The sequence below is a fragment of the Actinokineospora sp. UTMC 2448 genome, from assembly GCF_024760565.1.
In the GTDB taxonomy this organism is placed as follows: Bacteria; Actinomycetota; Actinomycetes; order Mycobacteriales; family Pseudonocardiaceae; genus Actinokineospora; species Actinokineospora fastidiosa.
Window position 1 is genome coordinate 3,949,174 of record NZ_CP031087.1, and the last position, 56,374, is coordinate 4,005,547.

The 56,374-nt window shown below is 72.9% G+C and carries 52 protein-coding genes (2 of these 52 running past the window's edge); 25 read left to right on the forward strand and 27 right to left on the reverse strand.

Features of this window, described 5'->3' with window-relative positions; genetic code table 11:
- Window positions 1–1,288 carry the 3' portion of an Nramp family divalent metal transporter gene (locus Actkin_RS17905; protein ID WP_258903500.1) on the forward strand. The gene continues 137 nt to the left of window position 1, outside the view, so 1,288 of the gene's 1,425 nt are visible here — the last part of the coding sequence; the start codon falls outside the window, past its left edge; the stop codon is at window positions 1,286–1,288.
- On the opposite strand, the gene Actkin_RS17910 is transcribed toward Actkin_RS17905, so the two are convergent.
- A complete protein-coding gene (locus Actkin_RS17910; RefSeq protein WP_258903502.1) occupies window positions 1,285–3,429 on the reverse strand; it encodes an MMPL family transporter in 2,145 nt (714 codons plus the stop codon). The two genes, Actkin_RS17905 and Actkin_RS17910, sit on opposite strands and share 4 nt — an antisense overlap.
- A 4-nt stretch (window positions 3,430–3,433) precedes the next feature.
- Window positions 3,434–3,988 carry a TetR/AcrR family transcriptional regulator gene (locus Actkin_RS17915; RefSeq protein ID WP_189210674.1) on the reverse strand — a complete coding sequence of 185 codons (555 nt, stop codon included), beginning with the start codon at window positions 3,986–3,988 and terminating at the stop codon, window positions 3,434–3,436.
- Between the two features lie 99 nt (window positions 3,989–4,087).
- On the opposite strand from Actkin_RS17915, the gene Actkin_RS17920 reads away from it, so the two are divergent.
- The gene (locus Actkin_RS17920; protein ID WP_189210675.1) at window positions 4,088–4,540 is read left to right on the forward strand and encodes a hypothetical protein; all 453 of its coding nucleotides are present in this window, start codon (window positions 4,088–4,090) and stop codon (window positions 4,538–4,540) included.
- A 3-nt stretch (window positions 4,541–4,543) separates the two neighbouring features.
- Here Actkin_RS17920 and Actkin_RS17925 read toward each other — a convergent pair whose 3' ends face one another.
- On the reverse strand, window positions 4,544–5,554 hold the full coding sequence (locus Actkin_RS17925) for a polysaccharide deacetylase family protein (protein ID WP_396122746.1): 1,011 nt from the start codon (window positions 5,552–5,554) through the stop codon (window positions 4,544–4,546).
- A 171-nt stretch (window positions 5,555–5,725) separates the two neighbouring features.
- On the opposite strand from Actkin_RS17925, the gene Actkin_RS17930 reads away from it, so the two are divergent.
- Both Actkin_RS17930 and Actkin_RS17935 read left to right on the forward strand, forming a co-directional pair.
- Window positions 5,726–7,261: a putative glycoside hydrolase gene (locus Actkin_RS17930; protein WP_309569070.1), complete on the forward strand. Its 1,536-nt coding sequence runs from the start codon at window positions 5,726–5,728 to the stop codon at window positions 7,259–7,261.
- 1,122 nt (window positions 7,262–8,383) lie between these two features.
- Window positions 8,384–10,870 (forward strand): ATP-dependent Clp protease ATP-binding subunit, encoded by a 2,487-nt coding sequence (locus Actkin_RS17935; protein WP_258907951.1) that lies wholly within the window; start codon window positions 8,384–8,386, stop codon window positions 10,868–10,870.
- Here the strand turns inward: Actkin_RS17935 and Actkin_RS17940 are convergent.
- From Actkin_RS17940 to Actkin_RS17950, 3 genes are read right to left on the reverse strand one after another with little or no spacing between them, the layout of a single operon-like run.
- Complete coding sequence (locus Actkin_RS17940; RefSeq protein ID WP_258903506.1) at window positions 10,842–11,846, reverse strand: flavin-containing monooxygenase; 1,005 nt, start codon at window positions 11,844–11,846, stop codon at window positions 10,842–10,844. The genes Actkin_RS17935 and Actkin_RS17940 overlap by 29 nt on opposite strands.
- Entirely contained in the window at window positions 11,843–13,015 is a 1,173-nt protein-coding gene (locus Actkin_RS17945; RefSeq protein WP_258903507.1) for an MFS transporter, read from the reverse strand. The genes Actkin_RS17940 and Actkin_RS17945 overlap by 4 nt, the downstream gene beginning before the upstream one ends.
- Complete coding sequence (locus tag Actkin_RS17950; RefSeq protein WP_258903508.1) at window positions 13,015–14,304, reverse strand: NAD(P)-binding domain-containing protein; 1,290 nt, start codon at window positions 14,302–14,304, stop codon at window positions 13,015–13,017. Before Actkin_RS17950 ends, Actkin_RS17945 begins: the two co-directional genes overlap by 1 nt.
- Before the next feature lie 98 nt (window positions 14,305–14,402).
- Here Actkin_RS17950 and Actkin_RS17955 point away from each other — a divergent pair, with 98 nt between their 5' ends.
- The 3 genes from Actkin_RS17955 (at window position 14,403) to Actkin_RS17965 (ending at window position 16,510) form a co-directional block, all read left to right on the forward strand.
- Window positions 14,403–15,242 (forward strand): helix-turn-helix domain-containing GNAT family N-acetyltransferase, encoded by an 840-nt coding sequence (locus tag Actkin_RS17955; RefSeq protein ID WP_229786873.1) that lies wholly within the window; start codon window positions 14,403–14,405, stop codon window positions 15,240–15,242.
- Complete coding sequence (locus Actkin_RS17960; RefSeq protein ID WP_258903509.1) at window positions 15,239–16,177, forward strand: endonuclease/exonuclease/phosphatase family protein; 939 nt, start codon at window positions 15,239–15,241, stop codon at window positions 16,175–16,177. Before Actkin_RS17955 ends, Actkin_RS17960 begins: the two co-directional genes overlap by 4 nt.
- Before the next feature lie 75 nt (window positions 16,178–16,252).
- Entirely contained in the window at window positions 16,253–16,510 is a 258-nt protein-coding gene (locus Actkin_RS17965; protein WP_258903510.1) for an amphi-Trp domain-containing protein, read from the forward strand.
- Window positions 16,511–16,563: 53 nt separating this feature from the next.
- Here Actkin_RS17965 and Actkin_RS17970 read toward each other — a convergent pair whose 3' ends face one another.
- Window positions 16,564–17,337 (reverse strand): alpha/beta fold hydrolase, encoded by a 774-nt coding sequence (locus tag Actkin_RS17970; protein WP_258903511.1) that lies wholly within the window; start codon window positions 17,335–17,337, stop codon window positions 16,564–16,566.
- A 97-nt stretch (window positions 17,338–17,434) separates the two neighbouring features.
- Here Actkin_RS17970 and Actkin_RS17975 point away from each other — a divergent pair, with 97 nt between their 5' ends.
- Window positions 17,435–20,620, forward strand: a complete 3,186-nt coding sequence (locus Actkin_RS17975) for an AfsR/SARP family transcriptional regulator (RefSeq protein ID WP_258903512.1) — start codon at window positions 17,435–17,437, stop codon at window positions 20,618–20,620.
- Here Actkin_RS17975 and Actkin_RS17980 read toward each other — a convergent pair.
- Together Actkin_RS17980 and Actkin_RS17985 are read right to left on the reverse strand one after the other, a co-directional pair.
- Entirely contained in the window at window positions 20,593–21,156 is a 564-nt protein-coding gene (locus tag Actkin_RS17980) for a dihydrofolate reductase family protein (RefSeq protein ID WP_189210687.1), read from the reverse strand. The genes Actkin_RS17975 and Actkin_RS17980 overlap by 28 nt on opposite strands.
- Before the next feature lie 90 nt (window positions 21,157–21,246).
- Window positions 21,247–21,960 (reverse strand): methyltransferase domain-containing protein, encoded by a 714-nt coding sequence (locus tag Actkin_RS17985; protein WP_189210688.1) that lies wholly within the window; start codon window positions 21,958–21,960, stop codon window positions 21,247–21,249.
- A 115-nt stretch (window positions 21,961–22,075) separates the two neighbouring features.
- Here Actkin_RS17985 and sugE point away from each other — a divergent pair, with 115 nt between their 5' ends.
- The gene (gene sugE / locus Actkin_RS17990) at window positions 22,076–22,390 is read left to right on the forward strand and encodes a quaternary ammonium compound efflux SMR transporter SugE (RefSeq protein WP_189210689.1); all 315 of its coding nucleotides are present in this window, start codon (window positions 22,076–22,078) and stop codon (window positions 22,388–22,390) included.
- A gap of 22 nt (window positions 22,391–22,412) precedes the next feature.
- Window positions 22,413–22,862, forward strand: coding sequence for a PaaI family thioesterase (locus Actkin_RS17995; protein WP_258903513.1), 450 nt, complete (start codon window positions 22,413–22,415; stop codon window positions 22,860–22,862).
- Here the strand turns inward: Actkin_RS17995 and Actkin_RS32630 are convergent, their stop codons facing one another.
- Together Actkin_RS32630 and Actkin_RS18005 are read right to left on the reverse strand one after the other, a co-directional pair.
- Window positions 22,863–23,504, reverse strand: a complete 642-nt coding sequence (locus Actkin_RS32630) for a YbhB/YbcL family Raf kinase inhibitor-like protein (RefSeq protein WP_309569071.1) — start codon at window positions 23,502–23,504, stop codon at window positions 22,863–22,865.
- An 11-nt stretch (window positions 23,505–23,515) separates the two neighbouring features.
- Entirely contained in the window at window positions 23,516–23,719 is a 204-nt protein-coding gene (locus Actkin_RS18005; protein ID WP_189210692.1) for a DUF2795 domain-containing protein, read from the reverse strand.
- 93 nt (window positions 23,720–23,812) lie between these two features.
- Between Actkin_RS18005 and Actkin_RS18010 the strand changes: the two genes are divergently transcribed.
- On the forward strand, window positions 23,813–24,667 hold the full coding sequence (locus tag Actkin_RS18010; protein ID WP_258903514.1) for an alpha/beta fold hydrolase: 855 nt from the start codon (window positions 23,813–23,815) through the stop codon (window positions 24,665–24,667).
- On the opposite strand, the gene Actkin_RS18015 is transcribed toward Actkin_RS18010, so the two are convergent.
- Complete coding sequence (locus Actkin_RS18015; RefSeq protein WP_189210694.1) at window positions 24,664–24,987, reverse strand: putative quinol monooxygenase; 324 nt, start codon at window positions 24,985–24,987, stop codon at window positions 24,664–24,666. The genes Actkin_RS18010 and Actkin_RS18015 overlap by 4 nt on opposite strands.
- Window positions 24,984–25,877 carry an NAD-dependent protein deacetylase gene (locus tag Actkin_RS18020; protein ID WP_189210695.1) on the reverse strand — a complete coding sequence of 298 codons (894 nt, stop codon included), beginning with the start codon at window positions 25,875–25,877 and terminating at the stop codon, window positions 24,984–24,986. Before Actkin_RS18020 ends, Actkin_RS18015 begins: the two co-directional genes overlap by 4 nt.
- Before the next feature lie 39 nt (window positions 25,878–25,916).
- Between Actkin_RS18020 and Actkin_RS18025 the strand changes: the two genes are divergently transcribed.
- Both Actkin_RS18025 and Actkin_RS18030 read left to right on the forward strand, forming a co-directional pair.
- Window positions 25,917–26,423, forward strand: coding sequence for a GNAT family N-acetyltransferase (locus tag Actkin_RS18025; RefSeq protein WP_258903515.1), 507 nt, complete (start codon window positions 25,917–25,919; stop codon window positions 26,421–26,423).
- Between the two features lie 226 nt (window positions 26,424–26,649).
- Window positions 26,650–27,156: a DUF2231 domain-containing protein gene (locus tag Actkin_RS18030; RefSeq protein WP_189210697.1), complete on the forward strand. Its 507-nt coding sequence runs from the start codon at window positions 26,650–26,652 to the stop codon at window positions 27,154–27,156.
- Here the strand turns inward: Actkin_RS18030 and Actkin_RS18035 are convergent.
- A complete protein-coding gene (locus tag Actkin_RS18035) occupies window positions 27,116–28,366 on the reverse strand; it encodes a PepSY-associated TM helix domain-containing protein (protein ID WP_258903516.1) in 1,251 nt (416 codons plus the stop codon). The two genes, Actkin_RS18030 and Actkin_RS18035, sit on opposite strands and share 41 nt — an antisense overlap.
- A 422-nt stretch (window positions 28,367–28,788) precedes the next feature.
- Here Actkin_RS18035 and Actkin_RS18040 point away from each other — a divergent pair, with 422 nt between their 5' ends.
- A complete protein-coding gene (locus tag Actkin_RS18040) occupies window positions 28,789–30,129 on the forward strand; it encodes an FAD-binding oxidoreductase (RefSeq protein WP_258903517.1) in 1,341 nt (446 codons plus the stop codon).
- A 27-nt stretch (window positions 30,130–30,156) separates the two neighbouring features.
- Here Actkin_RS18040 and Actkin_RS18045 read toward each other — a convergent pair whose 3' ends face one another.
- The 4 genes from Actkin_RS18045 to Actkin_RS18060 all read right to left on the reverse strand — a co-directional run bounded on the left by Actkin_RS18045 (window position 30,157) and on the right by Actkin_RS18060 (window position 33,343).
- Window positions 30,157–30,297: a hypothetical protein gene (locus tag Actkin_RS18045; protein WP_189210700.1), complete on the reverse strand. Its 141-nt coding sequence runs from the start codon at window positions 30,295–30,297 to the stop codon at window positions 30,157–30,159.
- A 118-nt stretch (window positions 30,298–30,415) separates the two neighbouring features.
- Window positions 30,416–31,174, reverse strand: a complete 759-nt coding sequence (locus tag Actkin_RS18050) for a class I SAM-dependent methyltransferase (protein WP_258903518.1) — start codon at window positions 31,172–31,174, stop codon at window positions 30,416–30,418.
- Window positions 31,171–32,310, reverse strand: coding sequence for an MAB_1171c family putative transporter (locus Actkin_RS18055; protein WP_189210702.1), 1,140 nt, complete (start codon window positions 32,308–32,310; stop codon window positions 31,171–31,173). Before Actkin_RS18055 ends, Actkin_RS18050 begins: the two co-directional genes overlap by 4 nt.
- 529 nt (window positions 32,311–32,839) lie before the next feature.
- Window positions 32,840–33,343, reverse strand: a complete 504-nt coding sequence (locus Actkin_RS18060; RefSeq protein ID WP_189210703.1) for a hypothetical protein — start codon at window positions 33,341–33,343, stop codon at window positions 32,840–32,842.
- A gap of 301 nt (window positions 33,344–33,644) precedes the next feature.
- Here Actkin_RS18060 and Actkin_RS18065 point away from each other — a divergent pair, with 301 nt between their 5' ends.
- The 8 genes from Actkin_RS18065 (at window position 33,645) to Actkin_RS18100 (ending at window position 41,554) form a co-directional block, all read left to right on the forward strand.
- A complete protein-coding gene (locus tag Actkin_RS18065) occupies window positions 33,645–34,268 on the forward strand; it encodes a TetR/AcrR family transcriptional regulator (RefSeq protein ID WP_258903519.1) in 624 nt (207 codons plus the stop codon).
- Window positions 34,269–34,464: 196 nt separating this feature from the next.
- Window positions 34,465–35,256, forward strand: a complete 792-nt coding sequence (locus Actkin_RS18070) for an ABC transporter ATP-binding protein (protein ID WP_396122998.1) — start codon at window positions 34,465–34,467, stop codon at window positions 35,254–35,256.
- Entirely contained in the window at window positions 35,244–36,056 is an 813-nt protein-coding gene (locus Actkin_RS18075; RefSeq protein ID WP_258903521.1) for an ABC transporter ATP-binding protein, read from the forward strand. Before Actkin_RS18070 ends, Actkin_RS18075 begins: the two co-directional genes overlap by 13 nt.
- On the forward strand, window positions 36,053–37,828 hold the full coding sequence (locus Actkin_RS18080; RefSeq protein WP_258903522.1) for an AMP-dependent synthetase/ligase: 1,776 nt from the start codon (window positions 36,053–36,055) through the stop codon (window positions 37,826–37,828). The genes Actkin_RS18075 and Actkin_RS18080 overlap by 4 nt, the downstream gene beginning before the upstream one ends.
- On the forward strand, window positions 37,825–38,721 hold the full coding sequence (locus Actkin_RS18085; RefSeq protein ID WP_258903523.1) for a branched-chain amino acid ABC transporter permease: 897 nt from the start codon (window positions 37,825–37,827) through the stop codon (window positions 38,719–38,721). Before Actkin_RS18080 ends, Actkin_RS18085 begins: the two co-directional genes overlap by 4 nt.
- Window positions 38,721–39,818, forward strand: coding sequence for a branched-chain amino acid ABC transporter permease (locus Actkin_RS18090; RefSeq protein ID WP_258903524.1), 1,098 nt, complete (start codon window positions 38,721–38,723; stop codon window positions 39,816–39,818). Before Actkin_RS18085 ends, Actkin_RS18090 begins: the two co-directional genes overlap by 1 nt.
- Before the next feature lie 12 nt (window positions 39,819–39,830).
- Window positions 39,831–41,105, forward strand: a complete 1,275-nt coding sequence (locus Actkin_RS18095) for an ABC transporter substrate-binding protein (RefSeq protein ID WP_258903525.1) — start codon at window positions 39,831–39,833, stop codon at window positions 41,103–41,105.
- A 35-nt stretch (window positions 41,106–41,140) separates the two neighbouring features.
- Window positions 41,141–41,554 carry a MerR family transcriptional regulator gene (locus Actkin_RS18100; protein WP_189210709.1) on the forward strand — a complete coding sequence of 138 codons (414 nt, stop codon included), beginning with the start codon at window positions 41,141–41,143 and terminating at the stop codon, window positions 41,552–41,554.
- Here Actkin_RS18100 and Actkin_RS18105 read toward each other — a convergent pair.
- Window positions 41,505–42,029, reverse strand: a complete 525-nt coding sequence (locus Actkin_RS18105) for a class I SAM-dependent methyltransferase (protein ID WP_258903526.1) — start codon at window positions 42,027–42,029, stop codon at window positions 41,505–41,507. The genes Actkin_RS18100 and Actkin_RS18105 overlap by 50 nt on opposite strands.
- Window positions 42,030–42,072: 43 nt before the next feature.
- On the reverse strand, window positions 42,073–42,615 hold the full coding sequence (locus Actkin_RS18110; RefSeq protein WP_229786876.1) for a GNAT family N-acetyltransferase: 543 nt from the start codon (window positions 42,613–42,615) through the stop codon (window positions 42,073–42,075).
- Between Actkin_RS18110 and Actkin_RS18115 the strand changes: the two genes are divergently transcribed.
- Window positions 42,596–45,265 carry a GmrSD restriction endonuclease domain-containing protein gene (locus Actkin_RS18115; RefSeq protein ID WP_258903527.1) on the forward strand — a complete coding sequence of 890 codons (2,670 nt, stop codon included), beginning with the start codon at window positions 42,596–42,598 and terminating at the stop codon, window positions 45,263–45,265. The two genes, Actkin_RS18110 and Actkin_RS18115, sit on opposite strands and share 20 nt — an antisense overlap.
- 3 nt (window positions 45,266–45,268) lie before the next feature.
- Here the strand turns inward: Actkin_RS18115 and Actkin_RS18120 are convergent, their stop codons facing one another.
- The 4 genes from Actkin_RS18120 to Actkin_RS18135 all read right to left on the reverse strand — a co-directional run bounded on the left by Actkin_RS18120 (window position 45,269) and on the right by Actkin_RS18135 (window position 48,965).
- Entirely contained in the window at window positions 45,269–46,114 is an 846-nt protein-coding gene (locus Actkin_RS18120) for a spermidine synthase (protein ID WP_258903528.1), read from the reverse strand.
- 42 nt (window positions 46,115–46,156) lie between these two features.
- The gene (locus Actkin_RS18125; RefSeq protein WP_189210712.1) at window positions 46,157–47,335 is read right to left on the reverse strand and encodes a PucR family transcriptional regulator; all 1,179 of its coding nucleotides are present in this window, start codon (window positions 47,333–47,335) and stop codon (window positions 46,157–46,159) included.
- 178 nt (window positions 47,336–47,513) lie between these two features.
- Window positions 47,514–48,368: an alpha/beta hydrolase family protein gene (locus tag Actkin_RS18130; RefSeq protein WP_258903529.1), complete on the reverse strand. Its 855-nt coding sequence runs from the start codon at window positions 48,366–48,368 to the stop codon at window positions 47,514–47,516.
- Between the two features lie 78 nt (window positions 48,369–48,446).
- Window positions 48,447–48,965, reverse strand: a complete 519-nt coding sequence (locus Actkin_RS18135) for a hypothetical protein (protein WP_258903530.1) — start codon at window positions 48,963–48,965, stop codon at window positions 48,447–48,449.
- Window positions 48,966–50,567: 1,602 nt separating this feature from the next.
- On the opposite strand from Actkin_RS18135, the gene Actkin_RS32635 reads away from it, so the two are divergent.
- Window positions 50,568–51,941: a LuxR family transcriptional regulator gene (locus tag Actkin_RS32635; protein ID WP_309569072.1), complete on the forward strand. Its 1,374-nt coding sequence runs from the start codon at window positions 50,568–50,570 to the stop codon at window positions 51,939–51,941.
- Window positions 51,942–52,612: 671 nt separating this feature from the next.
- Here the strand turns inward: Actkin_RS32635 and Actkin_RS18145 are convergent.
- The 3 genes from Actkin_RS18145 to Actkin_RS18155 all read right to left on the reverse strand — a co-directional run bounded on the left by Actkin_RS18145 (window position 52,613) and on the right by Actkin_RS18155 (window position 55,545).
- Window positions 52,613–53,347: an SDR family oxidoreductase gene (locus Actkin_RS18145; protein ID WP_258903531.1), complete on the reverse strand. Its 735-nt coding sequence runs from the start codon at window positions 53,345–53,347 to the stop codon at window positions 52,613–52,615.
- A gap of 2 nt (window positions 53,348–53,349) precedes the next feature.
- A complete protein-coding gene (locus Actkin_RS18150; protein ID WP_258903532.1) occupies window positions 53,350–54,897 on the reverse strand; it encodes a class I adenylate-forming enzyme family protein in 1,548 nt (515 codons plus the stop codon).
- Between the two features lie 66 nt (window positions 54,898–54,963).
- The gene (locus Actkin_RS18155) at window positions 54,964–55,545 is read right to left on the reverse strand and encodes a TetR/AcrR family transcriptional regulator (protein WP_229786878.1); all 582 of its coding nucleotides are present in this window, start codon (window positions 55,543–55,545) and stop codon (window positions 54,964–54,966) included.
- 131 nt (window positions 55,546–55,676) lie between these two features.
- On the opposite strand from Actkin_RS18155, the gene Actkin_RS18160 reads away from it, so the two are divergent.
- A protein-coding gene (locus Actkin_RS18160; RefSeq protein WP_189210717.1) for an ABC transporter ATP-binding protein crosses the window boundary here: on the forward strand, window positions 55,677–56,374 show its 5' portion. The gene runs 55 nt beyond the window's last position; 698 of the gene's 753 nt are visible here — the first part of the coding sequence; the start codon lies at window positions 55,677–55,679; its stop codon lies off the right edge, out of view.

The window sequence follows — 56,374 nt, forward strand, 5'->3', positions numbered from 1 at the left end:
CGGCCTGGCCTCCGGGGAGTTCATCCTCTACCCCTACATCGCCTCCCAGGTCGGGCTGGTGTTCGTGTGGGCGGCGCTGGTCGGGCTGGTCACGCAGTTCTTCCTCAACATGGAGATCGAGCGCTACACGCTGGCCACCGGCGAGACGGCGCTGACCGGGTTTAGCCGCTTCTGGCGGCACTGGGGCCTGGTGTTCGCCCTGATGACGTACTTCGCCAACCTCTGGCCGGGGTGGGCGACCAGCTCGGCGACGTTGATCACCTACCTGTGGGGCGGCGAGGCGCGGTGGATCGCGATCGGCATGCTGGTCGCGATCGGCCTCATCCTCACCCTCGCCCCGGTCGTCTACACCGCGCTCGAACGGGCCGAGATGCTCAAGGTCGCCGCGGTGCTGGTCCTGGTCGTCGTCGGGGTGTTCGTCGCCATCTCCGCCGAGGCGTGGGCCGACGTGCCCACGATCGTCACCGACGCGAGCATCCCCGTGCAGCAGCTCGGGTTCGCCGTGCTGCTCGGCGCGCTGGCCTTCGCCGGGGGCGGCGGCGGGCAGAACCTGGTGCAGAGCAACTGGATCCGGGACAAGCGCTACGGCATGGGCGGCTACGTGCCGCGCATCGAGAGCCCGGTGACCGGCAAACCGGAGGCCGCGCCCGGCACCGGGTTCATCTTCGAGCCGACGCCGGAGAACCTCGGCCGGTGGCGGCGCTGGTGGCGCTTCGCCAACCGGGAGCAGCTCTACACGTTCGTGCTGATCTCGTTCATCTCGATCGTGTTCACCTCGCTGCTGGCCTACTCCACCGTCTTCGGCCGCGACGACCTGCCCAACGACATCGAGTTCCTCCGGCTGGAGGGCGACCGGCTGAGCGCTACGGTCGGCGGCTGGTTCGGGACGCTGTTCTGGGCGATCGGCGCCTTCGCCCTCTTCGCCGCCGCGCTGGGCATCGTCGACTACACCAGCAGGCTCGCCGCCGACGTCCTCAAGACGAGCTACCTGACCAGGCAGAAGGAAAGCACCATCTACTTCGGACTGGTCTGGGGCCTGGTCGTGATCGGCTGCGTCGTGCTGCTGGCCGGGTTCAGCCAGCCGCTGGTGCTGATCGTGATCTCGGCGTGCACGGGCGGGCTGATGATGTTCATCTACTCCGGCCTGCTCATCCTGATCAACCGCAGGCTCCTGCCGGAGGAGATCAGGATCTCCTCCGGCAGGATCGCCGTGCTGTGCTGGTCGATCGTCCTGTTCGGAACGCTGGCCGTGCTGACGATCGTCAACCAGGTGGGCAGGCTGTTCTAGCGGGCCGCCCCCGCGCCCACCGGCTCGGCCTGGGCCGGGCGGTCGGTGAGGGCGGCGCCCTCGACGTCGAGGGTCGGCAGCCACCGCAGCCACCGGGGCAGCCACCACGCGCGCTCGCCGAGCAGCGCCAGGGCGGCGGGCACCAGGACCATGCGCACCACGAAGGCGTCCGCGAGGATGCCGACGGCCAGCGCGAAGGCGATGGACTTGATCGCGGGCTCGCCCGCGGGCACGAAGCCTGCGAACACCGCGAACATGATCAGCGCGGCGGCCACGACGACCGGCGCGGCCTGCCGGAAGCCGGTCACGATCGCCGCGCGCGGCGCCGCGCCCCTGTGGTGCGCCTCGTGCATGCGCGACACCAGGAAGATCTGGTAGTCCATGGCCAGCCCGAACAGGATGCCGATCACCAGGATCGGGGTGAGGCTGATCAGCGGCCCCGTGCTGTCGAGGTTCACCGCGTCGGCCAGCCAGCCCCACTGGAACACCGCGACGGTGGCGCCCAGCGACGCGCCGACGGTCAGCAGGAAGCCGAGCACGCCCACCAGGGGCACCAGCAGCGACCGGAACACGAGCACGAGCAGGATCAGCGCCAGGCCCACGACCAGCACGAGGTAGACCGGCAGGGCGTCGTCGAGCGAGGTGGCGACGTCGACGCTGACGGCGGTGGCCCCGGTGACGGCGGCGTCCGCGCCGTCGAGGTGCGCGCGCAGGTCGGCGACCAGGCGCTCGGTGGCCTCGCTGGTGGGCCCGGACTCGGGCAGCACCGTGACCATCGCCGCCGTGCCGTCCCGGTTGGGGATGCCGGGCGTGACGATGGCCGTGCCGTCGATGGCGTCGATCGGCCCGACGGCCTGGTTGGCCGCCTGCACGGCGTTCTCGCCCTCGAACAGCACGATCAGCGGCCCGTTGACGCCGGGGCCGAAGCCGTCGGCGAGCAGTTGCTCGGCCCTGGCCTGGGTGCTGTCGGCGGCCGGGGTCGGGACCAGCGTGGTGCGCATGGCGGTGACCGGCACGGCGATGACGCCGAGGCCGACGATCGCCAGCAGCAGCGCGGCCACGCGGCGGCGGGTGACCGCGCCGACCCAGCCCGCGTGGAAGCCGCGGTCGGCGGTCTCCACCCCCGCTGCGCGCTGCTTGCGGGGCAGGGCGCGGCGGCCGAGGTAGCCGAGCACCGCGGGGACCAGCGTGACGGCGACGAGCACGGCCACGACGATCGTCGCCGCGGCGGCCACGCCCATCTGGCTCAGGAACGGGATGCCGACCACGACCAGCCCGACCAGGGCGATGATGACCGTGATGCCCGCGGTGACGACCGCGGAGCCCGCCGTGCCCACGGCGACGCCGATGGCGGTCGGGACGTCCGCGCCCTGCCGCAGTTCCTGCCGGTACCGGTTGATGATGAACAGCGCGTAGTCGATGCCCACGGCCAGGCCGAGCATGCCCGCGAGCGCGGTCGTCGTGGACTGCAGGTCCATGAACCCGGTGGCGATGGTGATGCCCAGCACGCCGATGCCGACGCCCACCGACGCGGTCAGCAGGTTCATCCCGGCCGCGACGAGCGAGCCGTAGGTCAGCGCGAGGATCAGCAGCGCGATGACGACGCCGACCGCCTCGGTGGCGCCGCCGATGTGCGGGGCGGCCTGGACCGCCTCGCCCGTCACCTCGACGGTCAGGCCGTCGGCCCGCGCGGCCTCGACGGTCCTCAGCAGCGCGTCCTGCTGCTCTGCGGTCACCTCGCCCATGGGGGCCGCGTAGACGACCGTGCTGTACGCGGTGTCCATGTCCCGGTTGACCGCGGGCGCGGCGGGGTCGAACGGGTTGCTCGCGCCGACCACCCCGGGCAGGGCGTTCAGCTCGGCCACCAGCTCGCCGACCGCCTGCGGGTTCTCGGTCAGGGTCCGCCCCTCCGGCGCCCTGACCACGACGCGGGCCTTGGCGCCGCCGGAGTCGAACTCCGCGGTGATGGTCTCCAGCGCGGTGGTGGACTCCTGGCCGGGGATCGAGAAGCTGTTCGACGTCGTGCCGGACAGCGTCAGCGCGCCGACGCCCGAGCCGACCAGGACGACCAGCCACAACAGGACGACGGCGAGCCTGCGCCGCTGCGCGGCCATGCCGAGCCGGTATAACAGACGTGCCACGGGATCAGGCCTCCACCTGGTTCGGACGGGACGCGAGCGCGTCGGAGCAGGTCGCGATGATCAACGGCCGCCACGCGGTCTTCTCCTCGCGCAGGTTGGCGGCCAGGCTCAGCACAGCCAGCGCGCTGAGCGCGCCGATGACGCGGACCTGCCGCTCGGTGTCGGCAGCGTCGACGGCGAAGACCTCGGAGACGAACACGTCCTGGTCGTCGAGGACAGCGTCGGACGCGGTGACCGAGCGGAAGGCCAGGGCGACCAGGCCCGGCCGGTCCAGCGCGATGTCGGTCAGCAGCTCCAGCGCGCGCCGGTCCCTGGCTGGACCGGGCGGCAGCGGCGCGACCTGGTCGAGCACCCGCCTGGCCTGCGCGTCGCCCACCTTCCGGGCGGCCTCGTACAGGGCTTCCTTGGTCGGGTAGTGGTGCAGCAGCCCGGCCTTGGACAGCCCGACGGCGTCGGCCAGCGCCTTCACCGACGTCTGCTCGAACCCGTGCCGGGCGAACAGCGCGGCCGCGCGGTCGAGGATCTCGTCGTCGACGTGGTGCCGGAACGGGCGTGCCATGAACCCGACGGTACCGGCGGACCGACCGATTCGGTCGGTAAAGCGACCGAATCGGTCTGTGAGCCTGCCGACACGGCGTCGGCTGCCTACGGTGCTCCCATGGATGCCGACCGATCCCGGCGCGAGGCGGTCCGGCGGCACGTCGACCGGGCCATCATCCTGCGCTGCCGCGTCTACCTGGCGATCTTCCTGGTCGCCTCGGCCGTCGCCGTGGTCGAGGCCGTCCTCGCGGGCGGCTGGACGCTGGTGTTCGCCGCGGCGGGCCTGCTCGCGGGCATCGCCGTCGGGCACGTCGTGAGCCGGATGTTCCGCCTGGAGTGGCACGAGTTCGAGCGCAAGGCGGTGGGCAAGATCGACGTGGTGGGCGCGGTGATCCTGGTGGCCTACCTGCTCGTCGCCGTCAACCGCGCCCGCCTGGTCGACCTGTGGGTGCCCGCCGCGTCGGCCGGGGCCACCAGCATGGCCGTGCTCGCCGGGATCATGCTCGGCCAGGTCCTCGGCATCCGCCGCGGCCTCATCGCCCTCTACCGCAGGACCGTCGCGGCGGGGTGAGGGTCAGTACGAGTGGGCCTTCCCCTTGTGGTTCGCGGCGACCGTGCGGTCGGTGTCGCGGGGGTAGGCGATCCGGTCGGGCACGCCGTCGGAGGTGTAGCGGCTCTTCGGCGCGGCCGCGAGCTTGTCCAGCCACACCGACGAGCCGAACGCGGCCTCGTCGCCCGTCGGGCCCTGCGAGCGGATGCGGGGGATGCGCAGCGGGTCGAAGTCTGCCGAGTACGGCGACGGCGCCGGGTTCGCGCCGACGAGCAGCGCGCCGATGTAGTCGTAGGCGACGCCGTCCGCGCTGCCCTTCGTCGCCAGCTCCGCGCGGTCGGGGTGGATGCCGAACGGCAGCGAGATCGTCCGCGCCCGCACGCCCGCCGCGCGGATCGCCGCGTCGCCGCGGGCGATGTCGCGCTGGGCGGCCTCGGGCGAGGCGTTGCCCAGGTTGGAGTGGGTCAGCGTGTGGTTGCCGACCTCCATGTCGTGGTCGACCAGCCACTTGAGCGTCCGCTTGCCGCCGGGGTCGTCGAACGGGTCGCCGTTGACGTAGAAGCTCGCCACCGGGCGGAAGCGCGGGTTCTGCTCGGCGACCTCCAGCATGATGGCGACCGCCGTGCCCGGCACGGGCTCGCCCTGCGGGGTCAGCGCGAACTGCGAGGGGTGCCCGTCGTCGAAGGTGAGGACGACCGGGTGCGTGCCCGCCGGGATGTCGATGTCGCCCGCGGCGTACTCGGCCGTGGTGACCGGGACGTACTTCTCCTTGGCCAGGCGCAGCAGTTCCGCGCGGAAGTCGGCGGGCGTGCGGTCGTAGACGGTGGTGGGCTTGTCGGTGATGCGGTGGTACATCAGGACGGGGACGTCGCCCAGCTCGTTCGCCGCGTGCTCGGCCGGGTCCGGCGGCGGCGCCGAGGTGCGCGCTGGCGGGGCCGGGGGCGCCGCCTGCTGGACGGCGGCCGGGGGCGGCCCCGCAGTGCCGCCGCACGCGCTCAACAGGACAGTCAACGCCCCCAGTGCGCCTACCCGCATACCAGTCACACCACCACGGTCGGCGGCGGCGGTCGGAGAACGCAACGGGGCGACACGAAGGTGTGGGATTTGGTTAGCCGAGGTCATCCTGGATACGCCACAGCGGTATGAAATCGGTCGGGAGGGACGCATATGCGATCTCAGAGGAAAAGTCGCCGGACCGCCGTGGTCGTGGGAGCCGTGGTGGTGGTCGCGCTCGCGGTCGTCACCCCGCTGACCGTCCGCGCGCTCTCGGCCGATCCGGTCGTCATGGGCATGGAGGACGGCGCGGTCATGACCGCCAACGCGGCGCGCGACCTCGCGGTGACGGTGCCGGAGGGCACGAACCCCGACGAGGTCGAGCTGCTGCTCGACGGCAAACCCGTGCAGGCCAAGGCGGAAGGTAACCGCCTGGTGCTCGCCGACGCGGACCTCGCCGAGGGCGAGCACACGCTGACCGCGCGCTCGCCCGGCTCGGTCCCGCTGCTGCCGGACGACGAGGTGAGCAGGCGGTTCACCGTCGACGGCACCCCGCCGAAGCTGACCGTGGCCGCCGACGCGGTGACCGACCTGCGCAAGCCGGTCGAGGTCCGCGGCACCGCCGAGGGCGCGTCCGCGCTGACGATGGACGGCAAGCCGGTGGAGCTGGCCCAGGACGGGCGCTTCGCCGTCACCCTGCCGACCGCGGCGACCGTCCAGTTCCAGGCGCGGGACGCCGCGGGCAACATCGCCGAGCAGAAGTTCACCGTCGACACCCGCCACCCCGGGATGCGCGCGGTGCACATGTCGGCGGCCGGATGGCAGTCCAAGGGGCTGCGCGAGCCGGTGCTCGCGATGGCCAGGGAAGGCCGCATCGACACCGTGCAGCTGGACATCAAGGACGAGAGCGGCGAGATCGGCTACAAGTCGAACGTGCCGCTGGCCAAGGAGATCGGCTCGACCCGGGACTACTACGACGCTAAGGCCGTAATCGACGAGCTGCACAAGATGGGCGTGCGCGTCGTCGGCAGGCTGGTCGCGTTCCGCGACCCGATCATGGCCCGCGCGTCCTGGGAGTCCGGCAAGAAGGACCGGGTCATCCAGACCTCGGGCGGCACCCCGTGGGCCAGCTCGTACGGGCAGTACTCGTTCACCAACTTCGCCCACCCCGACGTGATCGCCTACAACATCGGCCTGGCCGAGGAGGCCGCGAGCCTGGGGTTCGACGACATCCTCTACGACTACATCCGCAGGCCCGAGGGCGCGCTGTCGAGCATGAAGCTGCCCGGGCTGAAGGGCACGCCGGAGGACTCGATCGTCGACTTCGTGGCCAAGAGCCGCGACGCGGTGCGCAAGCACGGGGCGTTCCTGGGCGTGTCGGTGTTCGGCATCGCGGTCACCCGGCCCGCGCCGGTGGCGCAGGACATCCCGGGCATGGCCAAGTACGCCGACTACATCGCGCCGATGGTCTACCCGTCGCACTGGGGCCCGGGCGAGTACGGCGTCGCGCGTCCGGAGAGCCAGCCGTACGACATCACGGCGCGCTCGGTGGGCGATTTCGTGAAGAAGGTCGAGGGCACCGGCAGCGAGATCATCCCGTGGCTGCAGGCGTTCAGCCTGGGCGTGTCGTACGGGCCCAAGGAGGTGCGGGCGCAGATCGACGCGTCCAAGTCGGTCGGAGCGCCGTCGTTCCTGCTGTGGGACCCGGCCTGCCGGTACAACCCGGCCGCCCTGGACCCGAAGACCTGACGGCCGTCGCCACGACCAGCGGCGGCGTGTCCTGGCCCCTCGGCAGCCCCGACGGCCAGCGACGATCGATGCGGTCGTCGCCGCAGGCGTGGTGTGAACGGCGTCTTCTCCCGTTGACATGCACCTGACAAAGATCCACTGTCAATTTGGGACCCCAGCCCCGCCCGCTTACGCTGGAGATCGATATCCGCGTGAACGGGGGAGGCGCCTCATGCCCGACGACGAGCGAAAGCCCCCCGACCACGCCCAACTCACCCCCGACCCCCCTGCCGAAACCGACACCCCCACCGACGACTGGCCCTGGCTAGGCATCCAGTGCTGCTCAGAACACGGCTGGCCCATGCTCAACAACCCAGGCGCAAGCTAGCAGCGAGAGCCAGGGAGAGGCCAAAGGCGGGACAGGCTGAGGCAGGAACCAGCCGACTGGGAAGACCGAGGGCAAGCAAGAAGGCCATCGAGGTGACCACACCGGGCAGAACCGGTCAGGTTCGCCGGCCGTAGCGACAAGCAGCCGAGCTGAGGGACAAGCCAGCAGCGGCCCCCACAGCGAAGGCAACTCCGCACGCCAACAAGGCAAGTAGTACAGGCAGAGCACGACAAACGGGACGAGCACCCACCCCCACTGTCCACTCTCTACTGCCTCCGAAGCAACGGGACCACAACGAAACGCAACACGCCCCGGATAACTGTCCGATGGGGTGGACTCGCATTCGTGGGGAGCGAGACGGTGCTACCCTCGCTCGGCGCGGAACGGCTTCGCCGCTCCGCCCTTCTTTCCGCGCCGCGCCGTCTCGCTTAGGGGCCCCGCGAATGCGGGTTCACCCCATCGGACACCCACAAAGCAACTCGCGAACCACCCCACCCCCGCCACCCGGCAACGCCACTCCCCGCCCACCGCCCGGCCCGCCCAAGAGCGCAACCCACGGCCTGCGGCGCCAGCAACCTCACCCCCCAGCAAAAGGCACCCGCCACCCGGCAACGCAACACCCTCCGCCCCAGCAACCCAAACACCCGCTGCCCGGCATCGCACCAACAGAACAGGACCGAAGCACCCGATCGCGGCAACAGGTTTGTGAGTACCCGCCGCAGGTAAGCCCTACCCGACCCCTTCAGGGAGGACCGATGACGGGTGTGTTCGGGCCAGGTGGTCCTGGGCGGAGCTTCGACGAGTTCCTGGCGCAGTTCTTCGGGGCGGGCGGCGGCCGCGGGTCGTATTCGGTGGACATCACCCGGTTGATGAGTGATCAGGCGCGTGACCTCGTCTCCGACGCGGTCAACCAGACCGCGGGGTGGGGGCGCACGGACCTCGACACCGAGCAGTTGCTCTGGGCCGCCACCCGGCAGCAGGCCACCCGGGTGCTGATCGAGCGCGCGGGCGCCGACCCCGACGAGCTCGCCAGCCGGATCGAGGAGCGGTCCCAGGTGGGTGAGCCGCGGCAGGGTCCCGTGCGGCTCACGCCCGCGGCCAAGCGGGCGTTGTTGGACGCGCACCAGATCTCCCGCGGCCTCGGCTCGTCCTACATCGGGCCTGAGCACCTGCTGCTCGCGCTGGCCACCAACCCGGAGTCGGGCGCGGGCAAGATGCTCTCCGACCAGCGAGTCACCCCGGAGACGCTGGCCGGGCGGGGGCGCGAGGAGCGGAGCAGGCCGGAGCAGGCCACCACGCTGGAGCAGTTCGGCCGGGACCTGACCGCGATGGCCCGCGAGGGCGGGCTGGACCCGGTGATCGGCCGCGACGAGGAGATCGAGCAGACCGTCGAGGTGCTTTCCCGCCGCACGAAGAACAACCCCGTGCTCATCGGCGAGGCGGGTGTGGGCAAGACGGCCGTGGTGGAGGGGCTGGCCCAGCGCATCGCCGAGGGCGACGTGCCCGACACGCTGGCCCGCCGCCGGGTCGTGCAGCTCGACCTGGCCGCCATGGTGGCGGGCACCCGCTACCGCGGCGACTTCGAGGAGCGGATGACCAACCTGCTGGCCGAGATCAGGGCCAAGCGCGACGAGCTGATCGTCTTCATCGACGAGCTGCACACCATGGTCGGCGCGGGCGCGGCGGAGGGCGCGATGGGCGCGGGCAACATGCTCAAGCCCGCGCTGTCCCGCGGCGAGCTGCACATCGTCGGCGCGACGACGCTGGACGAGTACCGCCGCGACATCGAGTCCGACCCGGCCCTGGAGCGCCGGTTCCAGCCCATCCTGGTGCCCGAGCCGAGCGTCGAGGACACCGTCGCGATCCTGCACGGCCTGCGCGACCGCTACGAGGCCCACCACCAGGTCCGGTTCACCGACGAGGCGCTGGACGCCGCCGCGACGCTGTCCGACCGGTACGTCACCGACCGGTTCCTGCCGGACAAGGCCATCGACCTGCTCGACCAGGCGGGCGCGCGGGTCCGGCTGCGCTCCGGCCGGGGCCCGGCCAAGGTGCGCGACCTGCAGGCGCAGCTGGACCAGGTCACCCGCGACCGCGACCAGGCCGTCAGCGAGGAGGACTACGAGCGCGCCGCGCGGCTGCGCGACGCCATCGCCGCGCTGCGCGCCGACATCGAGGCCACCCGCTCCGGCGGCCGCCCGACCGACGTGCCCGAGGTGGTCACCGAGGACATCGCGCAGGTCGTGTCCCGGCTGACCGGCATCCCGGTCAGCCAGCTCACCCAGGCCGAGCGCGAGCGGCTGCTGAAGCTGGAGGAGCACCTGCACGGCCGGGTCGTCGGGCAGGACGAGGCGGTGCAGGCCGTGGCCGAGGCGGTGCGCCGCTCGCGCACCGGGCTGGCCGAGCCCGACCGGCCAGCGGGCAGCTTCCTGTTCCTCGGCCCGACCGGCGTCGGGAAGACCGAGCTGGCGCGCACGCTGGCCGAGGCCCTCTTCGGCGACGAGACCCACATGATCCGCCTCGACATGAGCGAGTACGGCGAGCGGCACACGGTCAGCAGGCTGGTCGGCGCCCCGCCCGGCTACGTGGGCTACGAGGAGGCCGGGCAGCTGACCGAGGCGGTCCGCCGCCGCCCCTACTCGGTGGTCCTGCTCGACGAGATCGAGAAGGCCCACCCCGAGGTGTTCAACGTCCTCCTGCAGGTCCTCGACGACGGCAGGCTCACCGACGGCCGCGGCCGCACGGTCAACTTCACCAACACGGTGCTGATCATGACCAGCAACCTGGGCTCGGAGCTGATCACGGCGAGCACCCAGGGCGCGCTCGGCTTCGCCCCCGCGACCGAGCGCGACACCGACCAGCCGCTGCGGGAGCGCATCATGCGGCGGCTGCGGGAGAGCTTCCGGCCGGAGTTCCTCAACCGCATCGACGAGATCATCGTCTTCCGCAGGCTGGAGGAGGACCAGCTGCACCGCATCACCGAGCTCATGCTGGAGCAGACCAGGCGCCGCGCCCACGCCCAGGACATCCGGCTGGAGATCAGCCCGGACGCGGTCGCCTGGCTGGCCAGGCGGGGCCACCAGCCCGAGTTCGGCGCCCGGCCGCTGCGGCGCACCATCCAGCGCGAGGTCGACAACCGGCTCTCCCGGATGCTGCTCGACGGCACGCTCAGCCCCGGCGCGCACGTGCGCGTCGATGTCGCCGACGACAATCTCACCGTGACGAGCCTGCAGTCCGCCTGAGCAGCCGCTTGACGACATACCGCGCGTCGCGGCCGACACCGCGCAGCGTCGCCGACGCGAGGCTGCGCTGCCATTCCATGCCGACGAACCCGAGTCCGGGATGGACGGACAGGCCGCGGCGCGGCTGCCCGGGGTCGGCCAGGTAGGGCACGTCGGGCCGGTAGCCGGTGGCGAGGATGACGGTGTCCACGTGCTCGCTCGTGCCGTCCGGCCAGGTCAGGCGCGTGCCGTCGGCGACGGTGTGGAGCGGCCTGCGGTCGGTGACGGCGCGCTGGTAGCGCCCGTCGTCGAGGACCGGTGACGACGGCGGGTCGCGCAGCAGCGGCCCGATCGGGAGGGCGTCCACCCCGGACCGCGTGGACCAGAAGTGGACGTCCCGCCCGAGCGGGCGCTGCGGGACGAACCGCACCGGCGTCCGCGAGGCCAGCGTGACGCGCGCGTGCGGGGCGAGGTCGGCGGCGATCTGGACCGCCGAGTTGCCCGCGCCGACCACGACCACCCGCTGTCCCGCGAACGGGCTCGGTTCGCGGTAGTCCGACGAGTGCAGGACCGTGCCGGTGAACCCGGGCAGCGGCGGCCGGTGCGGCCGCCCGAAGTAGCCCGAGGCGCAGACGACGATCCGGGCCCGCAGCGCGGAGTCATCGGTCGCCACGGTCCACCCGTCGCCGTCGCGCCGGACCGACCGGACCCGGTGGCCGACCCGGATGTCGGCGTCGAGGTTCTTGGCGTAGCGGCGCAGGTAGTCGACCACGTCGTCGCGCCCCGGGTAGCGGTCCGGGTTGCCGGGGAACCGCAGGCCCGGCAGCGCGCTGTACCGGGCCGGGGAGAACAGGGTCAGGCTGTCGTAATAGGACGGCCAGGAGCCGACCGGCTCCGGGCCCGCCTCCAGCACGACGGGCACGACGCCCGCCGTGCGCAGGGCGTGCGCGGTGGCGAGCCCGGCCTGGCCCGCGCCGATGACCAGCGCGTCGATCATGGTTTCTCCTTCGGGTGACTGGCCAGGGAGGTGACGGCGGCGACCACGGCGAGGCAGGCCAGCACGAGGAACGCGGCCGGGTAGCCGCCCAGCAGGACGGCCAGGGCGGCGCCCGCGAACGGGGCGAGCGCGCCCGCGGCGGTCGCCGGGGCGGACAGCAGGCCGGTGAGCCTGCCGTAGTGGGCGGTTCCCCACCTGTCGCTCACCGCCGTCGCGTGGAGCAGGGTGAACACGCCCCGCGCGAGGCCTGCGGCGACGGCCGCGACGATCAGCACGGCGATGCCGGTGGCGACCGCGAGGGCAGCGGTGGTCGCGGCCATGGCGAGCAGGACCACCGCCGTGCGGATCCGCACGCCCGCGCGGCGGGCGAGCGCCGGGTAGCCGAGCCTGCCCGCGACCTGGCCCGCGCCGCCGAGGCCGAGGGCGACGGCCGCGGTCGCGGTGTCCGCGCCGCGGGCGATCAGCAGCGGGACCAGGTTGACCACGACCGCCGACGCGACGAAGCCGGCCAGGCACACCGCGGCGGCCAGCGCCACGAACGGCAGGCCGACCGCGGGCGCCGCCGCGGGCCGGGTCCCCCCGGGCCGGTCGGGCCAGGGCAGCCGGAGCCCGAACCAGTGCCCGGGGACGGTCACCGCGGCCAGGATCGCCGCCAGCGCCAGGTACGCCCCGCGCCAGTCCAGCCACTCGGCCAGCGCGGCGGTCAGCGGCGCGAACACCGTGCTGGCCAGGCCCGCGGCCAGGGTGAGCACGGTCAGCGCCCGGACCCGGTCGGGGCCGTGCCAGCGGGTCAGCGCGGCGAAGGCGGGCGGGTAGAGGGTGGCGCCCATGGCCGCGCCCGCGAGCAGCCAGCCCGCGGTGAACCAGCCGGGGTCCGGCGCGGCGGCCACGATCACGACCGCGAGCACCCCCAGCGCCGAGCCCGCGGTCATCACCGCCCGGGGGCCGTGCCGGTCGAGCACGCGGCCGACCGGGATCCCCACCCCGGCGGCGACCAACTGGCCCGCGGAGAAGGCAGCGGTGAGCACGGTCGCCGACCACCCGGTCGTCGCCGTGATCCGGGATGCCAGCACCGGGAAGGCGTAGAACAGCACGCCCCAGCTGGTGATCTCGGTGACGCACAGGGTGATCAGCACGCGCCTCGGGCCCGCCGACCGGGCCCGGGCCATCAGGGCGCGGTCAGGGACAGCGGCTGCGGACCGGCCGGGGCGCCGCAGCAGCCGCCCGGCTGCTCCTCGGCGACGTCGAACAGGCCCGCTCCCCCGCACACGCCGGTCTCCGGCAGGACCAGCTCGACGCGCTCGGCGGCGGCGTGGTCGCCCGCGATGGCGGCGGCGATCGAGCGGACCTGCTCGTAGCCGGTCAGCGCCAGGAACGTGGGCGCGCGGCCGTAGCTCTTCATGCCCGCCAGGTAGAAGCCCGGCTCGGGGTGGGACAGCTCCTTGACGCCGTGCGGGTACACCGTGCCGCAGGAGTGGACGTTCGGGTCGATCAGCGGGGCGAGGGCCACCGGCGCCTGGAGGGTGGCGTCGAGGTCCAGCCGCACCTCGGACAGCCAGGACAGGTCCGGGCGGAACCCGGTGAGCACGACGACCTCGTCCACGTCCGCGACGCGCGCGCCCTCGTCGGACACCAGGGTGAGCCCCGGTTCGACGGCGTGGGTGCGGAACCCGGTGACGACGGTGACCTGACCGGCCTCTACGGCGGCCCTGGCCCGCTTGCCCAGCGCGCCGCGGGCGGGGAGCTGGTCGGCGTCGCCGCCGCCGAACACCGCGCCGACCGCGCCGCGGCGCAGCAGCCAGGTGATGCGGGTGTCGGGCAGCGACGTGAGCGCGACCAGCGCCGTCAGCGCGGAGTGCCCGCTGCCCGCGACGACGACGTGCTTGCCCCGGTACCGGTCGGCCTCGGCGGACAGGTCCGGGACGCGGTAGACGATCCGGTCGGCGTTGGCCGCCTCGCCGACGGCGGGCAGGCCGTCGCCGCCGAGCGGGTTCGGCGAGCCCCAGGTGCCGGAGGCGTCGACGACCGCGCGGGCGGTGATCCGCTCCTCCCCCGCCGCCGTGCGGACGTGCACGGTCAGCGGCTCGGTCTCGCGGCCCGCGTCGACCACCCGGTCCCGGCCGCGGCGGGCGACGCCGACGACCTCCGCGCCGAACCGCACGTGCGCGCCGAGCGCGTCGGCCAGCGGCCGCAGGTACCGCGCCGCCCACTCCGCGCCGGTCGGGTAGCCCTCCGGGTCCGGCGCGGTCCACCCGTGCCCGGCCAGCAGCTCGCGCGCGGCCGGGGCGACCAGCTCCGACCAGCGGGAGAACAGCCGCACGTGGTGCCACTGCGCCACCGCCGCCCCGGCCTGGCCGCCGCGCTCCAGCACGAGCGGGGTCAGGCCGCGGGCGAGCAGTTCGGCAGCGGCGGCCAGCCCCGACGGCCCGGCTCCGACGACCACCACAGGCAGGTCCATGTCCAGCAACTCCTTCATCGACCGACTTCGATTGATTGAGACCATATCGACGGCCGTCGATGAATGCAACCATCGGTTCCGGTCGATATAGTGGCCGCATGCCGATCGAGTTGCCGCAGGCCCAGGTGCTGCCCACGGGCGAGGCGGCCACGTACGCGGAGTGGTTCGCCTGTCTCGCCGAGCCGGTGCGGGTGCGCCTGCTGCACGCGGTCGCCACCAGTCGCGCCGGGATCACGGTCGGGGCGCTCACCCGGGTGCTGGGGACCAGCCAGTCCACCACGTCGCACCACGTGCGCAAGCTGGCCGAGGTCGGGTTCGTGCGGCTGCGCAAGGAGGGCACGGCCACGATCGTCACCGTCAACGAGGCGTGCTGCGCCGGGCTGCCGCACGCCGCGGACGCCGTGATGGGCCTGCTCGCGCCCCGTCCGTGCTGCCCCGACGACCTCCCGCCGGACGTCACGGTCCGCGCGCTGGCCGAGGACGACTGGGCGGACGTGCGGCGCATCTACGCCGAGGGCATCGCCACCGGGCTGGCCACCTTCGAGACGGCGGTGCCCAGCCGGGCCAGCCTGGACGCCAAGTGGCTGCCCGGGCACCGCTGGGTCGCCGAGGTCGACGGCGCGGTCGTCGGCTGGACGGCCGCCACGCCGGTCTCCGCCCGCGAGTGCTACTCCGGCGTCGCGGAGACGTCGGTCTACGTCGCCGACGGCCAGCGCGGCAGGGGGGTCGGCCGGGCGCTGCTGCACAAGCAGGTCACCGCAGCCGACGCGGACGGGCTGTGGACGCTGCAGACGTCGATCTTCACCGAGAACCGCGCCAGCATCGCCCTGCACCACGACGCCGGGTACCGCACCGTCGGCATCCGCGAGCGGATCGCCCAGCTCGACGGCGTCTGGCACGACACCGTCCTGCTCGAACGCCGCTCGGCGGTCCGGTGAGGATCGGCACCTTCAACGTCCTCAACCTGGCTCGGCCCGGTGAGGAGTGCTACCCGAACGAGCCGGTCTACACGGCGGCGGAATACGCGGACAAGTGCGCGTGGATCGGCGGGCAGCTGCGCCGGATGGCCGCGGACGTGGTCGGGTTCCAGGAGGTCTTCCACGAGGACGCGCTGCGCGAGGCGGGCGCGGGCGTGTTCGAGCCGGGGTCGATCGTCGCGCCGGGCGCCGACGGGGTGAGCGGGCCCCGGGTCGGCCTGGCCACCCGGCTTCCGCTGGCCGGTCCACCGGAGTCGATCACGGACTTCCCGCCGGGCCTGGACGTGCCGGTCGAGGGGCTGGCCCTGCCCCTGGGCTCGTTCAGCCGCCCGATCCTCCGCGCCCGCGTGCTGGTGGGCGCGATGACGGTGTCGGTGTACGTCGCGCACCTGAAGTCCAAGCGGCCCGTCCACGCCGACACAACCGACCCCAGCGACCCGCGCGAAGCGGCCCTGGGCAAGGCGCGGGCGCTCATCCGCCGCGCCGCCGAGGCCGCCGCCCTGCGCTTCCTGATCCTCGACGACCTCGCGACCACCGCCCAGCCCGTGATCCTCCTCGGCGACCTCAACGACGGTCCCCGGGCCGTCACCACGGACATCATCCTGGGCGACCCCCGGGAGCCCCACGCGCTGTACTCCACGCACGACATCACCACCCGGATCACCGGGCAGGACGTCAGCTACTCGCACATCTACCGGGGCCATTACGAGAACCTCGACCACATCCTGGTGAGCGGCGACTTCCACGACCTCAACCCGGACCGCATCGGCGAGGTCACCCGCCTCCACCACTTCACCGACCACCTCACGGGCCTGGACGAGGACCGCGCCACCCGCGCCGTCTCCGACCACGCCCAACTGGTGGCGGAGATCAGGCTGCGTCCTCCCGGGAGCTGAGCGGACCCGGTTCCCGGCCGGGCGGGCGCTCCCGATTCAATGATCGACATCGCAGTCGAACCCCTGGGAGATCCCGTGACCGCAGCACCCCGTGACATCGAGCGCGTCTACTCCACGGCCGAGGTCGTCGCCAAGCTCCGCCGCCTCGCCGACGCGCTGGAGTCCGAGACCCCCTTCCGCATCCAGATCGCGGGGGAGCGCATCCGGGTGCCCGCCCGCGCCCAGTTCTCCATCGAGCACGAGCGGGGCGAGACCGAGGAGGAGATCGAGTTCCAGCTCAAGTGGACCCTCGACGACGACGCCGACGACGACGAGGCCGCCGAGGTCGTCTGACCGTTCACGCACGACGGCGGCCCGGAACCCTCCGGGCCGCCGTGGTCGTCGGGTCACCGGTCCAGGAACTCGTCCACCATCGGCGCGATCCACTCCGCGCGCTGGGTGATGCCTACGTGGGTCGTGCCGGGCAGGACGGCGAGCTGGGCGTCCGGCAGGCCCGCGACGTCGCCGAAGACACCGCCGCCGAACAGCCGGAACATCTCCACGGCGTGCTCGGGCCGGGCCAGGTCCGAGTCGCCGATGAGGACCATGGTCGGGGCGGTGATCGCGCGGACGGCCTCCTCCGACCAGCCGCGCCAGGACAGGTCGAACCCCTTCACCTTCTCCACCAGCGCCGGGAACGCCTGCGGGTCCGGCGCGAGGCGCAGGTACTCCTCCTCGAACGGCGTGCCCACCAGCATGTCCGGGGTCAGCTCGGCCATCCCCTCGAACAGCCCGGGGTGGCAGCCGTCGACGGTGTAGGTGACCGACGCGAGCACCAGCTTGCGCACCGCGTCCGGGTGCCGCATGGCCAGCTCCAGCGCGATCCCGCCACCCATGCTGTAGCCGAGCACGTCGGCGCGGTCGACGCCGATGTGGCGCAGCAGCGCGGCGACGTCGTCGGCCAGCTGCGGGTAGGTCAGCGGCCGGTCGACGTCGGCGGTGCGGCCGTGGCCCTGGAACTCCACGGCGATGACCTGGCGGTTCTTGGCGAGCAGCGGCAGCAGGGCGCCGAAGGACGTCTCGATGCCCGACAGCGCGCCGTGCAGCAGGACGACGGGGTCACCGGAGCCGTGGATCTCGTAGTACATCCGCAGACCGTTCACCGGGGCGTAGGCGTTCATCGTGGGGTTCCTTCCGTTCGTTCCGGACACCACGAACACTGCTCGGCCGCGCTTAAGGCCCGCTTACCGTCGGCTTCAGATAGGTAAGTTGTGCGGCATGCGATTCGGCGTGCTGGGACCGTTGGCGGTCTGGACCAGCGCTGGGGAACCGGTGACGGTCCCCGGCCTGAAGGTCCGGGCGGTGCTGGCCGACCTGATCGTCCACGATGGCCGTCCGGTCTCCACCGACCGCCTGGTCGAGGACCTCTGGGGCGCCGACGTCCCGGCCAACCCGGCGGGCGCGCTGCAGGTGCGGGTGTCCCAGCTGCGCAAGGCCCTGTCCGACGCCGAGCCCGGCGGCCGGGACCTGATCGTCTCCCGCCCGCCCGGGTACCTGCTCGCCGCCGAGCCGGACGCTGTCGACGCCTGGCGCTTCGCCGCGCTGGCCGCCCGGGCCGAGCAGGCGCCCGACGCGCGGACCAGGGCCGGGCTGCTGGCCGACGCGCTCGCGCTGTGGCGCGGGAACGCGCTGGCCGACTTCGCCGACGACGAGTTCGCCAGGACCGCGATCGCGCGGCTGGAGGAGCAGCGCCTCGCGGTCATCGAGCTGCACGCCGAGGCGCGGCTGGAACTCGGCGAGCACAGCCTCCTGGCGGGCGAGCTGGGCGACCTCGTTGCCCGCTATCCGCTGCGCGAGCGGCTTCGCGCCGTCCACATGCGCGCCCTCTACCAGGCGGGCAGGCAGAGCGAGGCCCTGGACAGCTTCGCCGACCTGCGCCGCAGGCTCGACGAGGAGATGGGCCTGGAGCCCGGCCCTGAGCTGGTCGCGCTGCAGCAGGCGATCCTGGAGCAGGACAGCGCCCTCGAACCCGAGCGCGCCACCCGCAGGCCGCGCACCAACCTCACCGCCCCGCTGACCGAGCTGATCGGCCGCGACGCGGCGGTGACGGAGGTGCGGGCGCTGCTGGGCGGCGCCCGGCTGGTGACGCTCACCGGACCGGGCGGCGTGGGCAAGACCCGGCTCGCGCTGGAGACGGCCGCGCGCCTGGTGGACGAGACCGCGGACGGCGTCTGGCTCGTCGAGCTGGCCCCGGTCGACGCCGACGCCGTCGCCGACGAGGTGCTGGCCGTGCTGGGCATCCGCGACAGCGACCCCGCCCCCGCCGCCGAGAAGCTGGCCGCCGCGCTGCACGCCCGGCACACCCTGCTCGTCCTGGACAACTGCGAGCACCTGGTCGAGTCGGCCGCCGCGCTGGCGGAGGGCCTGCTGCGCGCGGCCCCCGGAGTGCGCGTGCTGGCCACCAGCCGGGAGCCGCTGGGCGTGCCCGGCGAGGTCGTGTGGGACGTCCCGCCGCTGGACGTGCCCGGCCCCGGCGACGACGACCCGACCCGCTCCGGCGCGGTCCGGCTGTTCGCCGCCAGGGCGGCGGCCGCGGCGCGCGGGTTCGCCGTCGACGCGGGCAACCGCGACGCCGTGGCCCAGCTGTGCGCCCGGCTCGACGGCATCCCGCTGGCGCTGGAGCTGGCCGCGACCCGCGTCCGCACGCTCGGCGTGCACGGCTTGGTCGAGCGGCTGGACGACCGGTTCCGGCTGCTGACGGCGGGCGCGCGGGGCGCGCCCGCACGGCAGCGGACGCTCGCCGCGGTGATCGACTGGAGCTGGGAGCTGCTGAGCCCCGCCGAGCAGGCCGTGCTGCGCAGGCTCGCCGTGCACAACGGCGGCTGCACGGTCGAGGCGGCCGAGGCGACCTGCGCCGGGGACGACGTGTCCGCCGTCGAGGTGGTCGACCTGCTGACCCGGCTGGTGGACCGGTCGCTGGTGGTGCTGGCCGACCAGCAGGACGGCCCGCGGTTCCGGCTGCTGGAGACCGTCGCGGCCTACTGCGCCGACCGCCTGCGCGACGCGGGGGAGTTCGACGAGGTCCGCGCCCGCCACGCGGCGTACTACACCGATCTGGCCGTGCGCGCCGAGCCGTTCCTGCGCGGACCCGAGCAGTCCCGCTGGCTGCGCAGGCTGGACGCGGAGTCCGGCAACCTCCACGACGCGATCGCCCACGGCGCCGACACCCTGCGTCTGGTCAACGCGCTGACCTGGTACTGGTTCCTGCGCGGCAGGCTGCCCCAGGCCCGGCGCGCGCTGGCAGCGGCCATCGCCGGACCCGGACCGGACGACCAGCGCGCCCGCGCGCTCGCCTGGCACGCCGCCGTCGAGGTGATGCAGGGTGAGTCCGCGGGCTGGAGCACCCGCAGGCAGGCAGCGATCGACGCGGTCGACGCCATCACCGACGAGAGCGCGTCGGCGCGGGCCCGGTGGATCCTGGCCTACGCCGAGAACGGCCTGGTCGACACCGCGGGCACCGACCGGCTGCTCGCCGACGCGCTGGCCGTGTTCGAGCGGATCGGCGACCGCTGGGGCATCGCCGCGGTGCTGACCACCCGGGCGACGATGGCCCACGCCCGGACCGACGTCGCCGCGCTGGAGGCCGACGCCGAGCGCGCCGCCGAGCTGTTCCAGGCCCTCGGCGACCGCTGGGGCGTGCTCCAGGCGACCGAGTGGGTCGCCGCGCTCGCCGAGATGACCGGCGACCACGAGCGCGCGATCCGGCTGCACCGCGAGGGGCTGCGGATGGCCGAGGAGCTGGAGCTGTGGCCGGATGTGGCGGGCAGGCTCGGCTGGCTGGGCTGGCTGGCGCTCCAGCTGGGCGACCACGACCAGGCGCGGGAGCTGTGCGAGCAGGCGATGCGCCTGGCCGCCGAGCAGAACTCGCACGCGAACCTGGTCTTCGCCGAGCTGGGCCTGGGCTTCGCCGCGCGCCGGGCGGGCAAGCTGGACATCGCCGAGACCCACCTGCGCAACCTGGTGGAGACCGCCAAGCGCCAGGACGACGGCGCGCACCCGCCGTACCTGTCGATGGTCCTGGTCGACCTGGGCTTCGTCGCCGAGGCCCGGGGGGACGCCGAGGAGGCCATCGCGCTGCACCTGGAGGCCTTCGACGTCGCCGAGCGGATGGGCGACACCCGAGGCGACGCGTACGCCGCCGAGGGCCTGGCAGGAGCGTTGACGCTGGCCGGACGCCCGGTCGAGGCCGCGCGGCTGCTCGGCGCCGCCGACGCCCGCCGCCGGTCCCTCGGGCTGCCGCAGCCGCCGGAGGAACGCGACGAGGTCAACCGCATCGGCGCCGCCACGCGGGCCGCGCTGGGCGATGACCGGTTCGCCGCCGAGTTCGCCGTCGGCGGCGAGACCGGACTCGCCGAGCTGCGGGCCACGCTGGGCCCTCAGCCCTCGGCGGCCGCCGGGCGGTAGCACAGGATGATCACGCCGGAGCCCAGCCGGTGGGTCTCGGCCAGTTCGAGCGGGACCTTGTTGCCGTCGCGGAACAGCAGGCTCTCCGGGGTGCTGTGCCCGGCCAGGATCGGGTGCAGCCAGACCCGGATCTCGTCGAGCACGCCGTTGCGCAGCAGCTCGTGGGCGAGCGGGCCGTAGCCGTACATCAGGATGTCCTGGCCGGGCTGCTCCTTGAGCTTGGCGACCTCGGCGACGACGTCGCCGGTGATGACCGTGGTGTCGCCCCAGTCGGCCTTCTCCAGGGTGGACGAGACGACGTAGTGCGGGAGGGTGTTCATCCGGACGCCGAAGTCGCCGGTCTGCTCCTCCATGTTCGGCCAGCTCGCGGCGAAGCCCTCGTAGGTGCGGCGGCCCATCAGCAGCGCGTCGCTGGAGAACAGCTGGTTGCGGGCGAACTCGGCCGAGTCGTCGTCGAAGTACTGGAAGTGCCACTCCTCCATGTGGTCGACAACGCCGTCGAGCGACATGTTGAAGGATGCGATGATCTTCCTCATCGGGACCGACCTCCGTGGTGTGCCGTGGTGTGGTGTCACCACAGTGCCGGGCCCAACTTACGATCGGCTTCAGGTCGGCTTACGGCCGGTCTAGTCGAAGAACCGGGCGAGGTGCTCGCGGCTCGGCGCGGGCGCGTCGGCGTCCACCCGCATCAGGTCGGCGAAGACGCTCGCGCCGTCGCACCCGGCGTGCAGCGGGTGCCAGCGGCGGTCGGTGTCGGCCCGCTCGCAGATGCCCTTCATGGTCTGCACGTCGAGCAGGCGGACGTGGGTGGGGTCGGCGACGGCGTTGACGAAGCGCCACCACGGGGAGAGCACGTGCAGGATGCCGCCGGGCCGCAGGACGCGGTGGCACTCGTCGACCAGGGGCAGGAAGTCCACCAGGTGCTCCAGGATGTGCACCGCAAAGACCCGGTCGGCGCTGGCGTCCGGGAAGGGCAGGCCCGCCCGCAGGTCGGCGACCACGTCGACGCCGTCGGCCTGCCGCAGGTCGACGCCGATGTTGCCCGGGTACTGCTTCGTGCCGCCGCAGCCGATGTCGATGGCGACCGGCTCGCGCCCGGCGACGCGCACGCGGTCCCACACCGCGAAGACGCCGTCCAGCCGCCCGATGAGGTCGCGGGCGGTCCGCAGCCGTCCCGGGTCGTCGACCGCGCCCGCGAGGTGGGCGACGCCGCCGCGGAACTCGACGCGCAGGTCGAGGCCGCGCAGGCGCTCGTCGTGGGCGAACAACTCGCGGGCGGCGCCGTCGAGGTAGGCGTCGAGGTGCCGGGAGCGGCTTTCGGTGAGCGGGGCGAGGAGCACGGGGCGGTCCTTTCCGGGTCCGGGGGTGTCGATCTCGGGTACCCGGCGACCGGACCGGTGAACGTCGTCCGTCCGGTGGGCCGCGCGCGGCGGGCCCGCCTAGGCTCGGGGCACCATGAACTGGATCGTTCTCGTCGTCTCCGGGCTGTTCGAGACCGTCTGGGCCATCGCGCTGGGCAAGAGCGCGGGCTTCACACGGCTGGCGCCGTCGCTGGTGTTCGGCGTGGCGCTGCTGGTCAGCATGGCCGGGCTGGCGTACGCGATGCGCTCCATCCCGGTCGGCACGGCGTACGCGGTGTGGGTCGGCATCGGGGCGGTCGGCACGGCCGTGTTCGGCATGCTCTCCCTCGGCGAACCGGCGACCACGGTCCGCGTCCTGTGCCTGGTGCTGATCGTCGCGGGGGTCGTGGGGCTCAAGGTGACCCACTGACCGGGTCGCATAGGGTGCGCCGGTGACCAGCATCCAGGAACGCCTGTACCCGTCCCTGCCGTGCTTCGGCTGCGGCCACGGCAACCCCAAGGGCCTGCGCCTGCGCAGCTACCAGGGCGCGGACGGCACGGTCACCGCCACCTTCACCCCCTGGGCTGAGCACGACAACGGCCTCGGCTTCCTCAACGGCGGCATCATCTGCACGGTCCTGGACTGCCACAGCGCCGCGGCGATGATGGTCGAGGCGGAGAAGCAGGGCTGGGCGGCGCTCGGCGGCGCCGCGCTGCCCTATGTCACCGCCGGGCTGGACGTGCGCTACCTGCGGCCGTCCCCGCTGACCGAGTCCGTCGAGCTGCGGGCCGAGGTGAGCGCGGCCTCCGAGGCCGAGATCAGCGTCGACGTCGCGCTCTGGTGGGACGACAAGCCCCGCGCGCAGGCGAGCGCGCTGTGGAAGCGGTGGCGTCCGCGCTGATCAGCGGCCGAACAGGCCGACGAGCGTGCCGTGGGCCAGCACATGGCCGTCCACGGCGTTCCTGAGGTCGTCCGCGGTCGCGTCGGCGCCGAGGCGCAGCGGCGTGTCGACGGCGAACACCCGGAACAGGTACCGGTGCGGCTCGTCGCCGACCGGCGGCTCCGGCCCGCCCCAGCCCGTCTCGCCGAAGTCGTTGCGGCCGGGCGTGGCCTGGGCGGGGACGGCGTTCTCGTCGAGCGCGGTGACCTCGGCCGGGATGCCCGACACGACCCAGTGGTGGAAGGTCCCGCCGGGGGCGTCCGGGTCCTCGCACAGCAGGGCGATCTCCTCGGTGCCGGGCGGGACGGCGTCCCGCTCCAGCGGCGGCGAGCTGTTGCCGCCCCGGTGCGAGCAGCGGTCGGGGATCATGGTGTGGCCGCTGAACGCGCTGCTGCGCAGCCGCAGGCCGCCGTCGGCCTCGACGCCGCCGCCTCCGCCCAGCGGGCCGCCCGCCCGTTCGCCCACCGGCCGCGGCGGGTGCTCGCGCTGCAGCAGCTCGTTGGCGGCGTCGTCGGCGTTCTGGTCGGGGACGCCGTGGTCGTCGAGTTCCCCGCGCAGCCGGGTGCGCCTGATGTCGTAGCGGTGGCTTCCGGGATCGGGCATGTCGGCCTCCCTCACCGGTCGAGGTCGTCGGGCGCGGCGGCCCGGAAGACCTCGGTCAGGTTCGCGTAGTCGACCGGCGGGATGGCGCGCAGCGCCTGGACCGCGGTGCTGTCGCCCCGGCGCACGGCCGCGTCGAGCAGGTCGTCCTTGGTCGCCGGGAAGTCGATCTGGTCGAGGCAGTCCCGCAGGTGGTCCCGGGTGGTCGAGGCAGCCATCGTCACTCCAGCCCTCTCTGGTGTGCGGTCACCTCGGGCGGTACCCGAGGGATCAGGCGGGGAAACCACCCGCGCGGTGGGTACAGAGGGGGTGTGTTCGAGGGATTCCGGCTCACCGAGATCGAGGTCGGCGCGGTGCGCCTGCGGGTGCGGCACGGGGGCCGGGGGTCGCCGGTCCTGCTGCTGCACGGCCACCCGCGCACCCACGCGACCTGGCACCGGGTCGCGCCGCTGCTGGCGGGTGACCACACGGTCGTCTGCCCGGACCTGCGCGGTTACGGTCGCTCGACCACGCCCGCCCCGATCCCGGAGAACCACACGAAACGGGCGATGGCGGGCGACTGCCTGGCGCTGATGCGGTCCCTGGGCCATGACCGCTTCGCCGTCTTCGGCCACGACCGCGGCAGCTACGTGGCGCTGCGGCTCGCCCTCGACCACCCGGACGCCGTCGACCGGCTGGTCCTCGGGGACTGCCTGCCCATCAGCGAACACCTCGACCGCTGCACCGACGAGTTCGCCCGGCGCTGGTGGCACTGGTTCTTCTTCGCCCAGCCGGACAAGCCGGAGCGGGCGATCCTCGCCGACCCGGCCGCCTGGTACGGCGGGGACCCGGAGCGGATGGGCGCCGAGGCGTGGCGGGACTACCAGGAGGCCATCCACGACCCCGGGACCGTGCGCGCGATGCTGGCCGACTACCGCGCGGGGCTCGGCCCGGACCGCGAGCACGAGCGGGCCGACCGCGCGGCGGGCAGGCGCGTGGCCTGCCCGCTGCTGCTGCTCGACTCCCGACACGACGACCTGCGCGAGCTCTACCCGGACCTCGACGACATCTGGCGCGGCTGGGCCACGGACCTGCGCACCGCCACCATCGACAGCGGCCACCACATGGCCGAGGAGGCGCCCGAGCAGGTGGCCGCCGAGGTCCTCGCGTTCCTGGGCGACCGCTAGTCGACGGTAATCTCGCCCATCTTCGACCAGCCGGTGGCGCCCTCGATGGTCGTGCTCACGATGTCGGGGGTGCGGGCGACCAGCTCGCGCATGACCGCCAGGCCCTCGGCGAAGTGCGCGGAGTTCACGTGCGCCTCCCCCGCCCCGTCCTCGAACGCCTCGACCAGCACGAAGGTGTTGGGGTCCTCCACGCTGCGGGACCACTCGAACCAGAGGTTGCCCGGTTCGGCGCGGGTGGCCTCGGTGAACGGGCGCACCTTGTCCAGCCAGCTGTCGACGTGCTCGGGCTTGACCGGGAACTTGACCACGATGAAGATCATTCACTGCTCCTGGGAAGGGTGCCGAGGATCGCCGTGACGTCCGCGAGGGCCGTGCCGAGGGGCAGGTCGACGCGGACGGCGGCGTAGCCGTCACCGCGGGTCTCCCCGCGGGTCACGATCAGGACGGGCTTGCCCGCGTTGGCCGCGTGGCGGACGAAGCGCAGCCCGGACATGACGGTCAGCGACGAGCCCAGCACCAGCAGGGCGCGCGCCTCGTCCACCAGCCGGTAGCACTGCTCGACGCGCGGGACCGGCACGTTCTCGCCGAAGAACACCACGTCCGGCTTGAGCACCGACCCGCAGTCGGCGCAGTCGACGAGCTGGAACCCGCGCACCACGTCATCGGGCAGGTCGACGTCGCCGTCGGGGTTGATGTCGTCGCTGACGGCGGCGAACCCGGGGTTGGCCGCCCGCAGCCGGGCGTCCAACTCCTCGCGGGGGCTGAGCCTGCGGCAGCCCAGGCAGACCACCCGGTCCAGCCCGCCGTGGAGTTCGACCACGTCCGGGACGCCCGCGGCCTGGTGGAGCCCGTCCACGTTCTGCGTGATGACGCCCGACAGGTATCCGCCCGCGCGCAGCGCGGCGACGGCGTGGTGCCCGGAGTTCGGCCGGGCCCTGGCGATGGCGCGCCAGCCGACGTGGCTGCGCGCCCAGTACCGCCGCCTGCCCTCGACGCTGCCCACGAACTCCTGGTAGGTCATCGGCGTGTGCTTCCGCAGGCTGCCGGACGGGCCGCGGTAGTCCGGGATGCCCGACTCGGTGGACAGCCCCGCCCCGCTCAGCACCACCACGTCGCGATCGGCCAGCACGCGCACGACCTCGTCCACGCTGGTGGTGCGCGGTAGGGGCGCACCGGTCGCGGTCCAGCTCAGCGTGGGCCGTGTGCGCATGCTGCCAGCTTACGGACGGTGCGTGGCTAACCTGGCCGCATGCGCATCCGACCCGCCGAACCCGCCGACGCCGCCGCGATCGCCGAGATCTGGCGCCTGGGCTGGCTGGACGCCCACCTGGGCAACGTGCCCGACGCGCTCGCCGAGGCCCGCATCGAGGCTGGCTTCACCGACCGCGCCGAGCGCCGCGCCCGCGGCGACGACGATGACGCGCGGACCCTGGTCGCCGAGGTCGCGGGCGAGGTCGCCGGGTTCGTCATGGTCGTCGGCGACGAGGTCGAGCAGGTCTACGTCGCCGCGGAGCACCGCGGCCGGGGCGTGGCCGGACCGCTCCTCGCCGCCGCCGAGGACGCGGTGCGCGCCGAGGACCATCGGCAGGCGTGGCTCGCCGTGGTCGCGGGCAACACCCCGGCCCGCCGCTTCTACGAGCGCCAGGGCTGGACCGACACCGGCCCGTTCGACCACCACGCGCCCGGCGGCTTCGTCGTCCCGGCCCACCGCTACGTCCGAGATCTCACCCAGCCTGCCCGCCAGGACGCCGGGTAGGCCGGGAACGCGCCCGCCACACCAGCGCGGACCACTCCCGGTCACCGCGTCAGTCCCTCGCCTCGCAGGCCCGATCCAGCGGACGGGCAGGCCGCCCGCCGAGATCGTCCGCTGCCCGGCCGATCCGGCGGCGACGCTCGGCGACCGAGGCGCGGGCTCGGGATTGGGCTGCGGGTGGGATGGGTAGCCGGTGCGCGCCAGGGGTCCGACGATGAGGAGTTTGGTCGTGCGTAGTCGCGTGCGGGCTGCCGGTCACGCCGTGCATCCCATGCTGATGGTGTTCCCGCTGGGGCTGCTGGTCACGGCGGCCGTGTTCGACCTGTTGCAGCGGATCACCGGCGGCTCCGACTGGGCGATCGCCGCGGCGTACACGATGGCCGCAGGCGTGCTCGGCGGGCTGGTGGCGGGCCTGACCGGATGGGCGGACTGGGCGCTGAGCGTGCCGAAGGGCACCCGTGCCCGCCGCGTCGGCCTCGTGCATGGCGCGATCAACTCGCTGGTGTTGGCGCTGTTCGCGCTCAGCTGGGTCCTGCGCCTCGGCGAGCCCGGGTGGGCGCCGGGCTGGACGGCCGTCATCGTCTCCTGGCTCGGCGCGCTCCTGCTGGGCGTCGGCGGCTGGCTCGGCGGCGAGCTGGTCGAGCGCCTATCGATCAGCGTCGACGAGGTCGCGCAACCGGACGCCACCAGCTCGCTCAGCGGGCACCAGCAGCGCTTCCGCGCCGCACGCGCCTGACGAGCGGGTCGAGCAGCACGAAGGCCAGCAGGCTCGCCCCGAACACCGGCATCGCCCACGCGAGCACCACCGCCACGCCGACCAGGGCGAACACCGTCGGCCACGACGCCTGCGACCAGACCGGCACCGGGACCGGGGCGGGCCTGCGCCGCCACCACATCCGGTAGCCCAGCACGAGCAGCGCCACCGCGGCGGCGGCCAGGAGGGCGAGCAGGATCTGGTTGGCCAACCCGAACAGCGTCCCGCTGTGCGCGTCGATGCCGAGCGTCGTCAGCTTGGCGAGGAGGGGGTAGTCGTCCCAGCCGACCCGTCCGGTCACGTCGCCGCTGCCGGGGTCGATGGCGATGGTATCCACCTGCGGCCCGGGCGAGCTCTCGGCGACCTTGAGCGGCCGGTCGGGACCGGCGGGCAGGCTGACGGTCAGCTCCCCCGCCAATCCGTCCGCCCTGGCCACGGCGACGGCCTGGTCGAGATCGATCCGGTCGATCCCGGCGGTGACGGCGGGCGCGGTCAAGGTCGGCGCTCGGCTGTCCAGGGCATCGATGACCTGGTCGACCCGGTCCCCGGCGAACGTCGACCAGGTCAGCCCGGTGACGCTGATCGCGAGCAGCCCCACCGCCGCCCAGATCCCGATTGTCGCGTGCAGACCCCGCAACCGCGCCCGTCCCCGACCGCGGCCGCGCTGCCCCATCCACAGGATCACGCCGCCGACCACCAGCACGGGCAGCCAGCTCGCGACGAACTCGGAATACAGCCTGCCCGCCTCGCCGAGGGTGAGGTTGCCGTGGAACTCCCGCAGCCACACCTGCACCGGCGGCCGCCCGTTGACCGTCGCCAACTCGCCCTGCACACCGCCGGTGTAGGGATTGACGTAGACGGTGGTTCCGTCGTCCAACACCATCTGAGTGGTCCGTTCCGGGTCATCGGCGACTATCACCGAGGTGACATCCCCGGAGCGTGCGCTCATCGCCGCCCGCACCTGGTCGTCGAGCGGCCGGGGCGTCTCCCCCACCTCGTCGACGTACAACTCCTCGGCGTACACCAGGTCATTGATCTGCGGACTGAACGCATAAACGCCACCGCTCACGGCCAGCACAAAAAGAAAGGGAGCGATAAGCAGGCCCGCGACGAAATGCACGCGCCGGGCCAGCAATCGGACCACGGTGCGCGCAGGCAGCACAGGCGCAGGCGGATCAGCCAATGAGGTCACAGCAACCACCCACGGGTCGGGAACCGGGGAACGGAAAACGCGCAGCCCCACCGGGAATGCGGCAGCGCCGCTCCCGCGTCGAACCGGCGCGGAATCACCACGCCCGAACCTAGCCAATCCGAGGAATGCAAAGATAGTGAGACCGCGAACAAACCCGACGGGCAACTTACGCGCGATCCGCAACGGCGCCCGCCTCGGTGGAGAGTGGTCCAGTCCCCTCCACCGAGGCGAGCCGTGGCCCGAGTCGGCGAACGCCGCCCTTCCCCGACGACGTTCAACCCGGACGGCCCCACCCTACCACGGCCTCGAACGCACGTTCGACTCCTATCGCGATCCTGCCGATAAGCCGAACAGCGCACGATCGCGGATGACGCGATCGGCTGGACGGACCAGGCTAGGCCGGAACCGGACAGGAGAGATCGATGACCACGCTCGACGGCGGACCGGGCCGTCCCGGCGACGCCGTGTTCGCCGATGCCGTCCGGACCGCGAACCTGGCCGCCCCGGCGGAGCCCGCCGCGGCGGTGACCGTCCGGTCGGCCAGGGAGGCCGAGGCCGCGATCCGGTTCGCCAGGGCGAACGGCATGTCGGTCCGCGTCCACACCACCGGCCACGCCGCGGCCACCCAGCTGCCCATGGCGGGCGCGCTGCTGATCCGCACCGATCTCGCCGAGCCGGTCACCGTCGACGCCGAGAACCTCGTGGCCCGGGTGCCCGCTGGCGCGGTGTGGCGCGAGGTGGTCACCACGGCTGCCCGTCACCAGCTGGCCGCCGTGCACCCGATCGCCCCGTCCGTCGGCGTGGTCGGCTACCTGACGCGCGGCGGTGTCGGCGTCCACGGGCGCGCCCGCGGCGTGGCCGCCAACGCGGTGCGGGCGTTCGACCTGGTCACCGCCGACGGCGCGAGCAGACGGGTGGACGCGGCGTCGGACCCCGAGTTGTTCGACGCGCTGCGCGGCGGCGGGGGCGGGTTCGGCATCGTGACCGCCGTCGAGCTGGCCCTGTTCCCGCTCGCGTCCCTGGTCACGGGCGCGGCGTACTGGTCGCTTGAGCACGCCGACCAGCTGGTGCCGCTGTGGCGGGACTGGACCGTCGACGCCCCCCGCGAGGCGACCACGACGCTGCGGATCCTGTCCGGTCCCGCGGTCGCGTGGGCGCCCGGGCCGGTGCTCTGCGTCGCGGGCGCGGTCATCGGCGGCTCGGCCGCGGCCAGCGACGCCGACGACCTGCTCGACCCGCTGCGCGCCGTCGCCGCCCCGCTGCGCGACACCTGGCACGCCGACGGCCCCGCCGCTGCCCTGTTCGCGCACGAGCACCCGGCCGGTCCGCGCCGCACCGTCGGGGACCATCTGCTGCTGGACGAGATCGGACGCGACGGCGTCACGGAGTTCCTGCGGGTGGCCGGTGAGGGCTCGGGCTCGCCGCTGCTGGCCGCGGAGCTGCGGCACCTGGGCGGGGCGCTGGCCGAACCGGACCCGGCGGGCGGCCTGCTGGACCACATCGACGCCCAGTTCGCCTACGTCGGCACGGGCTCGGCCGCCGATCCGACGATCACGGCGGCCGCCGTCGAGCACAGCGCGGTCGTGCGGGCGGCGCTGTCGCCTTGGGATGTGGGCACGACCGTGCCGAGCATGGTCGCCACCCGGACGCAGCCGCAGGGGCACCTCGACGCCTCGCGCGCCCTGCGCGCCGAGGCGGTGCGGGCGCGGGTCGACCCCGACGGGCTGTTCGCGGGGGACGTGCTGCCTGGCTCCCCTGGGTGACCGGTCGGGCCGCCCCAGGGGGAAGCGTCAGTCCAAGCCTCGAACGATGGTGGGTTCGTAGTCGTCGTCCTCCGGGGTGCGGGGACGTGGCCAGGTGGGCGCCCGGCCGCCGATGACCCAGTCTTCGGGTGTATCGCTGCTGCCGGGCACCGACTCGGTTGTCGTCATGGTGCCCTCCTGCCGGTTACGGTGCGTTGACCCCTCTGAGGGGACCACACCGCGGGCCGCGGAGCGAGCGCGATTCCACTATTCGGCACACGGGGCCACCGTTTCGGGCGGAAAGCACTCACCCGGTAACAGGTTGTGGCGTCCCGGCGATACAAGGTTTTCGGCCCCACACCGCGATGCTGATCTGGGGAATGTCCACGAAGGCCGGTTCCAGCAGCCGGGAGCGGAACTCGGCCAGGTCGTCCTCGGTGACCAGCCCGCGGGCCAGCAGCGCAGGCGCCGCCTGGTCGATCAGCGGTCGCCAACGGTCACGGTCCAGGTTGCCCATGCAGGCCGGGCGGGCGGCGAACCCGATGTCGGCGAGCCCGGCCGCGCCCATCCGGGACGGCACGCCCCGCACCCAGGTCAGATCGGCCCCGGTCTGCAGCTTCCGGTAGGCGGCCATGATCCGGGCGACCACCGGGAACGCCGCGGTCTCCTCGGGCAGCTGGAACGGGTCGGTGACCACGAGCCAGCCGCCGGGCCGCAGCCAGCCCGCCGCCCTGGCCAGCACGTCGTCGCGGGCGGCGAGGTGGCAGAGCACGAACCGGGCGTGCACGAGGTCGAACGCGCCGGGGTCGAACGCGGGGTCGGTGATGTCGGCCTCGACGACCTCCGCGGGCGAGTCGGCCAGGTGGGACACATCGATGTCGACGGCGACGACCCGGCCGCGCGGGCACCGTGCGACCAGGCCCTCGGCCACCGAGCCCGCGCCCGCGCCGAGGTCGAGGCAGTGCGCGTCGGGCGGCAGGCCGAGGCCGTCGAGCACGCCGAAGGTGAAGCCGTCGGTGCTCGACTGGATCGAGCCGAGGCGGACGGCCGGGTCGACCGCGGTCACCGCACACCCTCCCGGGCTCCGGCGCCCGCCAGCTCGGACTCGCGCAGCCGGGCCAGCGTCCGCAGGAAGGCGATCTCGCCAGCCCAGTCGGCGTCGTCGGCCGGGGTGTGCCCGCCCGACGGCGGCGAGTCGACCGGCTCGGTGCCCGCGCCGCGCGCGGCGATGGCCGCCGACAGCCAGTAGGCCACCGCCAGCGCCTCCCGCTCGGCCGGGTCGGCCGCGCCCTGCGCGCGGGCCTGGGCGGCGGCGATCTCGGCCGGGTCGACGTGGTCGCGCAGCACCATGAGGGCGTCGCGGATCTCGATCACCCGCCGGTACAGCCGGAAGTCCAGCGAGCGGCGCGGCACCGCGGAGGCGGGCAGCCGCACGTGCGGGACGGCCGAGGTCGTCTCCGCCCACAGCGGCTCCAACGCCCGCAGGTCCCGCGCCTCCCGGACGGCGCGGACACCGCGGGCGACGACCGGGACCAGCACGCCCGCGACCATCAGCCAGGTGGTGATGCCGATGTTGAGCGGGAAGAAGGCGCCCAACCAGGCGTTGTGGGTGAACAGGTAGGCGATGATGACGACCGACCAGAAGAAGGTCGACGAGGTGAACCCGGCGGCCAGCAGCCCGAGCCCCACCCGCAGCGGCCGCGTCTCGGCCAGGCGGGCGTACCGGGCGCACAGGACCGCGCACGGCAGGACGGCGACGACGTGCGCCACCGACAGCAGCCACCAGAACGGGCTGTACCAGGGCACGGAGATCGAGGTGACGCAGCCTGCGGCCCCGGCGCCGGTGTCGAGCAGGATCAACGCGACGCTCACGGCGACCGCGCCACCGTAGACCGCCAGAGGCCGCCGCCTGGCGAGCGCCGCAAGCACGAAGTCCAGGATGAACGCCGAGGCGATGACGCCCCAGATGTTCATGATGATGCCGCAGCTGTGACCCAGGATCGTGTTGCGGTTGAGGATGGCGGTGATGGGGTTGAGGTACGCCGTGACGGACCCCGCCAACCCGACCACCGCGATCAACAGCCGCCGCTGCGGCTGCGAATGCCGCGCCCCCGGCAACCGCACGAGCAGCGCCAACCACAGGACGATGCACCCGGAGGTCACCACAACGGTGCCGACCTCCCGCAGGTCATTCGGAGTCACCGCCCACCCCACCCCGCCCCAACCGCCCCAACCCGCACCGAGTCGCTCATCGCCCACTCCCGGAGATCCAAAACCCGCACCGACACTCCGACAAACTCATCCACCCGCGCGGCCCCGCCTTCGCCCGCCGCCCAGCCTTCGCCCACAGCACGCCCCCACAGGCCCAGAACCCCCAAGCCCCCGCCAAACGCCCCGACACGCACCGAGCCGCCCTTGCTCACCCCACGCCCCGACAGACCCACTGCCCACCCCGCCCGTCCGCCAAACGCCCCGACACGCGGCGACCCGCCCTTGCCCACCACACGCCTCCACAGGCCCACAGCCCGCGCCGAATCGCCGCCCTCCAGACCGCCTCGCCGTACCGGAAAGACCTTGCCCACCACACGCCCCCGCAGGTCCGCGGCCCGCGCCGAGGCGGCTTTCGTCAGTGGGCGGCTCTCAAGGTTCGCGGGCTGGGTGGTCAGCGACCATCCCCACAGGTCAGGGTCGGGTCGGGTGGGCTGAGGGCCAGGTGGGGGGACCGCAGGGGTCACCGGGTGCCCCGGCCGAGGCCGAGAGCGGCGGCGAGGTTGCCGAGGACGCCGGGCTGGGCGTTGGGCGCCCTGGTCTCCGCGGTGATCCGGATGAGGCTGGCCACCAGTTCGGCCTCCTGTTCCTCGTCGTTGGTGTAGGCGGTGCGGTTGAGCATTCGGCGCACGAGGTCCGGGGAGAGGTCGGGGAGGAGTCGGGTGAGGTCGCCGAAGGTGTCGCCGCCGCGGTGGTCGCAGAGCATGTGCCCGAGTTCGTGCAGGACGATGTGGTCGCGGTGGAAGGCCGAGGTGTTCTCCTCGACCAGGATCACGTCGCGGTCGACCAGTTGGAACCACACGCCGCAGGTCTGGGCGGTGGCGCCGCCCGGGAGGGTGCCGATGTCGATGGGCCTGCCCCGGCGCTCGGCGATGGCGGCGACCAGGTCGGGGACGGTGAACGGGTCGGGCAGTGGGAGGTCCGCCACCAGCGCCCGCCATTTGCGGTACGCGCGTCGAGTGACCATGCCGCGGCTTGACCTCCCGGGTGCACCTGCCAGGCCGGAGGGTACATCGTAGCGCTCGGGCATGGTGCTGCCCAGACCCGCGGCTCAGTCGCCAATGGACAGTCGCGGCCGGACGCTTCCCCGCGCATCAACCCCCGGTTCACCCACACGGCCCCCGCCGGATGACCCCCTTCTCAGCCCCGTCCAGCCCGCCTCAACCGCGATCGACCGCGCCACCGACCCCCAAGCGGCGCCGCCCTCTTTGTTGCCCACTGTTCAAGAAACGCCCGGTGACCTCGCCGTGGTCAACTAATCTGGGCGGATGGCCAGGCCGACACCGACCCGCCCGCGCTCCCGTCCGGCCGCGGGACTGCCCGCGGTCACCCCCGCCCGGATCATCGACGCGGCGGTGGCGCTGACGATGGAGCACGGGCTGGAGAAGTGGACGGTCCGCCAGCTCGCGGCCGTGGTGCAGGCATATCCGGCGGTCGTCTACCACCACGTCGGCAGCCGCGACGCCGTGCTGGCCGAGGTGCTGGAACGGGTCGTCGGCATGCTCCCCGTCCCGCCCGAGGAGCTGCCGTGGCGCGACTGGTTCCGCGTCCTGCTGGGCGAGCTGCGCGGCCTGCTGAGCCGCTACCCGGGCGTGGCCAGGCGGTTCGCCCTGCACGGCCCGGGCGTGCGCGCGGCGGCCCCCATCGTCGACCGCGGTGTACGCCTGCTGCAGGAGGCCGGTTTCGGCAAGGAGAGCGTGCTGACCTACAACCTGCTACTGGTCACCGCGTGCCAGTTCCTCGCCATGGAGGACGACCGCGCCGCCAACCCCGAGGCTTGCCCGGCCGAGAACCCCGAACAGGTGGCCGGGTACTACGCGAGCTTCTACGACTACGCGATCGAACGCTGCCTCGACGGCGCCGCCGCCCGCCTCGCGGTCCTCACCGGCTGACCCGAACTCCCAGGCCACTGTGGACATCGCGACCGCAGCAGGCGGCCCCTCTAGAACAACGTTCAAGAACCGCCACCTACTCCGGCGGCAGCAATTGTTCGATGAAGTCCTCTTGTCGCCGACCGACGCGCCGGTCTAACGTCCGTGCTCAATGTGAGGCGGATCACTTTCGGCGGGAGGGGCCGTGGCGGACCCGATCCTGGCGGTGGCGAACCTGGAGGTCGTCTACGACGACGTCGTCCTGGTCCTGCGCGGCCTGAGCCTGACCGTCCCGGAGGGCGCCGTCGTGGCCCTCCTCGGCGCGAACGGCGCGGGCAAGACCACGCTCCTGCGCGCGGTGACCGGCCTGCTCGGCCCCCACCGGGGGCGGATCACCAAGGGCTCGGTCGCCGTGGCGGGCGTCGACGTGACCGGCGCGGACCCCGCCGACGTCGTGCGGCGCGGCGTCGCGCAGGTCATGGAGGGCAGGCGCGTCTTCGCCGAGCTGACCGTCGAGGAGAACCTGCGCGTCGGCGCGCACACCCGCCGCGCCCGCGCGCTGGCCAAGGAGTCGCTGGAGCGCGTGTTCGACCTGTTCCCCGTGCTGGCCGCCCGGCGCGGGTCCGTCGCCGGGTACCTGTCGGGCGGCGAGCAGCAGATGCTGGCCATCGGGCGGGCGCTGATGGCCGCGCCCCGGCTGCTGCTGCTCGACGAGCCGTCGCTGGGGCTCGCGCCGAGGCTGGTGGCGCAGGTGCGCGACATCATCGCCGAGATCAACGCCCAGGGCACCAGCGTGCTGCTGGTCGAGCAGAACGCCGTGATGGCGCTGTCCATCGCCGACCACGGCTATGTCCTGGAGGTCGGCTCGGTCGTGCGCGACGGCCCGGCCGCCGACCTGCTCGCCGACGCCGACATCCGCGAGTTCTACCTCGGCGCCCCCGCCGACGGGGAGCGCCGCTCGTTCGCCGAGGTCAAGAGCTACCGGAGGAAGAAGCGATGGAGCGCGTGAGCGCCCCGGCCCCCGCCGCCTCGGGGCAGGCGTCCGGGCCACTGTTGGCGGTGGCGGACCTGACGCTGCGCTTCGGCGGCGTGACCGCGCTCGACGGCGTCGGCTTCACCGTCGCCCCTGGCGAGCTGCTGGCGGTGATCGGCCCGAACGGGGCGGGGAAGACCTCGGTGTTCAACTGCCTCAACGGCGTCTACCGCCCGCAGCGGGGCACGATCGAGCTGGGCGGCGAGTCGCTGATCGGCAGGGCCCCCGCCGCGATCGCCGGGATGGGCGTCGCGCGGACGTTCCAGAACCTCGGCCTGTTCCCCCAATTGTCCCTTGTGGACAACCTGATGCTGGGCCGCCATCACCTGATGCGGACCGGGTTCCTGGCCGGGATGGCGTGGTGGGGTCGGGCCAAGCGGGAGGAGATCGAGCACCGCGCTGCCGTGGAGGACGTCATCGAGCTGCTGGAGCTGGAGCCCTACCGCCGCACCCCGGCCGGGCTGCTGCCGTACGGGGTGGCCAAGCGCGCCGAGTTGGGCCGCGCCCTGGCGATGGAGCCGCGCCTGCTGCTGCTCGACGAGCCGGTCGCCGGGATGAACGTCGAGGAGACCGAGGACATGGCCCGCTACCTGGTGCAGGCCCGCCGGGAGCTGGGTCTGGCGATGATCCTGGTCGAGCACGACATGCGCCTGGTGATGGACCTGGCCGACCGGGTGGTGGCGCTGGACTTCGGCGTCGTCATCGCCGCGGGCACGCCCGACGAGGTCCGCGACGACCCGTGCGTCGTCGAGGCGTACCTGGGCGGTGGCGCGTGACGGCGGTGGACTCCCTGCCGGGCAGGCTCCTGCGGCTGGCGGCCGAGCGCCCGGACGACGTCGCCCTGCGCCACAAGCGCCGGGGCGTCTGGCGCGAGTGGACGTGGTCGGAGTACGCCGACTGGGTGGCCAGGACCGCCGAGGGACTGCGCCGCCTGGGCGTGCGCCCGGGCGACCGGATCGCGGTGCACGCGGAGAACCGTCCGGAGTGGGTGGTCGCCGACCTGGCCGCGCAGGGCATCGGCGCGCAGACGATGGGGGTCTACCCGACCTCGCCCCCCGCGGAGGTGGAGTACCTGCTGCGGCACTCGCGGGCGGTCCTGCTCATCGCCGAGGACGAGGAGCAGTACGACAAGGCGGTGGCCGTGCGCGACCGGCTGCCGCACCTGCGCCACATCGTCCTGATCGATCCCAAGGGCGTCCGCCTGTCCGACGGCGTGCTGACCTTCGCCGAGCTGGCCGCCGACGGCGAGCGCGCCGACTACGCCCGCGCCGTCGCCGCGCTGGACCCGGGGTCGACCGCGATCCTGGTCTACACCTCGGGCACCACCGGCCCGCCGAAGGGCGCGATGATCTCGCACGCGAACCTGGTGGCCGCCGGGACGGCGTTCATCGAGGCCCTGGGCGCGGCGCGGAACGACGAGATCCTGAGCTACCTGCCGCTGTGCCACATCGCCGAGCGCCTGCTGACCGTCATCGACGGCGTGTGGGCGGGCCTGGTGGTCAACTTCGGCGAGGGCGGCGCGGCGTTCCGGCAGGACCTGCGCGAGGTGCAGCCGACGGTGTTCCTCGGCGTGCCCCGGGTGTGGGAGAAGCTGATGGCGGGCGTGGAGATCCGCATGGCCGACGCCACACGGCTCAAGCGCGCGGTCTACCGCGCCTGCCTGAGACAGGGCCGCCGGATAGCGCCCCGCCGGATGGCCGACGCCACCACCGCCGCGGACAGGATCGTCCTGGCGCTGACCGAGGTGCTGGTGTTCCGGGCGCTGCGGGAGAAGCTGGGGATGGCGCGGGTGCGCGTGGCGATCAGCGGGGCCGCGCCGATTTCGCCCCAGGTCCTGGAGTTCCTGTGGGCCATCGGCATCCCCGTGCGCGAGGGCTACGGCCAGACGGAGAACACCGCCATCTGCACGCTGACCCCGCCCGGCGACGTGCGCCTCGGCGCGGTGGGCCGCCCCCTGCCCGGGGTGGAGCTGCGGATCGCGCCCGACGGGGAGATCCTGACCCGCTCGGCGGGCGTGTTCCAGGGCTACCTCGACGACCCCGCCGCCACGGCCGCCGCGGTGGACCCCGACGGCTGGCTGCACACCGGCGACGTCGGCAAGCTGGACGACGGCTACCTGCGGATCACCGACCGCAAGAAGGACATCATCATCACCGCGGGCGGCAAGAACGTCTCCCCGTCGGAGATCGAGAACCGGCTGAAGGTCTCCCCCTACGTCCGCGAGGCCGTCGTCGTCGGCGACCGCCGCAAGTACCTGACCGCCCTCATCGGGATCGAGCGGGACACCGTCGGCGACTGGGCCACCCGCAGGGGGATCGCCTACACCACCTACGCCGACCTCTCCGCCAAACCGGAGGTGCACGCGCTCATCCAGCAGGTGGTCGACGAGGTCAACGCGGAGCTGTCCCAGGTGGAGCGCGTCAAGCGCTTCACGACCATCACCCGCGAACTCGACCACGAGGACGGCGACCTGACCGCCACCCAGAAGGTCAAGCGCGCGGCCATCACCGAGCGCTTCGCCGAGCGGATCGAGGCGATGTACCGGTGACCGCGCTGCTGCAGAACGTCTTCGCGGGCCTGTCCCTGGGCTGCACCTACGCCCTGGTGGCGCTCGGTTTCGTGGTCATCTACAAGGCCACGGGCGTCATCAACTTCGCCCAGGGCGGCCTGCTGGCCCTGGGCGCGTACCTCGGCTACACCTTCTCGACGAGCCTGGCCATGGCCTTCGCGGTCGCCGTGGTCCTGGCGTGCCTGGCCGCGGCGGTCGCGGGCGCGGCCGTCGAGCGGATCGTGCTGCGGCGCATGGTCGGGCAGCCGCCGTTCGCCGTCATCATGATCACCATCGGGCTGCTGTTCGTCATCGAGCCGGTCATCACCGCGATCTGGGGCTTCGAGAACCTCCAGGTCACCAACCCGTGGAACATCGACACCGTCACCGTGGGCGGGCTGGTGCTGGGCGTGCGGGACCTGTGGACGATCGGGCTGACGGCCGCGGCCGTGCTCGGCTTCTTCCTGTTCTTCCGCCACTCCGACTTCGGCCTGGCGATGCGCGCCACCGCGTTCGACCCGGAGGCCGCGCTGGCGCAGGGGATCAGCGCGCGCCGGGTCTACGCGGTGTCCTGGGCGATCGCCGCCGCGCTGGCTGCGCTGGCCGGGATCACCCTCGCCGCGGGGCCGGGCGGGCTGTCGCCGTCGATCGGGTTCATCGCGCTGGCCGCGTTCCCGGCGATGATCCTCGGCGGCGTGGACTCCCCCACCGGCGCGGTGCTCGGCGGGCTGGTCATCGGCCTCGCCGAGGCGCTGACCCGCGGGTACCAGGACCACCTCTTCGCATGGGCGGGAGACAACGTGTCGGTGATCGTGCCCTACCTCATCATGATCCTGATCCTGCTGGTCAGACCGTACGGCCTGCTGGGCACCCGAGACGTCCGGCGGATCTGATGGCCCGCCCGCACCGCAACCTGGTCCGCGACCACGGGCAGGACCTGCGCCTGTTCGGCACCCCGGCCGCCCGCACCGGCCTGGTCGCGATGCTCGCGGTGTTCGCCGTGCTCCCGACGGTCGTCCGCGAGGACTTCTGGCTGTCCGTCCTCATCTACGTGGGCATCACCGCGATCGGCGCGATCGGGCTCAACCTGCTCACCGGTTACTGCGGCCAGGTCTCGCTGGGCCACGCGTTCTTCATCGGCGCGGGCGCCTACTGCACCGCGATCGCGGGCGGCACGCTCGGCCTGCCGCTCCCGCTGTGGCTGGCCGCGGCCGCCATGGTCGGCGCGGCGCTGGGCGGGCTGATCGGCCCGTTCACCCTGCGCCTGCGCGGCCACTACCTGGCGATCGTCACCCTGGGCCTGGTCTTCGTCGGCGAGCACCTGTGGCGCAACCTGCGCCCGCTGACCGGCGGAAACTCCGGCACGTCGGTCACGGCCTCGACCGCATTGGGGCCGGTCGACCTGTCGCGGATCGAGGTCGCAGGCGAGGTCTACTCCCGCAACCAGGGCTGGTTCTGGCTGGTCTGGGCGCTGGTCGGCCTGACCGCCCTGCTGGCCAAGAACCTCGTGCGCACGCGCCCGGGCCGGGCGCTGCAGGCCATCCGCGACCGCGACCAGGCAGCGGAGGTCATCGGGGTCCGCGCGGGCCGGTACAAGATCGCCGCCTTCATGGTCTCCAGCGCGATCGCGGCGGTCGCGGGCGCGCTGTTCGGGGCGTACCAGCAGTTCGTCAGCCCGGACGAGTGGAACCTGCTGCTGTCGATCCAGTACATCGCGATCGTCATCGTCGGTGGGCTGGGCACGATCTTCGGCGCGGTGCTCGGCGCGATCTTCGTCGGGGCGCTGCCCGCGCTCATCGACCGCTACAGCGACGTCATCCCCGGCGTGCAGACCTCCGTCGGCGGGGACGGGTTCATCAGCGTGTTCGCCCTCAACCAGGCGATCTTCGGCGTGCTCATCGTGGTGTTCCTGGTGGTCGAGCCCCGCGGGCTGGCGGGGATCTGGCTGCGGATCAAGACGTATTTCCGGACCTGGCCGTTCTCGTACTAGGAGGCCGAGAGAATGAACCGAGCGGCACTCACCGCGGCGCTGGCCGCACTGGCCCTGACCGCGTCCTGCGGCGGCGCGGGCGGAGACGGCGGGAACGCCGGGGCGGGCACGGCGGGCGCGCCCGCCGCGGTCCCCGGCTTCGACGGCACGACCATCCGCCTCGGCGTGCTCTCGCCGCTGTCCGGGCCGGTCGCGGTCATCGGGCAGCCGCTGACCACCGGGAACAAGGTCTGGTTCGACCAGGTCAACGCCGACGGCGGCATCGCGGGCAAGTACAAGGTGGAGCTGGTGCAGGAGGACACCCAGTACCAGCCGGACGTGACGGTGCAGCAGTACAACAAGATCAAGGGCGAGGTCGCGGCGTTCACCCAGGTGCTGGGCACGCCGTCCACCCTGGCCGTGCTGCCGCTGCTGCGCGCGGACCGGATCGTCGCCGCGCCCGCGTCACTGGACGCGCTGTGGGTGCGCGAGGAGAACCTGCTGCCGGTCGGCGCGCCGTATCAGATCCAGGCCATCAACGTCATGGAGCACTACCTGTCAGATGGTGGCGGCTCACCGCAGTCGGTGGTGTGCACGATGATCCAGGACGACGTCTACGGCGAGGCCGGGCAGGCGGGCATCGACTTCGCCGCCGAGCGCATGGGCTTCGCGGTGGCCAACACCCAGCGGTTCAAGGCGGGCACGGAGAACTACGCCGGCCAGATCCAGGCCCTGGCGGGCGCGGGCTGCCAGATGGTGTTCCTGGTGGCCACCCCGACGGACGCGGGCAAGATCTGGGGCACTGCCGCGCAGGCCCGGTTCGCGCCGCGTTGGTACGGGCAGTCGCCGTCGTGGGTCGGGGCGCTGGCGCAGTCGCCGCTGGCGCCGTATCTGCAGGCCAACGTGCTGCTCGCGGCCGAGGGCACCGAGTGGGGCGACACCGAGGTGCCCGGGATGCAGGACATGGTGTCGCGGATGGAGCGGTTCGCGCCGCAGCAGCAGCCGGACTACTACTTCGCCTTCGGCTACAACCAGGCCCGCGCCATGACCGCGCTGCTGGAGAAGGCCGTCGAACGCGGCGACCTGTCCCGTGACGGCCTGCTGGCCGCGTCCCGCGAGCTGGGCGCCGTGGCGTTCGACGGCCTCTCCGGGGAGTACCGGTACGGCCCGGCGGAGAGCCGCAACCCGCCGCGCAGCACGACGATCTTCCGCGTCGACCCGGCGAAGCCGTTCGGCCTGGCGACGGTCAAGTACAACATCACCTCCCCCGCGGCCAGCGCCTACGAGTTCGTGAAGGCCGACATCTAGGGAACGCCCGACTCGGCCTTCACGTTGACGTGAACATGACGATCGGAGAGCTGGCGGCGCGGTTCGGGCTGGCCACCCACGTGCTGCGGCACTGGGAGGAGATGGGCCTGCTGTCCCCGGCCCGCCGCGCCAACGGCAGGCGCGTCTACGACGAGAGCCACGTGACGACGGTGGCGGTCATCCGCATCGGCAAGGACAGCGGGCTGTCGCTGGAGCAGATCCGGACCCTGCTGGCGCGGCCGGGCTCGCGCCGCGCGGTGCTCGACGAGCACCGCGCGGCGCTGCGGGCCAGGATCGCGGCGCTGCGGGCGTCGCTGGAACTGCTCGACCACGCCGCCGAGTGCCCGGCTGAGGACTTCCGCACCTGCCCGGACTTCACCGCGAAGGTCGACGCCTACGTCAGCTCGCCGCCAGCCGGGCGAACGCCAGCCGCACCGGCGTTCGGCTGACCTGCCCGAACTCCGCGCGCATGGCGGCGGCCGCCGCGCCCATCCTGACGAAGCGGAAGTCGTAGGCGAGCAGCCGCCCGCCCGGGCGCAGCACCCGGCGGGCCTCGGCGGCGGCCTTGGCGTGGTCGACCCAGTGGTGCAGCGACAGCGACGACACCAGCAGGTCGACCGACGCGTCCGGGAACGGCAGGTCCTCGGCGGACCCGGTGGCGAAGGACAGCCGCTCGGCCAGGCCCTCGGCGTCGGCCGCCGCCCGGGCGATGGCGACCATGTCCGGCGACGGGTCGACGCCGTGCAGGACGCCGCCGGTCCCCGTCATGCGGTGCAGCAGCAGGCCGGGCCCGGTGCCCACGTCGACGACGACGGCGCCGGGCCGGACGGGGATGTCGGCGGCGATCAGCCGGTACACCCCGCGTAGCATCCCGGTCGCGCGGCGGTGGTAGGTCTCGCTGGCGGTCTTGCCCCAGACGGTCATCGGTGGTCTCCCTTTCCTGTGGGTCGACCACCACCGTGCTTCTTCAGGTCGACATGAAGTCAAGCGTCATCGACACGCCCGCGAGCGCGACGCCGTCGGGCATGGGGATGGCGGTGCGCTCCACCTCGCGGAACCCGTACGCCCGGTACAGCGGCACGCCGGGCAGGGTGGCCATGAGCACGAACGACCGGAAGCCCTCCGCCCGCGCCGCCGCCACGCACGCGTCGAGGATCGCCCGCGCCAGCCCGCGGCGGGTCCAGTCGCGGTGCACGAACATCGCCCGCACCCGCGCGGGCTCGGTCGCCGGGTCGAGCACCCGGTCGTCCCCCGGCTGCGCCCCGGACCCGGTGTAGACCTTCCCGCGCTTGCTCCACCCGCCACACGCCACGACCCGCCCGTCGACCTCGTGGACGAAGTACGTGCCGTCCCCGATGAGCACGGTGTCCGGCTCGGTCAGGTACACCGCCGCACTCGCCGTCTCCCGCTCGTCGTGGAACCGGGGAAACAACTCCTCCACCGACCCCCGCATCAACTCGGCGATCCGCGGAACGTCATCAAGGCGCGCTTTGCGCAGTTCGGGAACCACGCGGCGACGATATCGACCGGACCGACCCGGGCGCGCATGGTTTCCAGTCCATCGATCACCACAGGTAACAGGTCCACGCGTCGATACGATCTTGCCGCTGTCGGCAGGACGTGACGGGAGGACCGTGAAAGCATCGGAAACCACGCTGGCCAAGCTGGTCCAGGGTGAGATGCAGTTCCAGGTGCCGCTGTACCAGCGGACGTATTCCTGGAGCGACTCCCAACTGGAGCAGCTGTGGCGGGACATCCTCGAACAGGCTGATCTCGTTGCCGCCGAGCGGACGGCGGCCACCCATTTCATGGGGTCGGTGGTCCTGGCTCCCTCGCCGAACAGTGAGGCGACCTTCCCCCAGTGGCTCGTCGTCGACGGCCAGCAGCGGCTGACGACGCTGACGCTCGCCCTCGCGGCGATCAGAGACCACCTTTCCGCTGACAACCAGCGCAATCGTGAGCGGATCGACGACCTCTACCTGACCAACAAGTACAAGGACGGCCCCGCATACTTCCGCCTCCTGCCGACCCAGGCCGACCGGCAGTCCTACGAGCAGCACATTCGCGGCTCCCATGAGCGCACCGACCCGAGCCGGGTCGCGGAGGCCTACCGATTCTTCCGTCAGCGCCTGGTCGAGGCGACCGACCAGGGGGACAACGGACGCGACGTCGTGGCCATCGAGAAGGCGATCACCTCGCGGTTGACCTTGGTCTCGGTGACCGCCGACACCGACGACAACGTGCACCGCATCTTCGAGTCGCTGAACAACACCGGCCTGAAGCTGTCGCAGGCCGACCTTATGCGCAACTACCTGTTCATGCGCTTGCCCAAGCGCGGCCTCCACGTCTACGAGACGTACTGGCTGCCGCTGCAGAGGAAGCTGACCGTCGGGCAGCTCGAACAGCTGATGTGGCTGCAGTTGCTGCTCGACGGCCACAGCACGGTGCGCCAGCAGGACATGTACGCCGCCCAGCAGAAGCACTTCGCCAAGTACGACACCGAGGAGGTCTTCGAAGCCTACATCCGCGAACTCAACCGCAAGGCCACCCTGTTCCAGAAGATCCTCGACCCGGAGACCCACGAGGACGACCTCGAGGTCCGCGCGTACCTGCGCAGGCTGAACGAGTGGGCGGCAGACACCGCACGCCCGGCGTTGCTGCTGCTACTCGACGAGCGGGAGTCCGGTCGGCTCACCGGGCCCGAGCTGCTGCGCGCCCTGTCCTACATCGAGAGCTTCCTCGTCCGCCGCACCCTGTGCCGCGTCCCGACGAACAATCTCAACCGCATCTTCCAGGAGCTGCCCGGCCAGATCCCAGCGGACCTGGGCATCGCCGACGGGCTGCGGCACGTGCTGTCAGCCGAGCGCCGTTACTGGCCGTCCGACGAGACCCTGCGGCAGGCGATTCGGAACCAGCCGTTCTACCAGTTCGGTCGCGGAAATCAGCGGCGAGTCGTCCTGCGGAGGCTGGAAGAGGCGTACGGGCACACCGAGCCGGTGGACTTCCGCAACACCGCGCTGACCATAGAGCACGTGCTGCCGCAGAACCCCTCCCCGGAATGGCTCGCCCACCTGGCCGAGGAGACGCTGCCCGACGAGACGGTCGAGGAGTTGCACGCCCGGCTGGTGCACACGCTGGGCAATCTCACCCTCAGTGGTGACAACGCCCGCCTGTCGAATCACCCGTTCGAACGCAAGCAGGAGATCCTCAAAAGCAGCAACCTCGAGATGAACAAGCGCATCGCCGCCACCGAGCGGTGGGGCGCTGCGGAGATCCACGCGCGGGCGGACGAGTTGTTCGACCTCGCCGCGACCATCTGGCCCGCCCCGGTGGCCGGGGTGAAGCGGGTCGAGAAGGGCCGCGACTGGGGGCTGCTGCACCGCGCCATCGCCGCGATCCCGAACGGGTCGTGGACCTCCTATGGAGACCTGGCGGCACTCATCGGATCGAGTGGGATAGCCGTCGGACGGCATATCGCCGACAACCTCGCCCGCCTACCGGACGCCTATCGGGTGCTGCGTTCGGACGGCCGGGTCTCCGAGTTGTTCCGATGGCCGGAGCACGGCGACCGCGGCGACGTGCACGAGTTGCTGCGCCAAGACGGCGTGCGCATCGACGACAACGGCGTCGCGGCACCGGCCCAGCGCCTGACCTCCCAAGACCTCCAGGACCTCCTGGCCACGGACGACACCGTCGACACGTCCGCGGCCGAGCAGCGCCGAGACCGCTTCTGGGCGCAGATCGACGCCGCGTTGCCCCCGGAGGATCGTCAGCGCCTGATGGCGGTCCTGTCCGGGTGGGAAGCCGTGGGCGGCAGGCTCACCTACGGCAAACACGAGCAGGTTTCCTGTTTCCTCGAACTGGCGCGACCCGACCGGCCGGTCATCTGGCCACTGGTCATCTACCCCTACCCGGCAGGCGCGCGAGTCGAGGTGGTCTTCCAGCACTTGGCCCGCCGGGAGCCGTTCGTGGACACCTCCATGCGGAATGAGCTGCGTGAACGGCTCAACACGCTGGACGGCGTTTCGATCGACGCCGTCCGCCTGACGCTGCGCCCCAATATCCCGTTCAGCGTGATCAGCGACGACGAGCAGGTTAACCGGCTCATGGCGGTGCTCACCTGGTTCGCGCAGGTCGCGCGCGCCGACGATGAGGGCTGACCGTCAAGCGGGCCCGCGCAGCAGCCCCCACGGCGGTGTCGGCGACGGCATGGTGTCGCCGTCGGCGAGGGGGCGGGCGTCGCCGGTGAACTCGGGGATGTGGTCGCCCGCCAGGCAGCGGGCCGGGAACGGGGCGGCGGCGGCGCGGGCGGCGACGCCGGAGGTCGGGAGCGGGGTCGCCGACGCGGCGAAGGCCAGGTTGCCGTAGCGGCGGCCCCGTAGGACGCCGGGCTCGGCCAGCAGCAGGACGTGCTCGAACACCGCCGACAGGGTGGCCGCGACGCGCCTGCCGAACATCAGTCCGGGGCCGTCGGAGACGTTCAGCAGGTACATCCCGGTCGCGGTCAGCACGCGGGCCACGGCGCGGGTGAACTCGATCGTGGCCAGGCCGCCGGGCACGGACGCGCGCTCGAAGGCGTCCAGCACGACGAGGTCGGCGACGTCGTCGGCCAGGCCCTCGACGTACTCGCGCCCGTCGCCCACCGTGATCCGCACGCCGGGGATGTCCAGGCCCAGGTGCTCGCTCACGAACTCGACCAGCTCGCCGTCGGCGTCCACGACGCGCTGGGCGGAGCCGGGGCGGGTGGCGGCGAGGTAGCGCGGCAGGGTGCACGCCCCGCCGCCGATGTGGACCGCGGCCAGCGGCGCGGACGGCGGCGCGGCCAGGTCGACGACGTCGCCGAGCCTGCGCACGTAGTCGAACTCCAGGTGCCCGGGATCGTGGAGATCCACATAGGACTGGGCAACGCCGTCGACGGTGAGCAGCCAGCCGCCGGGGTGGTCGAGGTCGGCGAGCAGTTCCGCGGCGCCGAAGCGCACGCGCGCCCGCCCTGGCCGTGCCTCGCCCATGCCGCCCCCCGTTGTCCGCCGCCGACGGAGGGTAGCCCAGAACTAGCGTCCCTTGCGCAGTGCCCGCAGCCGCAGCACCGCCTCGGCCTCGAACCGGAAGTCCGGGTCGGCCAGCCGCTCGCCGAAGACGTCGTCGAGCTGGCGGAGCCGGTAGCGGGCGGTCTGCGGGTGGATGCCCAGCTCGGTGGCGATCTCCGGGGCGGAGCGGCCCCAGGAGCCGAGCAGGGCGTGGAAGGTCTCCTCCAGCCGGGCCGCCTTGCCCGCGCCGAGGTCGGCGAGCCGGTCGACGCCGCGTCTGGCCAGCAGCGCGCCCAGCGGCTCGCCCGCCAGCAGGAACAGGTCGAGCAGGTGGTCCTCGGCGACGATGACGCGCTGCGAGCGCGGCAGGGTGCGCAGGGCCAGCCGGGCGCAGTAGCGCGACAGCCACGTCTCGGCCAGCGGCAGCGCGGGCCCGATCGCCGCGCGCGTCCCGGCGACCAGCGCCGACGCCGCCGCCGTCCCGGACTCGGGGACGATGGCGGTCAGCTCGCCCGTGCGCTCCAGCAGCAGCACGTCATCGGCGAAGCGGAACCGGCCGGTCGCCGGGTCGTCGACGACCAGGCAGGCGACCCGGTTCGGCAGCGGCCAGCGGGCGCGGGCGGCCAGCTCCACCGTCGACGGCCCGGTGTCCGGCGGGTCGCGGCGGACCAGCCGCTCGGCCAGCACGCGGCGGCGCTGCGCCGGGTCGTCGGCGCCGCGCGCCTTGGCCTCGGCGTAGCCCTTGGCCGACTCGTTGGCGAGGTGGTCTATGTGCACGAGCACCGCGTCGCTCAGGCTCAGCACGGTGGTCATCGGCAGCGCGGCGGCCTGGGCGATCTGGGCGTAGCGGCGGCAGGCGACCCGGGCGCCGACGCGGTAGGCGGCCTGCAGGTCGTCGAGGTCGCGGCCGTTGCGGTACTCCGTGCGGCCCAGCCTGCGGAAGAACTCGACGTCCTCCGGCGACGGGCCCACCGGGTTCTCGATGAGGGCGACGAACTGGACGATCGCCCTGCGCACCGCGGCGAAGACGTCCCGGCCGACGTCGGTGTTGGGCGCGGCGCGGTAGCCCCCGACCTCCAGCCGGATCGTCTCGACCATCTCGGCGGCGATGGCGTCGATCCTCGGCCGCAGCGCGCGGGCCGCGGCCGCCGGGATGTTGCGCCAGGGTCCGTAATCCTCACGCGTCCGTAGAGCTGTGGCCACGGCGATCACCCCCACGAATCAATGACAAACGCGCACTGACCCTTGGAAGTTACGAGAGAGTCAACTAGGCGTCAACGATCCTTGAGATCGCAAGCAAAGTTGTTGCCCCCGGCGGAGAAAACACTCACGAACGGCCGAACGCCCGGACCGGGACACGGTCCGGGCGTCCGGGGTCGGGTCAGGCGTGCGGGCAGCTGGCCCGGTACTCCTGGATGGCCCGGTCGTCGGGGGCCGGGCAGAGGAACTGGTCGTAGCGGGTGTCGTTGTCGATGAACCGCTTCAGCCAGGAGACCATGTACTTGGCCATGGTGGTGTTCGGCGACTGCGGGAAGAAGTGGCCCTCGCCGTCGAGCTCCATGTACGCCTTCTCGCGGGCGTTGCTCAGCGACTGGTAGAACGGCTCGGCGTGCGAGCCCACTGAGGCGATGGTGTCGGTCTCCCCGCCGATGATGAAGGTGGGCGTGCGCACCTCGGGCCAGGTCTTGTCGCCGTTCCACGGCGCGATCGGCACGGCGGCCTTGAGGCTGGTGCGGTCCTTGGCCGCCTCCAGCGAGCCGCCCCCGCCCATCGAGTGCCCGGCAACGCCCAGGCGCGAGGCGTCGATCCGGGAGCGGACCGAGCTGCGCTGCGTCAGGTAGTCCAGGGCGGCCAGCAGCTGGTCGCCCCGGGACGCGGGCTGGTCGTAGCGGGAGTTCGTGTCGATGATCATGACCACGAAGCCGTGCGAGGCCAGGCGCGGGCCCAGCCAGGCCAGGCTGGACTGGTCGGCGGTGAAGCCCGGCGAGACGGTGATGGCCCCGAACGTGCCCTCCGCCGTGGTCGTCGGGTAGTAGATGGTGCCGCCGCCGAAGCCGGTGACCGACCAGGACGAGACCCGGTCCTCTGCGGTGGCGAACGGGCCGCGGGAGGCCTCGATCAGGGACTCGGTCGGGTCGGGGCCCCGCTCGTAGGGGTTGTCCGCGGCGTGGGCTGGGCCCACGGCGACGCTGCCGACCAGGGCGAGTCCGGCTAGCACAGGGATGACTCGGCGCACGGCGTCGTACTCCTTCGTCAGTGGGGGAGGAACGCATCCGACTCTGGCAACCGGGGGCGGCGGCGCGCATCGGCGAAATCACCGGTTGTGAAACATTCGGCAATGTTGTTTCATCAAGTGATGCACGGCCGCGCGGACGTCATGGCCCGCCTCTCCACCCTGGCGACCGGCCGGGGCGGCGCGGTGGTGCTCACGGGTCCGCCGGGCATCGGCCGCAGCGCCCTGCTGGCCGCCACCGCACGGCTGGCGCGGGGCCCGGTGGCGCGGGTGGCGGGCGTGGAGTCCGAACGCGACATCGAGGGCGCGGGCCTGGACCGGTTGGGCGTCGAGGACTTCGCGGGCGTGGTGTGCCTGGTCGACGACGTCGATCTGCTGGACGAGTCCACTGTGGATCTCTTGACGCATCACGCCCTGCGGTGTTCTTCCCTTGGGGCGGTGTTCGTTTTCGCGGGCAGGGCACCACTTCCGGGCGTGGATGTGATCGAACTGTCCCCACTGGACGACGACAGCGCGGACCAACTGCTGGCGGACACCGCCCCTCTCCCCGCCGACGTCCGCGGCGCCCTCGTGGAGATCGCCCGGGGCGTCCCCGGCCACCTGCTGGAACTGGCCCGCGCGGTCGACCCCCGAGACCCCGCGGTGACAGCGGCCCTCTCCGGCCCCTACGGAACAGAGATCGCCCGCGCCTACGACAACCACCCCCCGGACGCCCGCCTGGCGATACTCCACGCCGCCTGCGGGGGCCAGGTCCGACCTCCAGCCACAGCGGTGCGCGCAGGCCTCCTCACCCCCGACGGCCGATCCCCCTCCCCCACCACGGCCGCAACCATCCGCACCCACGCGGGCCCCCACGCCTGCCGCGCCGCGTGGGCGGCCCTGGCGGAGTTGGAGCGAGACCCGGCGAAGGCCCTGTGCCACCACGCACTGGCCGCCCCCGGCACGATCACAGCCACAGCCCTAGCCGAAGCCGCCCGCCGCGCGGACCCACCCACGGCCTCCCGCGCCCTACGCCAGGCAGCCGCCCTGACGACCGACCCGACCGCCCGCGCCCGCCACCTCCTCGACGCCGCCCACGCCGCCTGGTCCTCCGGCCGCCCCGCCCGCGCGAAGGCCGACCTCACCCACCTGACCGCCCCACTCCCCACCGCGGAACCGACAGACCCTCAGGCGACCACCCGTCTCGTACTCGCGTCAGCCGAACCAAGTCCGCGCCACGGCTCCACTCCCCCGACCACCCCGCGCGCCCACAACACCCCACCACTGGCGGACGCGGCAGCACCTCCCAACGGTGACCCGGCTGTCCACGCACCCCCGGCATGCCCCACCCGCATAAGCGCAACCGACCACGCCCACGCCAGCGAACCGACCATCCACACCGACCCACGGCCGCAGGCGCGACCCACATGCCCACCCGCAACAGAACCAGCGCACCCCGACAAACCGACCACCGCCAGCCACCCCCGGCCGCAGGCTCACCCAACAGACCCACCAACCCACCACGACCAGCCCACCCGCGCCAGCCACCCCCAGCCGCAAACTCGCCCGACGAACACGCCAAACCACCACGACCAACCCACCCGCGCCAGCCACTCCCAGCCGCAGACTCACCCAACAAACACACCAAACCACCACGACCAACCCACCCGCACCAGCCACCCCCAGCCGCAAACTCACCCAACGAACACACCCACCCACCACGACCAACCCACCCGCACCAGCCACCCCCAGCCGCAAACTCACCCAACGAACACACCCACCCACCACGACCAACCCACCTGCGCCAGCCAGCCCCGGCCGCAGATTCATCCGACGGACCCACCAACCCACCACGACCCGACCTGCGCCAGCCACCCCCAACCCCAGACCCACCCGACAGACCCACCAACCCACCACGACCCGACCTGCGCTGGCCATCCGCGCCGGGGTCAGGCGTGTCCCGCCTGCGCAGCCGCGACCGGCCCCGGTCGGCAGGGCGACCTGGCCAGCGTCCACGCTTCGCTCGACTCGACTGCGGCCGAACCAGCCCCGCGTGGCAAGTCCGGCATTGGGGGCGAGGCAGCGGGCGCACCGGCATGGGTCGCATCCCGGACAGCGGCCAGCCCAGCCCGGCGCGGTGGCGGCGTTGGTCAAGTGGCGGTTGCTGCGCGGGTGGGTTCCGTCTCTGCGGGCATCGACCCTGCGCTTGTGGGGGAGGCGGCGGTGTTGCGGGGGGAAATCGAGCTGCGGGACGGGGATCCGGCGATCGCCGCGCATGAGTTGGTGGTGGCGGCCGGGTTGCTTGTCGATGCTCGGAGTCGGGCCGTCGCGCTCATGTTGGCCGGGGAGGCGCGGCGGATGGCTGGGGACGTGGGTGGGCTTGCGGAGCTCGCGCGGGAGTTGGCGGTCCTCGGGGCGGCCGAGCCGTTGGCGGCGGCGCATGGGGCGGGGCTGGCGGCCACCTTCGCGGGGAAGCACGGAGCGGCGCGGACGCCGTTGCGGCATGCGGTGGCGTTGGGCGGGCGGACGCGTGATCCGCGCAGGCTGGTGTGGGCGGGCGAGGTGGCGTTGACGTTGGGGCAGGTGGACCTGGCCTACGAGTACGCCACCGCGGCCGTCGCGCGGGCGCGGGGCGGGGTGTTGCTGCCGACGGCGCTGGCGCACCTGGCCGTCGTCGCCCTCGCCGCCGATCGAGTGGCGGTGGCGGTGCGGGCGGCTACCGAGGGGCGGGCGGCCGTGGGGCAGCGCAACGTCGTCGCGGAGCACACGGTGTTGTTGGCGTTGGCGGCCGTGTCGCTCGGTGACCGCGACACCGCCTTGGCACGATTGGACGAGGCCGCCCCGCGCATCGCCTCGCGCGGGTTGGGACGCCCGGCGGCATACGCCGCGTGGACGCGCGCGTGCGTCGACCTGATCGACGACCGCCCGGACGACGCGCTGTGTCGACTGCGGACGATGGCGACAGGGGTCGGGCGGGCGCACCCGGGCATCCGCGCGCTGGCCGTCCCGCAGCTGGTGGAAGCCGCTGTCCGCTGCGGCGAGCCCGACCTGGCCGCCCGCGCCCTGTCCCGCTTCGACGCGTGGGCGTCGAGCCTGCGCGGACCGAGTTGGCGGGCCCTCTCCCACCGCTGCCACGCCCTCCTCGGGCGCACCCCGCACACCCACTTCGACCGCGCGATCGCCCTCCACCGGCAGGCGGGCGCGACCCTCGAACTGGCCAGAACCCACCTCCTCTACGCCCACCACCTCCGCCGCGACCGCCAACCCACCGCCGCGCGCGGGCACCTACGGGAAGCCCTGCACCTCTTCCACCTCCACGGCGCGACCTACTGGGAAGACCGCGTCCGCACCGAACTCCGCGCCGCCACCCCCACCCCCGCCGTAGGCGCCCTGACCCCCCAGCAATCCCAAATCGCCCGCCTGGTCGCCGACGGCGAAACCAACCGCGAAATAGCCCGCCGCCTGGTCCTCAGCCCCCGCACGGTCGACCACCACCTCCGCAACATCTACACCCGCCTGGGCATCCGCTCCCGCACCGAACTCGCCAGACTCGTAGCCTCCACCGAAGCCCCCCACCCCCTTGCCGCCTCCGTGTGATTCCAGATGATGGGAAAATATGATCTGACCATCTGGATGATGCGATCATCTGAAATTAGAGTGGGCCGAGGGCGGGCGAAGCGGACAGGTCCGCCGGAGGACGCGGAGGGCCATCCCAAATGGCGCGGCTGGCGGGGTCGCCACGGCTGGCGGCGGCTGGCGGCGACGGTGCAGCCAGCGGGGACGGTATGGCTGGCGAGGACGGCGCGGCCAGCGGGGACCGCGCGACGGGACGGCACGACCGGCAGGAACCACGCGACGGGACGGTGCGGCTGGCAGGAATCGTGCGGCTGGCGGGACGGCGCGGCTTCGGGGGTGTGGCTGGCAGGGAACGGCGGTTGGCCAAGGCGGCGTCGGCGGGAAGGAGAAGCGACGGGCGTGGTGGCCACCGCGAATTCGCGGTGATCAACGTGACGGATGGGCTAGGGCGCAGCGCACTCCGGTCGGGTGTCCCCAGGGTGCAAGCCGCAGCACGGACGTAGCACCGGTCAGGGCAGCGGGGTGACAGCTGGCTGGCGATCATGATCGAGCCGAGGCACGGGCAAACTGATCGGCATCATCGGGTTCTTGCTGGTCGCGGTGCACTGCGGCAGCCAGGTGGGCGGCGGCACAGCGTTCACGGCGAGCCTCACCGGGCGACTCCAGGAAGACGGCTCAGACGCAAGGCCCCATCAGCCCGACTCCGACGCGCGTTGCAGGCGGTTCATGCCTGCCAGCCACCGGTCCGGTTCGGTGGCTCGGCGGTGGTAGTACTCCGCCACCTCCGGATGAGGCAGCACCAGGAAACTGTCCCCCGCCAAAGCCTCCATCACCACGTCCACCACCTCCTCCGGCGTGATCGCCGACTCCAACAGCGGCCCCTCCGTCAACATCGGCGTCAGGACCCCCTGCGGACACAGCGCCTGAACGGTCACGCCGCGATGGGCATAGGTCGCGCGCAGCCACTCCGAGTACGCCAAGGCCGCGTGCTTGGTCACCGCGTAAGGCGCGTTCCCCAACAGGGTCAGCAGGCCTGCCGCCGACACCGTGGACAGGAAGCGACCCCGGCCCCGCTCCAGCCAGTGCGGCAGCACGGCCTCCGCCGCGTGCACATGAGACGTGACGTTCACCCGCCACGCCGTCTCCCAGTCGGCTGTGGCGACCCCTGCGTTCGCGCAGAAAAGGTCCACACCCCCCAGCCGCTCCCCTACCGCCACCAGAGAGGCGACGAACTCCGGGTCCGCAGCGTCACCGGGGTGCGACACCGCCCCGATCGACGCGGCCACCGCGTCCGCGGCGGACGGGTTCAGGTCGTTCACCACCACCCGCGCGCCCGCGCTCGCAAGACGCGTGCACAGTGCCGCGCCGATCCCCGAGCCGCCGCCCGTGACCACCGCGACCGCGCCGCGCACATCCAGTCCGGCCATGGTCAGTCCAGCTGCGCGCGGAGTTCGCGCTTGAGGATCTTGCCCGCCGCGGAGACGGGGATGGTCGAGACGAACCGGATCTCGCGGAGCCGTTTGTACGCCACCACCTGCCGGTTCACGTCATCCAGCACGTCGGACTCGCGCACCCCCGCCCGCGCGGGCACGACGAAGGCCACCGGCAGCTCGCCCACCGCCGGGTCGGGACGCCCCACCACCGCGCCCGCCGCGACATCCGGGTGCGCGGCCAGCAGCTCCTCCAGCTCCCGCGGGTAGACGTTGTACCCCTTGTAAAGCAGCATGTCCTTTAGCCGGTCCACAATGGACAGATAGCCGTCCGCGTCGAGGACCCCGATGTCGCCGGTGCGCAGCCAGCCGTCGGTCAGGACATCGGCCGTCGCGTCGGGCCGACCGTGGTAGCCGGTCATCACCTGCGGCCCCCGGATCCACACCTCGCCGCGCTCCCCCGTCGCGACCGGGCCGTCGCCGTCCAAAGACATGATCCGCACCGTCGTGTCGAACAGCGGCAGCCCGACAGCCCCGGGCTTGTGCGTGCCGGACCGGTGGGTCGGCGTCATCGTCGCGCCCATGGTGACCTCGGTGAGCCCGTAGCCCTCGGCGATGACCGCCTCGGGGGCCAGCGCGCGCAGCCGTTCGATCATCTCCAGCGGCATCGGCGCCGCGCCCGAGGTGATCAGCCGCACCGACGACAGGTCCGTGCGCACGATGTCCGGACTCGCCAGCAGCGCCGCGAACAGCGCGGGCGCGCCGCCCATCGACGTGATGCGCAGCCGTTCGGCGTCGGCGAGGTACGCGGCCGGGTCGAGGCGGTCGTGCAGGACGGTGGTGGTGCCGGTGAGCAGCAGGACGTTGAGCCCGGCGATGGTGCCCATGGCGTGGAACCACGGCGTCAGGTTCACCACGACGGCCTCACCGAGCGGGGTGACCCACTCCTCCGGCGAGCCGACCTGGTCGAGGGTGAGCCCGCCGTCGGTGTCGACGTCCGGCAGCGATCCGCTCGCCCAGCAGGCGTACTGCAGCGAGTTCACCACGACGTTGCGGTGCGGCAGGCACACGCCCTTGGAGTCGCCGGTCGTGCCGCCGGTGTAGGCCAGGTGGGCCAGGCCGGTGGCGGGCGGGTCGATCGGGCCGTCGGAGTGCCCGTCGCAGATGCGCGGCACGTCGGCGGCGTGGATGGTGCGCACGGCGTCGGCGTCGGCTATCTGCGCGGCGGCCGCCGCCTCCGGCAACAGCGGGTTGACCGGCACGAACGTCGCTCCGGCCAGCAGCGTGCCGTAGTAGGCGACGGGGAACTCCAGGCAGTTCGGCATCCGCAGGGCGACCCGGTCGCCGGGCCGGACCCCGCCCGCGAGCAGGCCGCGGGCGAAGCGGGCGGCGCGGCTGCCCAGCTCGGCGAAGGTGATGGTCTCCCCGGCGCGGATGAACGCGGGCCGGTCACCCCAGCGGTTGGCGGCGCCGAGCGCGATGGCGCCCGCGCCCACCTCCGGGTAGTCCAGCGACCGGGGCAGTCCGGGCGGCCAGTTGCTCGACATCGAGCCTCCCCAATGGACAGTGCGGCGACGGGGGTCGACTCCGATGAAACACCACAGGCGAGTGTTTCACAACCCCCGATCGACCAACCGGCCGATCAGCGTGCCCACCGCGGCCAGGTCGGGGCTGCGGGAGGCCAGCACGTCGGAGTACAGGAACGTCTCGCCGAGCCGGACGATCGCGTAGGCCAGGGTCTTCACGTCCACGACCGGCACGAAGCCGCCCGCGTCGACGTCGCGGTCGAGCAGGTCGACGTACGACTGGATGACCCGGGGCTGCACCCGTCCGGCGGGGTCGGTGAGCACCCGGATGGCGGCGACGGGCTCCTCGTCCAGCAGCATCCGCATGCCCTGGTGCCCGGCGATCGCCTCCCGGTACCAGGCCATGATCCACAGGCAGCGCAGCCCGTCGTCGGGATCGCGCACGGCGTCGCCGTGCATGGCGTGCCAGCGCTTGTCCGCCGCGCGCATCGTCTTGTCCGACAGCAGCCACAGCGCCTCGCCGAGCAGGTCCTCCCGGTTGCCCACGCGCCGGAACAGCGTCGTGCGCGAGATGCCGAGCTCGGCGGCGAGCGCGCTCATGTCCAGCCGCGCGCCCTGGTTCACCAGCCGGGCGGCCATGCGCACGATCTCGGAGGGGTGTGCGTTCACGCCGTGAGCCTATGGCCTGTCAGGCAACCGATCCGGTCGAACGCGGTTCTTGACAGCCGATCCGGGCGCACCCATCATTGCCCGGCATACCGGCCAGCCGGTATCGCTCATCTCATATTCTGGGAGCCCGTATGTCGATACTGGAGGCCCGGGGAGTCACGGTGCGGTTCGGCGGCCTCACGGCCCTGTCGGACGTCTCGGTCACCGTCGAACCGGGCACCGTGCACGGGATCATCGGTCCCAACGGCGCGGGCAAGACCACGTTGTTCAACGTCATCTGCGGATTCACCCGCCCCACCGAGGGCTCCCTGCTCGTGCGCGGGGAGCCCTTGCGCAACCACAAGCCGCACCACCTCGCGCGGCTGGGCATCGCGCGCACGTTGCAGGGCCTCGGACTCTTCGAGCACTCCACGGTCCTGGACAACGTCCTCGTCGGCGCCGACCGCCACGCCCGCACAGGTGCCCTCGGCGCCCTGTTCGGCCGGGGCGCCCGCGAGGAGACGGCGCTGCGCGAGCGGGCGGTGGAGGTGCTGACGACGCTCGGCGTGGAGAAATGGGCGAACGCATTGCCCGGCGCGCTGCCGTACGGGTTGCGCAAGCGTGTCGCGCTGGCGAGGGCACTGGTGTCGGAGCCGGACCTGCTGATGCTGGACGAGCCGGCGGCCGGACTGTCCGAATCGGAGCGCACCGAGCTGGTCGACCTGATCGGCGGCCTGCGCGAGTCGATGGCCGTGGTGCTGGTCGAGCACCACATGGACCTGGTGATGACGGTGTGCGACCGGATCACGGTGCTGAACTTCGGCCGCGTCATCGCGTCCGGCCCGCCCGC

What these genes read in the sequence shown, in the direction of transcription:
- Actkin_RS17915 (WP_189210674.1), bottom strand. Translation starts at nt 3,988, where the DNA reads ATGGCACGCCCGTTCCGGCACCACGTCGACGACGAGATCCTCGACCGC.
- Actkin_RS17920 (WP_189210675.1), top strand. Translation starts at nt 4,088, where the DNA reads ATGGATGCCGACCGATCCCGGCGCGAGGCGGTCCGGCGGCACGTCGAC.
- Actkin_RS17925 (WP_396122746.1), bottom strand. Translation starts at nt 5,554, where the DNA reads ATGCGGGTAGGCGCACTGGGGGCGTTGACTGTCCTGTTGAGCGCGTGC.
- Actkin_RS17935 (WP_258907951.1), top strand. Translation starts at nt 8,384, where the DNA reads ATGACGGGTGTGTTCGGGCCAGGTGGTCCTGGGCGGAGCTTCGACGAG.
- Actkin_RS17940 (WP_258903506.1), bottom strand. Translation starts at nt 11,846, where the DNA reads ATGATCGACGCGCTGGTCATCGGCGCGGGCCAGGCCGGGCTCGCCACC.
- Actkin_RS17945 (WP_258903507.1), bottom strand. Translation starts at nt 13,015, where the DNA reads ATGGCCCGGGCCCGGTCGGCGGGCCCGAGGCGCGTGCTGATCACCCTG.
- Actkin_RS17950 (WP_258903508.1), bottom strand. Translation starts at nt 14,304, where the DNA reads ATGGACCTGCCTGTGGTGGTCGTCGGAGCCGGGCCGTCGGGGCTGGCC.
- Actkin_RS17955 (WP_229786873.1), top strand. Translation starts at nt 14,403, where the DNA reads ATGCCGATCGAGTTGCCGCAGGCCCAGGTGCTGCCCACGGGCGAGGCG.
- Actkin_RS17970 (WP_258903511.1), bottom strand. Translation starts at nt 17,337, where the DNA reads ATGAACGCCTACGCCCCGGTGAACGGTCTGCGGATGTACTACGAGATC.
- Actkin_RS17975 (WP_258903512.1), top strand. Translation starts at nt 17,435, where the DNA reads ATGCGATTCGGCGTGCTGGGACCGTTGGCGGTCTGGACCAGCGCTGGG.
- Actkin_RS17980 (WP_189210687.1), bottom strand. Translation starts at nt 21,156, where the DNA reads ATGAGGAAGATCATCGCATCCTTCAACATGTCGCTCGACGGCGTTGTC.
- sugE (WP_189210689.1), top strand. Translation starts at nt 22,076, where the DNA reads ATGAACTGGATCGTTCTCGTCGTCTCCGGGCTGTTCGAGACCGTCTGG.
- Actkin_RS32630 (WP_309569071.1), bottom strand. Translation starts at nt 23,504, where the DNA reads ATGCCCGATCCCGGAAGCCACCGCTACGACATCAGGCGCACCCGGCTG.
- Actkin_RS18005 (WP_189210692.1), bottom strand. Translation starts at nt 23,719, where the DNA reads ATGGCTGCCTCGACCACCCGGGACCACCTGCGGGACTGCCTCGACCAG.
- Actkin_RS18015 (WP_189210694.1), bottom strand. Translation starts at nt 24,987, where the DNA reads ATGATCTTCATCGTGGTCAAGTTCCCGGTCAAGCCCGAGCACGTCGAC.
- Actkin_RS18020 (WP_189210695.1), bottom strand. Translation starts at nt 25,877, where the DNA reads ATGCGCACACGGCCCACGCTGAGCTGGACCGCGACCGGTGCGCCCCTA.
- Actkin_RS18025 (WP_258903515.1), top strand. Translation starts at nt 25,917, where the DNA reads ATGCGCATCCGACCCGCCGAACCCGCCGACGCCGCCGCGATCGCCGAG.
- Actkin_RS18040 (WP_258903517.1), top strand. Translation starts at nt 28,789, where the DNA reads ATGACCACGCTCGACGGCGGACCGGGCCGTCCCGGCGACGCCGTGTTC.
- Actkin_RS18045 (WP_189210700.1), bottom strand. Translation starts at nt 30,297, where the DNA reads ATGACGACAACCGAGTCGGTGCCCGGCAGCAGCGATACACCCGAAGAC.
- Actkin_RS18060 (WP_189210703.1), bottom strand. Translation starts at nt 33,343, where the DNA reads ATGGTCACTCGACGCGCGTACCGCAAATGGCGGGCGCTGGTGGCGGAC.
- Actkin_RS18065 (WP_258903519.1), top strand. Translation starts at nt 33,645, where the DNA reads ATGGCCAGGCCGACACCGACCCGCCCGCGCTCCCGTCCGGCCGCGGGA.
- Actkin_RS18075 (WP_258903521.1), top strand. Translation starts at nt 35,244, where the DNA reads ATGGAGCGCGTGAGCGCCCCGGCCCCCGCCGCCTCGGGGCAGGCGTCC.
- Actkin_RS18090 (WP_258903524.1), top strand. Translation starts at nt 38,721, where the DNA reads ATGGCCCGCCCGCACCGCAACCTGGTCCGCGACCACGGGCAGGACCTG.
- Actkin_RS18095 (WP_258903525.1), top strand. Translation starts at nt 39,831, where the DNA reads ATGAACCGAGCGGCACTCACCGCGGCGCTGGCCGCACTGGCCCTGACC.
- Actkin_RS18100 (WP_189210709.1), top strand. Translation starts at nt 41,141, where the DNA reads ATGACGATCGGAGAGCTGGCGGCGCGGTTCGGGCTGGCCACCCACGTG.
- Actkin_RS18105 (WP_258903526.1), bottom strand. Translation starts at nt 42,029, where the DNA reads ATGACCGTCTGGGGCAAGACCGCCAGCGAGACCTACCACCGCCGCGCG.
- Actkin_RS18120 (WP_258903528.1), bottom strand. Translation starts at nt 46,114, where the DNA reads ATGGGCGAGGCACGGCCAGGGCGGGCGCGCGTGCGCTTCGGCGCCGCG.
- Actkin_RS18145 (WP_258903531.1), bottom strand. Translation starts at nt 53,347, where the DNA reads ATGGCCGGACTGGATGTGCGCGGCGCGGTCGCGGTGGTCACGGGCGGC.
- Actkin_RS18150 (WP_258903532.1), bottom strand. Translation starts at nt 54,897, where the DNA reads ATGTCGAGCAACTGGCCGCCCGGACTGCCCCGGTCGCTGGACTACCCG.